This window comes from Desulfobacula sp. (genome assembly GCF_030145145.1).
Lineage (GTDB): Bacteria > Desulfobacterota > Desulfobacteria > Desulfobacterales > Desulfobacteraceae > Desulfobacula.
On sequence record NZ_JAQYWD010000009.1, the window covers coordinates 1 to 57,671 of the forward strand.

Genomic DNA, 57,671 nt, shown 5'->3' on the forward strand with positions numbered 1-57,671 from the left:
ACACGGAAGTTAAGCTCTTTGGCGTCGATGGTACTGCATGGGAGACTGTGTGGGAGAGTAGAACGCCGCCAGATTAATTCTTCAAAAAGCCCTGATCATTATTGTAATGATCAGGGCTTTTTTTGTTGTATCCCTGAATTTAAACTTCGGTCAGATTATTAAATTTTAAATCAAGATGATAAATTTTTAATATGATATCATCTGGTCTTAAGTTAGCCATCAGTGCTGGGCTGTTATCCTTGATGGACGTAATAACAACACCCTGATTTACCTGATTCGGAATTTGAAATTTATTCCTATTTTCTTTATCGAGCGGAGCAATGGTGATACCACTCAGTGCACCAAAATCTTTTTCAAAAATCGAATGGTCAGCAAGATTATCAGGCAATTGACCCAGTTTCTTAACCGATAACGGAGACTATGAACCAAATGATAAGCCAGGACACTGATAAAGAGATGGTCGGTTACACGTTGTGTAATCGGATGAAAAAAGGCCGCATGCCCAGCTCAGATTTTAATGAACGAAAAACAGCTTTTAAATCTGTCAACATTATAAAGTTTGGATGCTTTGGGGTATTGATTTGTAATTTAAAAAGGTGTTTTTCTTGACCTAATGAACTGATTATACTTGTTTTCAAGAAGGGTTCGAAATTTATTTGTATTTGATTTTCAGGGAGAGCGAATCTCATTTGCGAACATTGATTGATACGATACCTGATCTCGTATGGTTAAAAGATATGGATGGCGTCTATCTTTCTTGCAATCCAAAGTTTGAGCGTTTCTTTGGTGCCAAAGAAGCTGAAATTGTGGATAAAACAGATTATGCTTTTGTTAATAAAGACATCGCCGATTTTTTTCGTGACCATGATCGCAAAGCCATTGAATTGGACAAACCATCCATAAACGAGGAATGGCTTACTTTTTCTGATGGTGGATATCATGGGCTGTTTGAAACCATTAAAACGCCGATGCTTAATCCAGAGGGTAAAGCTATCGGTGTTCTTGGAATTGCCAGAGACATTACTGAGCGAAAAAAAACAGAATCTGCTCTCAACGCCATTGCATGGCTATTGAAAAAATCTCCAACGGTTACACCCGATTTTCCCCAAGATTACAGTGATCTGACCAAATTAAATACCTGTCGAGTGATTCTGGATAATATTGGTAAGGACGTTATTTCTGATATCGTAACCGGGTATATGGAACTTTTGGCTACCTCAGGCGCTGTGTATGAAAAAAACGGGGATTATGCCCACAGCATTTTCTCTTCCGGCTGGTGCCGAATGCTGGATTCTGCCTCCCGAAAGCTATGCAATACCCCAGATGACAAGATCGCATTAAATTGTGGCAAATGGCTGTGTCATGAATCTTGCTGGACAAATGCTTCAAAAACCGCCATTGATACTGCTCAACCAGTTGATATTGAATGCAATGGCGGAATAAAGTTGTATGCGGTTCCCATAATCGTCCATGAACAGGTTATTGGTGTTATAAATTTTGGTTATGGAGACCCGCCAAAGGATGCAGCTACACTTGAAACCATTTCAAATAAATATCGGGTGGATATCAAAGACCTGTCTCTTGAAGCAAACCGGTATCAACACCGTCCGAATTTTATAATAGAAATAGCCAAAAACAGACTGCGCAGTTCGGCAAAACTATTAGGCGTTATGGTGGAAAGCAGGCAAACAGAACTTGCCCTAAAAGAAAGCGAAGAAAGATTCCGTGCACTTCACAACGCCTCTTTCGGTGGTATCACCATACATGATAAAGGGATAATTCTGGAATGTAACGAAGGGCTCTCAAATATTACCGGCTATGATTACAATGAATTGATCGGTATGGACGGCCTGTCTCTTATTTCTGAAGATACTCGGGACAAGGTTATACAAAATATCAACAAGGGGTATGAAAAGCCATACGAAGCCATGGGCATCCGGAAGGATGGTAAGGCCTATCCGCTTAGGTTAGAGGCAAGAAATATTCCTTACAAAGGGAAAATGGTAAGGACGGTTGAATTTAGAGATATCACTGAACAAAAAAAAGCTGAAGCAGAAAAAGAAAAACTTCAGGCGGCATTGACCCAAGCCCAGAAAATGGAATCAGTTGGAAGACTTGCCGGAGGAGTGGCCCATGATTTTAACAATATGCTCAGTATTATTCTTGGCAACATTGAAATAATTATAGAAGATTTAGATTCTGCAAATCCTTTAATTTCAAATCTTGAAGAAGTTCAAAAAGCCGCCCAACGATCAACAGATCTAACCCGCCAATTACTGGCCTTTGCTCGAAAACAGACAATTTCCCCCCAGGTTCTCCATCTCAATGAGACCCTTGAAGGGATGCTTAAAATGTTAAGGCGTTTGATAGGAGAAGATATCGATCTGTCTTGGCAGCCTAAAGACTCTTTGTGGTCTGTTAAAATAGATCCATCCCAAATTGATCAAATTCTGGCTAACTTATGTGTCAACGCAAGGGACTCTATCAAAGATGTGGGTAAGATTACCATAGAAACAGATAATGCCCATTTTGATGAAGAGTATTGTATAGATCATCCTGGATTTAAGACTGGAAAATATGTCATGCTTACAGTTAGTGACAATGGTTGCGGCATGGATAACGAAACCCTTGATAATCTTTTTGACCCGTTTTTCACAACCAAAGAGCTTGGTAAGGGAACTGGTCTTGGGCTTGCAACCGTCTATGGAATTGTCAAACAAAATAATGGGTTTGTAAATGTATATAGTGAACCCGAACAGGGAACAACTTTTAAATTATACTTGCCGATACATTCAGAAGAACAAAAAACTGAGGGACAAAAAACTGTTCAAGAAAAATTACAGAAAGGTTATGAAACAATTCTTTTGGTTGAAGATGAAAAAGCTATTTTAAGAATGACAAAGACGATGCTTGAACGAATGGGCTACAATGTGTTGGCAGCAAACACACCCGATAGGGCCATCCAGATAAGCAACAACCCAGAATCAAAAATTGATTTGCTAATGACAGATGTTGTCATGCCGTCAATGAATGGGCGTGATCTTGCTAAAAATATTTCAGCGTTCTGTCCAAGTATAAAATTCCTATTCATGTCAGGTTATACAGCCAATGTCATTGCCCACAGGGGGATACTTGATGAAGGCATAAATTTTTTAAACAAACCATTTTCCATACAGGATTTATCAGTTAAATTGAGAGCTATCTTTGATGAAAAACCTAAATGATAATTTACTACACAGATTAAAATTTAAGGATTTATTGGACATGGAAACTTAAGCCTTCAAACGTTCAGGATTCGCTTGATTTAATCTGGTAGCTATAGCAAATACAAAGATTTCATGTTGTCGATTCCACAAGAATCGATTAGAATCAATTTTTGTTGTTCGGGTCTTAAAGGGAACAATTCCAATAGACCCGGCAAGCAAAACAAATGATTAACTGAAATTAACCGGATGAGAATTTTTGAAACGGACGGAAAAGGAACTATCGCATTGAGTATCAGACCTTGGATGGCTGTTTTATTTACATTTCTTATGATAAATGCCATCAGCCAGGCAGAAACCAACACTGATGACAAAGAGGGCATCGTCCTTGCCCACCCGAAACAGGCGGGCATGGGGCAGCCTTTTCTGGTTCGGCTGACATCAGCCCAGGCCTTCGACAGGCTTTCTATCCATTGGATGAAGCGGGAGTTTGTACCATCAGTCTCCCAGTGGAATGGACGTCATGTGGCGATTGCTTTGCTGGGTACAGATGTACTTACCATCAAGTCAGGTCGCCAGACACTGCTGGTCCGGGCCTGGACAGGGGGAAAGGAGACCGTCTGGCAACGGTCAGTGATTATTGTTGCCCGAACATATCCCCGGCAGGAGCTGAACCTGCCGTCAAAGATGGTGACCCCTCCCGCTGATGAACTTGAGCGAATAAAGGCGGAAAGGACTCGGACCCAGAAGGCCAAAAATACCTGGTCAGACCAGCGGTTGTGGCAACTACCCTTTCACCAGCCGGTGAAGGGAAAAACCACCAGTGTTTATGGCCTGCAACGGGTGCTGAACGGCAAACCCAAAAATCCTCACCGGGGACTGGATTTCAGGGCGCCCACAGGAACTGCTGTGGAAGCGGTGGCAGAAGGCAGGGTGATCCTGGCTGAATCCCATTATTATGCTGGTAACTCCGTGTATATAGACCACGGCAACGGTGTCATTTCTCTGTACTTTCACCTGAGTAGATTCGATGTTTTTCAGGGGGATATTGTAAAAAGGGGGCAGATTATCGGACGGTCCGGTTTTACGGGGCGGGCCACTGGTCCTCACCTGCATCTGTCTATATCTGTGCAGGGCCAGTTGGTAGATCCGGCACCGTTGTTTGACGGGACAACCGACCAATTGTTAAGGGAATAAAAAATGCTTTCTTCCTGGTCTGAAAAGACTGTTGCCAGACTTGAAAAGCTTGCTTCGGCCTTTGCTGGTTTTTCACCCGGAGAGTTAAAAGAGCATATTGATGACCTGTTTAATAACAATATGGTTCAATTTCATATATGGCATTTCAAAATAATGGTTCCATAGTTGAAAAACTGATTGATCGACCAACAGTATTTTTCTGGCAGCAGGAACTGCGGGCATTTCTCTTTGAAAAAGGGATTAACGTTTATGTTGTGACGGCATCCCAGGAAGAGCTTGTGCGAATGGTTGTTGCAGATCCGAAATATGGTTTTGATATTCCGTCTTCAAGCGTCATCGGAATGAGGCTTGCCCTTAGATCTTCAAATGCTAAAAACGTTTTAGGTCAGTATGATAAGAATCTGAATCAAAATTATTATGAAAGTATGATTACTTCCTCTTTGTCAGGTATAACAACCTGGTATTCAGGTAAGGTCGCTGCCATAAAAGAATATGTCGATCCTGTAAAAAAGCCCGTGCTTGTAGCAGGCAATTCAGAGAGTGATTTTGCCATGCTTAATTACGCAAAAACAGATCCTGGCATGAAAATCCTTTTCACGAAAAACAATGAACAGCAATATATATTCGAGCCATTATTCCTCATACGATATATAAAAATTCTATCTGATTGACAAAACGTATCAAGCTTTTCAATTTGACTGTCTTATTATAAGCCGGTAGGCTTTCGTTACAATTTAAACTGGTAACTGGATAAACCGATGACATTTAAATCACATATACCTGATAGCGCACGTTTAAATAATGCTAAAACCGGAGAAACAGCGGGGATCACTCTGGCTGTATCCGGCCACTGGCAAAGATTTCCTGGAAAATTCGACTGGATAGCAGACCATGGTTTTGCTCTTGAATATGCGCCTGATCCAGATCATTTTGATCGTGTAAAATCCCATCTTTTACCTTATGTAGGCCGCCATGTTCCCCTCCGACACCATGCATATTTTCCGGGGTTTGAAATCGGTGATCCTGATCCTCTCCGGGCAGAGGCGGCCATGAAAATCCATTTTCAAGCACTTGATGCCATCTGTGGCATCGGTAGCCAGGTGGTCACGGTACATGTCGGTCTGCCTCCCTTCCGGCCGTTAAACCATGATCGGGTCAAAAAAAACCTGACAAATTTGGTTACCTATGGCAAAATCCGTGGTATTCAGGTGAACCTTGAAAACCTAAGGATCGGTCCCACCAGCCATCCTGAAATCCTTCTGGAGTGGGTCGGTGTATCCGGGGCGAACATCACCATGGATATCGGACATGCTGTTTCCTGCGATTCTGTAAAACAAGGGGAGTATACGGTACCGGAAATGGTTGATTTGTTCAGCCCGAAACTGGATGAGGTTCATTTATATGAATCGGAAACAGACACCCATCATGCACCAAAGGATCTGAGCATTCTGGGTCCCATTTTTGATCGCCTGGTTCTGACGGACTGCCGTTGGTGGACCATTGAACTGGAAGATTACCAAAAGATCCTCCATACCCGGAGGCTGGTTATTCAGTATCTGGCAAAAAGCAAAGGGTCTTTTTCACGGTTGGACAGCCATCAGCTGAGTGACGCATGATGCCGGATCTTTATCAAACAACACATATACATAAAAGGAGATTTTAATAATGAAACCGTTCAAACTGTTCTTTTTCCTCTTTTGGGTGATCTTTGGCCTTTTTTCGATCATGATCCATCCAGCCATGGCCGACGAGCTTGAAAAAAAAGTCGTGATCTATTCGACACATCCTGAATCCCTGCTGGAAATTGTGGCGGATGAATTTGAAAAAAAGACCGGCGTCAAGGCTGATTTTATCAATCTTAAAGGTGCCCTGGTTGACCGTGTCCGGGCTGAAAAGTCCAATCCGGGTGCGGATGTCATGTATGGCGCACCTTCTTCAAGTTACCTGGAATTAAAAGCTGAAAATCTGTTTGCACCCTTTACCCCTTCCTGGGCGGATAAAATCGATCCGCTTTTCAAGGACACACAAGGATACTGGTATGGAACCATCCAGACCCCGGTTTTGATGTTCTATAATACACAGATGCTGGCCAAAGAGGATCTGCCGGGTGATTGGAGCGACCTTGCAGATCCCAGGTTTAAAAACATGCTGATTTTCAGGAATGCACTGTCCACATCGGCTCGCGCCACCTATGCCGCTTTGCTGCAGCAGTTTGAAAAAAAGGGACAGATGGATCAAGGCTGGAATTTTTTAAGGGCGCTGGATGTCAATACCAAAAAATACTATGGCAGCAGTTCAATGATTTTTCAGGCCGTGGGCAGAAAAGAAGCCGCCATCAGTTTTATGGTGCTCAATTCTGTTGTGGATAATACAGTTAAAAATAAAATGCCGCTGGATGTCATAGACGCAAAAAGCGGTTCACCTGTTTTAACCGACGGCATTGCCCTGATCTCTGGGGCAAAACATCCAAATGCCGGGAAAGCCTTTATCGAATTTGCAGGTTCGGCGCAGACCCAGGCCATGATAGCGCACCGGTTCAATCGGTTTCCAACCCATCCGGATGCCATTGCTCAGGCACCGGACTGGATGGCCAGGACCAAATTTAAGGTCATGGATGTGGACTGGGCAGATCTGTCAAATAAGCAGTCCGCCTGGATACAAAAATGGGATGCGCAAATCAAAGACAGCAGCAAGGATAAAAAATAAAAGGCGAGGGTTACGAAAATGGGCCGGCTCGTTCTCGATCATATTGAAAAGAGCTATCAAGGTGAGCCAGCCTGTTCAGACATCTGCCTTCAAATCGAAGACGGTGAATTCTTCACCTTCCTGGGACCGTCAGGCTGTGGTAAAACAACAATTCTCAGGCTTATCGCAGGCTTTATCCGGCCCGACAGGGGCCGGATTCTGCTTCGAGATAAAGATATCACCCGTATCCCGCCTGAAAAACGCAGCATCGGCATGGTTTTTCAAAATTATGCCCTCTTTCCCTTTATGACGGTGTTTGAAAATATCCAGTATGGCTTGAAGCTGCAAAAAAAACCGGCAGACGACATCTTAAAAAAAGTAAATCACTATATTGAGATGGTCGGATTAACCGGCCTGGAGAGACGGAATACGGCCCAATTATCCGGCGGTGAACAGCAGCGGGTGGCCCTTGCCCGTTCCCTTGCAGTGGAACCCCAGATCCTGCTGCTCGATGAACCCTTATCCAACCTGGATGCCAGGCTAAGGGACCGGATGCGTGAAGAACTCAAAGCCCTCCAGAAAAAACTGGGCATCACCACAATTTTTGTCACCCATGACCAGAAAGAAGCCCTGACCATGTCGGATAGGATCGCTGTTTTTAATAAGGGAGTCTGTATTCAGACCGGCACACCTGAGCAGGTTTACATGGCCCCCACCCATTCATTTGTGGCCGGGTTTATCGGGGATATCAACCTGTTTGCAGCTGATTTAAGCGGCGGTAAATGGCAGATCAGTGACACTGTATCCATCCCCGTGCCCGGATATATGGGCAGGCATTTTATCTGTATCAGGCCACAGGATATTGTCTTGTCCCAATCGAAGCCCACGCAGATGGATTATCTGTTCCAGGGTATGGTCATTGAATGCCGATTTAACGGTATGACCTCAGAATATTCAGTCACCGCAGGAGATACCGTATTCAAGGTCTGTTTTGTCAATCGGCTTAAAAAAACGAAACCCGCAATGACCGGGGAGATGGTCTGGATCGGCTTTGCAAAAGACAGCCTGCAGGTACTGGAGCAGTAGGCATGTCGGTAATATCACACACGCAATCGTTTTTTAGCCGGTTGATATTTTTTTTTCTATTCATCCTGCTGTTCGGGTATATTCTTTTTCCTGCGTTTAAGACCCTGGAAGTCAGTCTTACCGGTACCGGATCGGTCTCTTTTATCAACTATATTCGCCTGGTCAGTGTGGACACCTTAAGAACACCGCTGATAAATTCTCTTATCCTGGGGGGTCTGACTGTATTGGTCTGTGGCATCATTGGCACACTTCTGGCCTTTTTCATCCATTATTTTCAGTTTCCCGGCAGGCAGATCATGGATAAACTGCTGTTGCTTCCCATGATGCTGCCGGGTATCATTATTGTTTTCTCATTTGTTCAATTGTATGGAGAAAGCGGGCTTGTCACTAAAACCATTCAGATCCTGCTCGGCCTGGAAAATCCACCCTTTGATTTTTCAGGCCTGTGGGGTATTTTATTTGTTCATGCCTATACCCAGTATGTTTATTTCTACATCAGCGTTTCCATTGCCATCCGGCATATTGACATATCGGTCATTGAGAGTGCACAAACGTTAGGTGCGTCCAGACTTGTCATTTTCAGGACCATTATCCTGCCTTTTATCATGCCCGCGCTGGTGGCGTCTTCCGTGATGACCTTTATGACCGGTATCGGCTCATTTACAGCACCCAGCATCATCGGGCAGGGTTTCAAGGTTCTCACCACCCAGATTTTATTGTCAAAGGCAAATAATTACATGGATGTTGCCGCAACCCAGGTGATGGCTCTGACAATCGCCTGTCTTTTTGTTTTTGCGCTGTTCCGGTGGTATGAAAAAAAAGCCGTATTTGAATCTTCTGTTAAAGGGGTGCGTTTTCAGTCTGTCCAGATAAGAAACCCACTGGCAAAAATTCTTGTGACGGTTATTGCCTACGCCATTATCCTGATAATTCTGCTGCCGGTACTGGCCATCATGCTGCTGTCGTTTGTTCCGTCTGACACATGGATGGTCAATATCTATCCCCGTGAATTCTCCTGGCAGAATTTTATTGATATTTTTTCAGGATCCAGAAAATTCAGTCCGTTTTTCAATAGTCTTTCCATGGCCCTGATTGCTGCTTTTTCAGGAATGGTCATTGCCCTGCCGGCCTCTTTTTTCATTGTCAAAACAAAGGTTCGGTTCAAGTGGTTCCTTGAAATGATGTGCATGCTGCCCTGGGCCATGCCGGCCAGTGCCATTGCCATCAATTTAATCAATGGCTTTAACCAGAAAACCATTTTTTCATTGAACCATATCCTGGTGGGGACATCAATCCTCCTGCCTGTGGGATATCTTGTCCGGTCTCTGCCGATTATGGTTAAAACCTTTAATTTGTCGCTGGGCAGCCTTAATAATGCATATATCGAGGCCTCCCAGAGTCTTGGTGCCCGCCCTCTGCAAACATTAAAACGAGTTGTTTTCCCGATATTATCCCCAGGTCTTTTGGCTGGATTTCTTCTTGTCTTTATCCGAAGTATCGGAGAATATACGGTCACTGTGTTTTTATACACGGTAACAAACAAACCCGTGTCCATTGCCATGGTCAATGCCATATTCGAGTATAATATCGGTCTTGCCATGGCCTACGGCACCCTGCTGATTATCATTTCCGCGGTCTCAAGCCTAGTCATCACAAAACTCGCTGTGCTGCCATCCTAGGAAGTGTTTAAAGGCGTAGTCGAATTTATTTTTGACAGTTCACTTGCATCTCCTAAAGTAACAAAACTCGCTTTCATCGATGGGTCTGCCAGGATTAGGCGGTTGTCAATCCAAATTTTTTTTCAAGAGCACAGGCCACTATTTTCGCAACCGCAAATCTACCATTAATTCGATCCCTGTTGATGACCATATCAAATTCATCATAGGTGGGTTCTTTGTTTTGATAAACCGTTTTGAAAAATTCATGCTGCTCAATATCAATGAGATCTAATTTTGTTTCAGCTTCTGATGTCTCGATGTTGAGGATATTGGCCAGTCGATCCACCCGGTAAGCTTTGCTGGAGACTAATCTTACCGATAAAATACTAGACCCGGGAAGGATTAAATGGGTTCCCCGACCCACAAAGATGGTGGGTTCCATATGGGCCAGTGCAATAACGGTCTTTACCAGCTGGATGGCATAATCGCTGGTGATCAACGGGTTTTTTTGAGTGAATGCTGAGAAAGATGCATTCATTTGTCCTGGGTATTGCGCCTCATGGCAATTTAATATTTTTTGGATTAGCCGGCTGTCTTTTGTGATATATGTCAGGATGTCTCTATCAATAACGCGATATTTTATGATTTCAGACAAAAGATCTGCGATTTCCAAGGTTCCTACTCCGATTTGTCTGGAAAAACAAATACTGTAGGGGAAGGAGATTTTTTCCTTCTCCTGCTGCTTGTTTGCCGGCGCAAGGTCCCATTTTTCGATATTCGCATCCACCCAGGCCGCAGCACTTAGTCTTTTTTTTCCATAATACCCCGGTTTATAATCGGTTTTTTGGGAACGTTGCGTCATAATCCTTCTCCTTTGATGATCCGGTGATTCCTTTTTTATCGGTCTGAAAAGGGTAAAGCAATAACAATGCCACGTTGGTTTAGCGATGGGGTGGATCAGGAAATCGATGTTCCTGGGCTTTTAACGCACCAGGGAAAGAACAAAAAAATAAAATAAAAATGGATTATTGAAACAAACGGCAATGGCAACGTCAGGTTGTTTTACAGCCTGGTAATCAATTTGACATGGCGTTTGAACAATTGATGAAAAAGCGGTATGGTTAAATGCGTTGTTTCTTATAAGGAGACATGAACACGATAACCGTATAAGGCGGGCAATATGAAGTATTGTTACTTTGAATCCCCTTTGGGAAAGCTTTTATTGGCTGGCAATAACCGCCTTGAAAGTCTTCATTTTCCCTCGGGTAAGACACGGGTCGAACCCCAAAAGGGTTGGCAATACGACCCTGAAAGTTTTAAAGAAGTGCTTGTTCAGCTGGACGACTATTTTAAGGGAGATCGGACAACCTTTGATCTTGAAATGACAATTCAAGGGACGGCCTTTCAAAAAAAAGTCTGGCAGGAACTGGTGAAAATTCCGTATGGAAAAACCATCTCCTATGGTGAACTGGCCAGAAGAATTGGAAATCCAAATGCTTCAAGAGCGGTGGGTATGGCCAATGGAAAAAATCCCATTTCCATTATTATCCCCTGTCACCGTGTTATTGGTAAAAATGGAAGCCTGACCGGTTTTGGCGGGGGCATTGATGTGAAAAAAAAGTTGCTGGAACTGGAAAAAACGAATACAGTATAGTGTTTTATAAAATATGGATTGATGTATTAAGATCCTTTATCCTAGAATTGTCATCTTTTACGAAGGGTTTTTGGTATCAATGAAAAATGATTCTGAACATGATGGACAAACAAATTTACGGGCTGAAACCAGAACAGAAACCCGAAAAAAGGCCAGTGTTGAATTTATACCCGGAAAGAATGAAATGACCTATCATTTTAAATTAAAGAATTTCTCTTCAACGGGACTGGGTATAATCGTCCGTAAAGATTCCAACGTTCTTAAGCATATCAAGATAGGGGATATTCTGACGATGAAATATTATTCGGAAGCGTCATCGGCCCATCCCGTCTTCCATCAAACACAAATAAAACATATTTCAGAGCCTGACCCAGAAAAGCAGCAGGATCATCTGCTGGTCGGGCTTTCTATCCTTGACTAGCCCGAATTTAAGGTCTTCAATATTGGCCTTAAAAAGGCCAGACCCTGGGAATAAAAACAGATGCCAAAACGATGACCAAACTGTTTAACGGAAGGCCCAGCTTGAGATAATCCGAAAACCGATACCCTCCCGGACCATAGACCAGAAGATTGGTCTGGTACCCGATGGGGCTGGCATAACAGGCACTGGCACCAAAACAGATGCCGACGACAAATGGTTTGGGATCCAACCCGAGGGAAACCGCCGTTGAGATAGCAATGGGAAGCAAAAGAACCGCCGTGGCATTGTTGCTTAAAATATGGGAGCAGATGCTGGTCAGCAGAATGATGCCGAACAGAACAAGGTTTGGATGCATCCCCTCAAACAGGCCCAGAAAAGAATCGGCATACAGCTGTGTTGCCCCTGTCTTTTGCATGGCAAATCCAAGGGCGATGGTTCCGATAATTAATAGCAGTACATCTGAATCAATGGATCTGTAGGCATCTTTCAGGCTTAAACAATGGGTGAGGGTCATTAAAAGGACACCGGTCAATGCGCAAACCATGATATCGGCCAACCCGAAAGTGGCGGACAGGACGACCGCTGCAAAGATGCTGACGGCAATACGGGCTTTTTCCGTATCAATCAGCGCATGGTGAATATCTTCGATAATGATAAAGTCTGTACTGTTTCGTATTTTTGACAGTTTGTTCCTTGGGCAGCGGATCAGGATGATATCACCGAGTTTAAGCTTTACCTTTTGTATCTTTCGATAGGAATAATGGTTACGGCGGCTTCGTATGGCAATGATGCGAATGTCAGGGTCATTTTCCATCTCCGTAGATAACAGGGGTTCCCGCAAAAGATTTGACAAGGGCGGCACAATCAGTTCAACGATCAAATCATCCTTTGACCCGCTGCCAAATGACATGTTTTCTTCACCATGGGCCAATTCTAAAATTTGTTTTTTTAAACAGGCGACCAGATCTTCTGCCGATCCTTTTACCAGCAGAATATCCGCTTGTTTGATAGAGATTTTGCTCCTGATGGGATCAAAAATGTTGCCATTTCGAAATATTTCAATGACTGTTAATCCCAGTGACTCCTGTGCGTGGTCCATAATGTCGGTTATTCCGATTAACGGGCTTTCCGGGGGGATGACAAGTTCTGCAATGTACCGGTTTTCCTTACCTTCATCCAGTTCGCAGACCGGGGCTTTCCGTCCGGGCATAAATTTCGGGAAGGTCACTAGGAGAAACAAAATTCCCAAAATGGCAATGGGCAGGCCGATGGTGCCGAGTTCAAACATCGTCAGGGCCTTGTAACCATATGCCGAGGATAGATCACTGACAATAATGTTCGTGGATGTCCCGATTAACGTGCATGTCCCGGCAAGGATGGAAACATAGGATAACGGGATGAGCAGGTGAGAGGGTGAAAAATCACATTCACAGCTAAGCCCCATGACAATGGGGATAAACAATACGACAACCGGTGTGTTGTTGATAAAGGCAGAGGCCACCGCCACCGTTGTAAGGATCAGGATATAGGCATAGGTTTTATTGCCTTTGGAAAACCGCAATACCAGTTCCGTTACAAAGTTGACTGCGCCGGTCCGAATGAGCCCACGGCTCAAAAGAAACATGGCACCAACGGTTATCACCGCAGGATTGGCAAAGCCTGCTACCGTTTCTTTGGGGGTTAAAATGCCTGTCAATGAGAGCGCCACCATGATTCCAATGGCGGTTTTATCAACTGAAATTTTGTCAGAGATTAACAGCGCTAAGGCGGCAATAAGAATAAGGGAAACCACCATAATTTGTAGATCAAGTCCCATCATAAATCCCTCCTATAGCCGGAAGCCGCTTTTGACTTTTGATATGCCGGGAATAAGCGTCTGCGTCCGGGTGATGCCATTGATCCGTCGCACGCGATGGTCTACGAATTCGGCAATAATTTCAGCATCAGATGCCAGAAAATCTCTTTCCAGTACAATTTTTACGAGGGCATCAATGGTGCCGTGAACAGAGTGAACCTCTTGAACTTCCTCCAGTGTAAACAATTTATCAATAACCTTTATTTCTGTTGATGTTTTAATATCGATCAGGATAAAGGCCGTGATGGTGCGTTTCATCTCAGGATAGTCCGGGGTTGTTTTTTCAAGCATGGCATTCCTGAAAGCTTCCATGCTCCTTGGAATCAATCGGTCTATGCCGATACCGTATAGACGTTTGGAGACTCTTTCCCAATGATGATAGGCAATATAGGTGTAAAGATCGGCCACATTTCTATTGGGGAAATATTTGATCAGGCTTCCGTTGTTTATGATGGCGGTTAACGGTATGTAAATGGTGTTATACCAGTCCCGGGCAGCCGTTTTAACATCCTTTTCCGTTCCGGATATATTGGTCAAGTGATGTCTATGTTTTTCGATCTGGTTTTCCAGGAAATTGTATTTTCCCACCTCTGTCAGATCAATCTTTTGATCTAACCCGGTTTTTTCATAAAATTTTTTTCTCTCAATATACAAAAGGTTTTCCAGGGTATTTTTTGCAGAAAGCAATTCCAATACTTTTGCCTGGATATCAAATCGTCCCAGTTCTTTTGCCGCAGCCACACGGTGATTGCCGTCCAGCACATAATAGTCATTTCTGATTTGATACAGCTTTACCGGGGGCAAGGGTTTGCCCTCACGCATGGCCCGTTTGATATCGGCAAATCGTTTGCCGGCCACATGCTTTTTGGGCCTGAACTGGGAGTCAAAATCATAATACTTTCCCACACTGCCGATGATCTTTTCAAGATCAATGGTTTGAAGGCCATGGTCAATGAATTGAACCGCCTCTTCATGTTCCTGCTGTTCATTAAAGGAACTGACATGGTTTCGGGCTTCTTTTTTATGGGATGAAAAAAGATTTTTAATAAACGCTATCATGGTTAAACCTCTAAAATTGTGTATCCGCAGGTGTTAATCACCTGGGTCGTATTCACCGTGGTAATTCTCTCGGCAGGGGTTTTAAAGTCTTTGTGAATATGGCCGTGGATAAAATAATCAGGGTTTCTTTTGTCGATTAATTTAACAAAACTTTCAAACCCCATATGGCAGCGGTCTTCTGCATCATGAATGTGTCGTGGTGGTGCGTGGGTGACCACCATGTGAACCACTTTTTTCCGCCAGAAGGAGAACCACAGGCTGAAGATGATTTTTTCCATCTCTTTGTCCGTATATTGATTGACCCCGCCATTATACCATATAGAGCCTTCAAGACCCAAAATATGCAGTGTTTTAAAACGGACAAGCCTTGCATGAATGTTTTCGCACCCCATGGGGTTGGACAGGGTATAGCGGATATCGTGGTTACCTTTGACATAAAATAAGGGGGTGTCTAATCTGTCCCTTAAAAACGAGAGGTATTCCGGGGCCAGATCACCACAGGAGACAATGAGATCCACCGGCCCAAGGTTTTTGGCTTCAACCCTTTGCGTCAAGGCGTTATCCTCATAATCCGAAACTGTCAGGACTCTCAAGTTGTGGGGTGTTGTCAGTTGTGTCTTCATTGCCATGGGTCTGTTTTAATTTTGTTAAAGGGTACGTAAACAAATATCTTTTTTTTGAAAAAAATAACATCTTTATTTTTAAAAGCCAGGGGGGGGACTTCAAAAAATACGGGTGCATGTTTCTAAAGGTCGCTGGGCGAGCCGTCACAATGGGGTGTGGCCGGTGAGAATAAATAATTCTTGCCATTTCAAGTGATTGTGCTACATATTAAACTTATTGAAAACAAGGTTTTGTTTTTTAACCATGACTTTTAAAATGGTTGCCCAAACAAACGTTTGGTTGCCAAAATAAGTCAAAAGATAAGTCAAACTTTATTTCAGGAGGAAAAAGATGAAAAAACTGTTAATTTCACTGTTTGCAATGGCATTTTTTTTAGTATCAGCACCCGTATTTGCAGATAATATTGAACTTGCAAAAACATCCACTATTGAATCAATTGTAAAAAGTGGTCAGTTGCGTGTTGGTTTTGAATCCGGTTATCTGCCGTTTGAAATGACGAACACAAAGGGGACCTATATCGGTTTTGATATTGATATGGGAAAAGCCCTTGCAAAGGCCATGGGTGTAAAGTACTTCCCGGTGAACACTGCCTGGGATGGTATTATACCCGCGCTTATGACCAATAAGTTTGACATTATTATTTCCGGTATGACCTGTACCCAAGAACGAAACCTTGCCATAAATTTCACCAATCCTTACATTGTTATCGGCCAGGCCATTCTCCTCAACAAAAAACATGAAGGCAAAGTGTTGTCGTATAAAGATCTGAATGACCCCAAATACACGATTACGTCCAAGTTGGGAACCACGGGTGAACAGGCGGTTAAGCGAATGATTCCCAAAGCAACGTATAAATCATTTGAAGTTGAAACAGAAGCCTGCATGGAAGTGATCCAGGGCAATGCCGATGCAACCGTTTATGATCTTCCGCTGATTGAGATCATGCAGGCCCAGCATGGTGCCGGTAAAACCATCGCCCTTACCAAGCCGTTCACGTTTGAGCCCCTGGCCATGGCCATCAGAAAAGGGGACCCTGATTTCTTGAATTTTTTAAACAATTTTCTGCGTCAGTATCAAAATGATGGCAGATATGAGCGGGCCTATGCCAAATGGATTCAGTCCAATGACTGGCAGGAAGATGTTAAAAAATAGTCTTGTTTAGTAATCACTCATTCAAGGCCGGCAACGATTCATTTGCCGGCCTGTTTTTTAAGGTGTAAAAGTTTATGGAACTAAAAGCATCTAATATTAAGCGACTGAGCAATCCCACGGCTTATAACCTATCTGTCCTGGGCTTTATCGCTTTTGTCATCCTTGTAGTGGGGTCTGTTTATTATGCGACCATAACCGTTGAGTATCAATGGCGCTGGTTTAAAATACCCAAATATTTTATGTATCAGGAAACCATCAGGCTTTATGCTGAAGAGGACGGCGAAATTGATACCATAAAAGAAAACGGGAAAAAAATTGATATCCTCATCCAACAAGAAGACGGGCTGAAAACCTATACAGTTCCCAAAGGCTCTTTTAACTGGGACGAAGGAGATATGACCTCTCACGGTGATTTGATTGCCGAGTATTCAGGTAGCTGGCGCATGGGACTGATGGCCCTGGGTGTCTTGACGACGTTGAAAATCAGTGTGATTGCCACCATCCTCGGTATTTTTCTGGGTATCATCGGCGGGGTGGCAAGGGTATCGGACACGCCGGTCTTAAAATGGTCTGCCATCACCTATGTGGAGATTATCCGGGGGTCTCCGCTCCTGGTCCAGATCATGATTTTTTACTTTGTTCTGGGAACCACCATCAATAAAATTCTTGCCATGAATGGATTGCCAACCCTTGATCCGGAATGGTACGGTATTGCCGCCCTGTCGATTTTTACAGGGGCGTATGTGGTTGAAATCGTTCGTGCAGGGATTGAATCCATTCATCCGGGCCAGATAGAAGCCGCCCGTTCCAGCGGAATGAATCCGTTTCAAACCATGTTCCACATTATCCTGCCCCAGGCCCTTAAAACCATATTACCGCCCCTGGCGGGTCAGTTTATCAACCTGATCAAGGATTCTTCCCTCCTGGGGATGATTTCCATCCGGGAACTGACCAAGGCAACCCGGGAAGGGATTACCACCAGCCTGCAGACATTTGAACTCTGGATTTTGTGTGCCATTCTTTACCTGATCATGACCTTTACGCTTTCCATGTTTGTTCAATGGCTGGAAAGAAAGGGGGCAAGAAGATGATAGAAGTAAAAAACATATATAAAACATTTTATGTGCCCCATGAGGTCAAAGCCCTTGTGGATGTTTCAAACAAAATTGAAGTCGGAGAAGTGGTCGTGGTCATCGGACCTTCCGGGTCTGGGAAAAGTACTTTTCTGCGATGCCTGAACCGCCTGGAAACAGCGGATCACGGACAGATTTTAGTGGATGGGGTGGATATTTTTGATCCCAAGACCAACATCAATACGGTCCGGGCTGAAATGGGAATGGTATTCCAGTCCTTTAACCTTTTTCCCCATTTGTCCATCCTGGGCAATGTGACCATTGCCCAGAAGCTGGTTCGGAAAAGGAGCAAGAAAGAGAGTGAGGAAAAGGCCATGATGCTGCTGGAGAAGGTGGGTATCGGGGATAAAGCCCATGCACACCCGGCAAACCTGTCCGGTGGTCAGCAGCAGCGGGTGGCCATTGCCAGAGCCCTTGCCATGGACCCGAAAATCATGCTGTTTGACGAGCCCACATCCGCCCTTGATCCGGAAATGATCGGTGAGGTTCTGGATGTGATGAAAACCCTGGCTCAAGAAGGCATGACAATGGTGTGTGTCACCCATGAAATGGGGTTTGCAAGGGAAGTGGGGGACCGGGTTATTTTTATGGATGAAGGAATGGTTGTTGAAGAAGGGACGCCGGAACATTTCTTTAAAAATCCGGTAAACGACAGAACAAAGCTATTTTTAAAACAGATTCTCTAAAAAGGTAAACAAACTTGAAAGGTCATGGTGATATGGTTGGTGAATCTGCCCGGCCATTGGCAGATTCGTTTGGCACAGCCGCTTATGGCGGAAACGGCTGGTCTCCCCGCATCCGAACCCATAAACAGGAACTGGGTGATGTGTGGGCTGACTGCGGCATTGACAGTGAGTGGCGACCGCTAAAGACGGTTCTGGTGCATCGTCCCGGCAGGGAGATGAAAATCCCGGAAGACAAAATCAATGATTTCCAGTTTGCTGAAATCCTTGACCTGGGGCTTGCCCAGGCAGAACATGATGATATGGTTGAGATGTACCGGAAAAATCGTGTGGATGTTCATTTGCTGGAACCCAACCCGGGTATGACACCCAATCAACTCTATTGTGCCGATCTGTTTGCCATGACCCCTCAAGGCGCGATTCTGGCACGTCCTGCGTCTACGGTCCGGGCCGGGGAAGAACGCTGGGTGGCAAGAACACTGGCCAATATGGGGATACCGGTGCTAAAGGTTTTAACGGGCACAGCGACATTTGAAGGGGCGGATCTCATGTGGATGGATCCCGGAACCGCTCTCATCGGTCGGGGGCTTCGCACCAACCAGGCGGCCATTGATCAGATTACCACCCTGTTGTCTGAGATGGGTATCACCACCCTGGCCTTTGATATGCCCTTTGGTACCATGCATTTTATGGGCATGTTCAGGGTGGTGGATAAAGATTTGGCCTTTTTCTGGCCTCGGTGTACGCCTTATTCCCTGGTAAATATTTTTCAAGACCGGGGATATCAGATATTGCCCCTGCCGGATCTGGATGAGGCCAGACACAACATGGCATTCAATTTTGTGGTGCTGGGCCCCCGGAAGATTATGCTGGCGGCAAAAAATCCCAGAAGCCTTGCTTTTTATACGTCTTTAGGTATTGAATGTATTTGCATCCCTGTTGATGAACTCAGAAAAGCCAATGGTGCAATGGGGTGTATGACCGGGATTTTGTGCCGGGAAGCAACCGGTATTCAAGTGTAGACCTTAAAATCCTTTTTTACTGTCATTGACATGTTATGATAATTTTTTTTACAATGTGCGGGTAAAAAAAATTATAAGGAGTTCATAAAATGACACACTACACCATTCATCCCATTGTCATGGGAACAAAAGTGTTTGATAAAAGTATGATGACCTATCAATATGGTCAGGGTGAGTCTTACACTATCCCTATTTATACATGGGTAATAAAAGGCGGCGATAAGCATATTCTCGTCGATACCGGGGAGATGAATCCTATCCAGTCCAAGGACAGGGAAGATGCCATTGGCGGGAAAATATACACCTTTGAGCAGGGCCTTGAAAAGCACGGTTTAGACCCATCAGACATTGATATCGTCATTCACACCCATCTGCATATGGATCATTGTGAAAATGATTATAAATGTGAAAATGCCAGATTCTATATCCATGAACAGGAACTTGACTCCATTCATGATCCCCATCCCCTTGATTATCGTTATCTGGAAGACTATATCGACGAAATTGAAGAAAATGGTCAGATTGACATCATCCGGGAAGATTGTGAAATCCTGGATGGTATTCGTGTCAAGCATACACCGGTTCACACAAAAGGGGGCTTGACCGTTTATATTGAAACAAAAAAGGGGCTTGCCGCCATCACAGGGTTTTGCATCATTGATGAAAACTATGACCCGCCACCTGAAATCAAAGGCATGGAAATGGATGTGATTCCGCCCGGAACCCATGTGGACGTTTACAAGGCCTATGACATGATGAAGCAGGTTCAAAAAGAAGCTGATTTTCTTATCCCATTACACGAACCAAGGTTTGCCGCCATCGACTCCATTGGCTGATGATCGCTGACCCAACGCCTTAATTCTCCAGGAACTATTGATTGCCATACTGAGAATCACTGCTTTTCGTTTGAATGATTGGGTAAAATTGGAACAAACGAAAAAGAAAATTTTGCCATTTATTTAAATTTTACTTTACAAAGTACCACATTGTATTACATTTTATGGGTATAAACGTACTTTGCCGGGGCGGGTTGCATCAAAATTGTTGTAACCATGAGATAATTTAAAACGAGGAGATTCAAATGGCCAAAGAGAAAAGTGAGAAACAAATGGTGAGTGTAGAAGATCGTACCATGTGCGAAGCCACTCAGCAGATGCTTACAAAAGCCCGAAGAGACGGGGTTATACTGGATCTGGATCGGGGGTATGACATGAAGCCCTGTCCCATTGGTGCAGAGTCTGCCTGCTGCAAGCATTGCTACATGGGACCTTGTCGCATAAACCCGAGAGATCCGTATAAAAAAGTAGGGGTTTGCGGGGCAACCATTGATACGATCATGGCCCGAAATTTTGCACGGAATGTAGCAGCCGGATCCGCCTCCCACAATGATCACGGACGTCATATTCTGGAGTTGTTCCGGGGGATTATTGACGGGAAAATTAAAGATTTTTCCATTGATGATGTCCAGAAGCTTGAAAATGTCGCCAAATCCATTGGGATTGATGTTGAGGGAAAAGAGGTGAAAGAAGTTGCAACAGAACTCTGTGATGAGCTTGAAAAAACATTTTCCAATGTTGACGGCGAAATGCCTTTTACCAAACGGGCGCCAAAGGCGACTCAGGAGTTGTGGCGAAAAGAGGGGGTCATGCCCCGGGGGGCCATGCTTGAAATCATGGAAATGATGAGCCGGACCCATATCGGGTGTGATCAGGATTATAATAATTTGATGAAGCAGATCACAAGGACAGCCCTTGCCGACGGATGGGGGGGGTCCATGGTGGCCACCGAGCTTTCCGATATCATGTTCGGAACCCCTTCTCCAACCGTTGCAGAGGTAAACATGGGGGTCTTAAAGGAAGACCATGTGAACGTTATTGTTCATGGTCATGAGCCGGCCATGTTTGAAGGCATGCTGGCCGCTGTGAATGACTCGTTTTTTATTGAGGAAGCCAAAGCCAAGGGTGCCAAGGGAATTAATCTTGTGGGCATGTGTTGTTCCGGTGCGGAAATGATGTCCCGTCACGGGGTTCCCCACGCCGGCAACTTTGGATCAACAGAAGCCATTATTGTTACCGGTGCAGTGGATGCCATGGTGGTGGATATTCAGTGTATTAAGCAGGGGGTCGCAGCCGTGGCCAAATGCTATGATACCTGCATGATTACAACCAATCCAAGGGCTAAAATTGAAGGGGCCACCCATATAGAGTTTGATGATCATGATCCTCGGAAATGTACGGATGAGGTCCTAACAAAGGCGATTGCCCGGTATGCCACAAGAAAAATGCCCATAGAGATTCCCAAACAGGTTCAGAAAGGGGTTCATGGGTTTACCCATGAATATATCGAGTATATGCTGGGTGGGACGTTCCGGGGCAGTTATTCTCCGTTGAACGACAATATCATTAACGGAAGAATCCGGGGGGTTGCAGGCGTTGTGGGGTGCACAAACCCCAAGGTCAAGCAGGATTCCGTTCATGTGGCGCTGGTAAAAGAGTTGATTAAAAATGATGTCCTGGTCCTTCAAACTGGATGTTCCCAAATCGCATTGGCCAAGGCCGGCCTTCTGGTTCCGGAAGCCGCTCCCCTTGCCGGCCCGGGTCTTGCAGAAGTCTGTGAAACCGTTGGAATGCCACCGGTTCTCGGGTTGGGCTCCTGTGTGGACAACACAAGGATTCTCATTGCCGCATCCGCCATGGTGTCAGCCGGCGGTCTTGGCAACAGTATTGCGGATCTTCCAGTCGCCGGATGTGCCCCGGAATGGATGAGTGAAAAAGCCCTGGCCATTGGGCATTATTTTGTGACTTCAGGGGTGTATACGGTTTTTGGCGTTGGCTTTCCATCCATCAAAGGCACAAAATTTCATGACCTGATGTTTGACGGTCTGGAAAAGCAGGGTTATGGAAAATGGGGCGTGGCTAAGGATCCCATTGAAATCGCCCAGATGATGATCGCCCATATTGATAAAAAACGCAAGCAACTTGGAATTGACAAGGCAAGGGAACGAACCCTTGTGGATATGTCAGACCGTCGGGAACTGGCCTCTTAACCCTTAAATATATTAATCTTTTGGCAACTTAAGCCCGGCACCATCTGTGCCGGGCTTAAGTTAGTTTAATGATGATAAAATTTTTCAGCAAAAGAAAATTTTATTTTCCGTCATGCTTAAAAATTCACTGCCCTTGTCTGTAACATGAATCATGCTTTCAATGCCTGCGGCAAAGTCATCCTGAAAGATGAATTTGGGTTCAATCGCAAGGACCATGCCGGGTTCTAAAAGGGCTTTCTGACCTTTGGCAATCACCGGGTTTTCCACAAGTTCCAATCCAACGCCATGACCGATAAATTTAGATTTTAAGTGTGGCAGCCCTAAAAACTGATCCCCGAAAGAAAGATGCTCTGCCACATTAACAGCGGTTTCAAAAATGTCTCCCATGGGGATACCGGGGGCCATCTTGTCCAAAAGCGCATGCAGTATTTCTATGGCGGCCTTGCTGGCTTCCAGTGCCTTGTCCGGCAGTTTTCCCATAACAAACATCCTGGATTCATCAATATGATAACCGTCCAGAACAGTACCAAAATCAATCAGGATCGGTTCATTTTCTTTGATCAGTTTAGGACCTGCGCCATAGGGATAGGCGTTTGAGGTCCCTGTGCCGCAGACAGGAGAATCCAGGCCGCCGGGAAGCCCGCCGTTTTTTCCGCTCATCAGGTGAAAGGGAAACCCTTCCAGGCGATAATGCCGGGTTAACAATTTGCCGGAATGCCCCAGTGTCCGGGAATACGCTTCAGACATGCCGCAAAATGCCATTTCTGAAATGCCGGGTTTAATGGTTTCTTTCATAAATGCAAAGGTCTGTTTTGAAACAAGGGCCGCTTTTTTCATCTGCTGGATTTCCCAGGGGGATTTTATCTGCCGGCAGGCTTCAATCACGGGTGATCCGTTAACAAAACGGGTGGTTTTAAACAGATGTTGATAGAAATGAAAATCTTTTACCGGCACAACATCAAATGCCAGGCCGCAGGTGTCGGGATGGTGTTGAAAGTTACGTTCAATAACGCCGGGGATATCCTTAATGGAGTCAATCGACACAATGGTTTTAAGGGCCGTTTCCATCTGAGCCCGGGGCAGATAGCGCTTTACAAATAAAATGGGGTCATGATCTTTATCAATATAGAGATAGCAATCCTGGGCTGTACCTGTAAAATAATAGATGTCAGGTTTGTGGGTCAAAAATAAGGCGTCCAGATGAAGGCTTGCCATTTGCTTTTTTGCGGCGGTTATCCGGGCGGTGATTTCTGTCTCCGGCGTTGGATCAAATGGGTATTGGATCATTTTATTGCGTTATCTCCTGAATTGTAATCATATTTTTTTATCTGCAGGACCGGGGGCCGGCGTATTGCCACTGGATGGTATATCCGGATGCCGGCGGTAACATCTGAGCAATAAAGGGCCGCGTTTGTCTGCAGGAGGGGTGTTTAAGGCTGGTCTGTTATTTTTCAGCAATACTGACTTTAAACGTACTCATACAATCAATAATATCTTCTGTTTTCCCTTCATCTGCCGACCAGAATACGGTATCCTTATTTTCTATTTTCATCAGGCATTCAGGAAAGAAATCATAATGATCATTTTTGATTTTCAGTACAGTTAATTTGTCATCCGGGAACGCCGGATCCGGTATATGCTCGATTACTTCCCAGTCATCGGGAATAATAAATTCGGCGGTAATGTTGACTTCAATGGTTTTCATTTTTAAATCCTTAAAAAATAAAAGATGATCACACGGCATTCAAGTTAACCGATGCATTTTGTATTCATACCAATGGGACTGTTTTCTTTCAAGAAGAAATCGTAAATTTCATAATTATTGGATTTGAGATAAGATTTTTTATCAAAGAAGATGTAAAAACCATTATTTTCAGGTTTAATTGCCAAAACTGTTGATTTATATATGATAAATATCTATACAAACTTAAAGGCATGTTTGGCGGATACTCAGTTTTAATGTTAACAGCTTATGATCGTTTCAGGTAATGACACAAAAAAAAATTTTTGAAAAAATAAGACAATCAAATGATCTTCCCCACCTTCCCCAGGTCATGCTGAAACTCATCAAGGCGTGTAACACGGGTCAAACCAGCATTGATGAACTGACGGACATTATTTCTACCGAGCCTTCTTTAACATCCCGACTGTTACAGATTATTGGCTCATCCTACATTAATTTGCCCAAAGCGGTGAGCAGCATAAAAACGGCAGTGGTCTATCTGGGTATTGATACCATTCGGAATATGGCCATCAGCACCTCTGCCATGCGATTTTTTAATTTTTCCGAGACCATTCCTGAATTTAACATTGGACGATTCTGGGGTCATTCCTATAAATGTGGCGTCATTGCAAGAAAAGTGGCTGAAGAAAATAATTTTTCCAACCCGGATGAATTTTTTCTGGCAGGGCTGCTGCATGATATCGGCAGACTGGTACTGCTGCAAAATTTTCCAGATGATTATAGGGCAATCCTGCTAAGCAATCCCACTGAAAAACAAACCATTGTCGCTGAAATGGCATTGTTTGATACCGATACCCCCGAAGTCAGTGCCTGGCTTTTCAACCAATGGCATTTAAATCCCCTGATGGCGGATGCAGTGCGCTTTATCAATGAAACCGTTGAGCAGATTGAAAGTGCGCTTACCCCTGTAAAAGTGGTGTTTATTTCAAATTTTCTGGCCGAGCCAACAGCCCTTGGAAATTTACCGGATATTCTTTCCCTGACAGACATTTCTCCGTCCAGACTAAAGCACATTACCATTGGGGCAGCCCAAGAAGTCGATGAGATGGCCAAAAGCCTTGGTATCAATATGGATGGCGTTCAGGAGACAACCTGCGAGACGTCTTTGACATCTGAAATAAAGGATCTATCTTTATTTTATGGTACGTTGCAGAATCTGCTGCAGGCCAGGGAAATTGGTGCTGTTCTGGATGTTGCAGAGAACGGGTTTAAAATCGTCTTCAATGTGCCCCGGGTGTTTTATTTCCTTTTGGATGAGGAAAAAGAAATGTTAACAGGGTATACCAGCAGCAAAGATAAATCTCATAAAATTATCAAAACTATTGCCCTTCCCTTATCCAACACATCCAGCCTTCTGGTGAAATGTCTAAAAGAACAGACCGTGCAAGCCACTTTAAACCAGCCGACTTCCTCGTTACCCCTTGCCATATCTGATACACAGATTATTCGGCTGCTTGAGGCTGACGGGATGTATTGTGTGCCCCTCTATTCGTTGGAAAAAGCATCCGGCGTAATGGTATTGGGGGTCGATGAAAAAACCGCCGCCTGTCTGGATGATAACGACGGTGTGGTCAATCTTTTTTCAAAACAGACCGGCGCCTGTATTCAGCGGCTCAGGTTTTACAATGACTTATCCCTCAATATTCATGAAAAGAAAATGGAAGCCTATTCTACATTGACGGATAAGGTGATCCATGAAATCAACAATCCCCTCTCAATTATTAAAAATTATATTGAAACCCTGAGTCTGAAATTACCGGATAAACATCCGGTCCAGGAGGACCTTTCGGTGATCGGTGAAGAAATGAACCGAATTGCAGGTCTTTTAGATAAGTTGAGACAATTTTCAAAACCCAAAATAGACGGGTTTGAACCGGTAAATATCAATCGACTTTGTCAGAGCATCCTTGAAATTTTAAAGAAATCCATTTTGATGCCAAGACAAATTGAGACCGCCATCAACATTGATCCTGAAATTCCTGATATCAAGACAGACCCGAACGGATTAAAACAGGTCTTTATCAATCTGGTGAAAAATGCAGCTGAAGCCCTGCAGGCAGGGGGTAAAATAAGCATTACCACACGGTTTCTATCCGATTCAGCAAAAATAATGATTGACGAGAAGCGGCGAATCCCGGGTAGTGTGGAAATTGTAATTTCCGATAATGGACCGGGGATTGATGAAAAAATAAAAGAAACCCTTTTTGAACCATATACCACAACGAAAACAGGCACTGCCAATTCTGGGCTGGGACTTTCCATTGTTCATTCTATTGTCAAAGAGTTGAATGGAACCATTACCTGCCGAAGCAAGCAGGGAATGGGTACCCGTTTTATTATCATCCTCCCGGTCAGCTCATCAAAACAAAGATAAGAATAAAGGGTTAAGGCCATTGTCCTATCAGAAAAAAACAGTTTCAAAAATGGAGGAGACCCTGAAAACAGGTGAACTTTTTGTCAAAGAAGGGCTGATTCGTTTTGATGATATTGATATGGCCCTTTCCATCCAGGCAAAGAGACAGAATTCATTGCGTCTGAAAAAAAAACGTCTTTTTGGAATGATTTTATGTGATCTGAACCTGATTACACCCATGGACACCTATTATGTTCTTCATAAATATCATAAGCTTGAGTCAATTCAATCGGCACTGATATCAAGAAACATGCTTTCCATGGACAAGGTGTTAAAAGCGGAAGAGGCCTCACAATCGCTTCATATTCCCTTTATCAGTCAACTCCTTAAAAACAAACTGATTTCAATCAGTGATATGCAAACCCTGTTATTTGATTTGTTTCATATTCCCTTTAGATCCATCAGTGATTTTATTTTTAATGAAAAGGCCAGGAAAAAACTGGTTCAAGTGCTGGAAACACCAGATTCTCTGGAACATCGGATTCTTCCTCTGGTTTTAAAGAACGATACGGTATTGTTCGGGATTACAGACCCGGATAATTTATTGTTTCTGAGACAATTGAACACCCAATTCCCCCAATACCGGTTTAAGGCCTTATTCATTCCATTTTCCGGATTTTCATGGTTTTCTAAAATAATTTATAACAGCAGCCCGGGTCCATCACCCCCCAGAGAAACGCCCCTGGAACTTTCTTTCCTGCTGAGTTTTAAAACAACCATCACAGATCCTGAACAGGAAACAGCATCTATCCAGACACTGTATGAACGCTATGAATTGCTGCGACACTTGATCGGGAACCCGGAGCGGGATAATCGACACAAGGAATTTAATGCATTTATTGTGCTCACCCACAGGCAAATTACCCGGGAATATAAAAGCCGTTGCATTGAGTTTTACTTCAAAACAGAAGACAAGGATTTGCATGTGATGGCATTTCCAAAAAGATAGGCAAGGGATTATGGCAAGAATTATTACCATTACCAGTGGAAAAGGCGGGGTCGGAAAGACCAGTATCAGCCTGAATTTGGCGTTGTCTCTGGCAGCGGAAGGTTTAAAAGTCTGCCTGTTTGATGCGGACCTTGGCCTTGCCAATGTGAATATTCTCACCGGAATCTATCCGAAAAAAGATCTTGAGGCCGTTATTTTTGGACAACTGAGCCTACAGGATATCATTATCAAAGATTATCAGGGGATTGATATTATTCCGGGAAGTTCCGGGGTGGAAAAAATTGCAGACCTGACCCAGACCCAGACCGGGAATCTCATTTCTGCCTTTATTGACCTTGAAGCCTATGATTATTTTCTGTTTGATACGTCTGCCGGTATTTCCCCCCAGGTGATTTCATTCTGCATGGCTTCCCATGAGATTATCCTGATTGCCACCACTGAACCCACCTCCCTGACCGATGCCTATTCCATGCTCAAAGTGTTGTCACGGTCTCGGTATGATCGCCCGGTCAAAGTGGTGATCAACCAGGTAACGTCAGGCAAAGCCGCCCAGAGAGCCTATGTCCACTTGAAAGAAACCGTCAACAGGTTCCTTTCCATGCGGGTGGAACCCCTTGGAATTGTGGCATCGGATAAAAATGTCCGTGCGGCCGTTATTTCCCAGATACCGTTTTTTATGCTTTTTCCTGATACCATCGCATCAAAGTGTATAACGGCCATTGCCCGGAAATTGATAGCGAAACCCGTCCGAACCGGGGACATGCCCCTGGAGTTTTTCTGGGACAAGTGCCTGTCTTTTTTAGAAAAGCAGCATACCCTCCCCCAAGCAACCGTTTCCCCAAAAGAGGCGGTCAGCGGAAAAGAAACAACAGATCCGGACATGAAAGAAGTGGTTTCCCATATTAATGCCAAACTGTCTTTGTTGATCAAAGACATCCGTGACATCAAACACGCTCTTAAACTGCATGAAAGGATACCACAGCAATCCCAAGAGCGGTCACCTGTTCTGCCTGAGCCCCGGGAAATTTCCCTTGATTTTGAATCCTGGCTGGATACAAAAGGGTAAAAAAATCAGGCCAAATCGGCCTTCCCTGACGTTTATGGGTCCGGGAGATGGAAAAGGCCCATACAGGTTTTCAATTCTTCAAGATCTCCAGTCAGTTTTCCTATGTCATCGGACAGCTTCACCGTATTCCGCCAGGGCTTGTCGGCGCATACCCTGGCTTTGCTTAGTTTTATGACGATGTTCAACGGCGTAACCCCCACATCATTGGTCAGGTTGGTGCCAATGCCATAGGCATCGCGAATCCTGCCATTACAATGGCGATGAATCTGGATGGCCTTTTCAACATCAAGATTGTCCGAAAATACGATGGTTTTAGTAGACGGATCAATATGCAGCTTTTTATAGTGTGCAATGATTTTGTCAATGAAAAGAAATGGATCCCCGGAGTCCTGCCGGACCCCATCAAACAGCTTGGCATAAAAGGTATCAAAGGTGGAGAAAAATACATCGGTGGTATAGGTATCGGGCAATACAATACCAAGATCCCCGTGAAAGACACTTACCCAGGCATCCTGGGCAGAAGAATTCGCCATCTGGTAGCCATGGAGAACCGCATGGAACATAAACCATTCATGGGCAAGGGTACCAATGGGTTTAATATGGAACTGGTGGGCAAAATGAACATTGCTCGTTCCGTTGAGAGTATGATTCTTGTGGCTTACCAGATCCCGGATCAGAATTTCATGATTTTGGGAAGAAAACCGCCGCCGGGTGCCAAAGTCGGCAAATTTGACATCATTTGCTCCCAGCTTTCTGGCTTTATTCCGGTTGATGCTGTTTCTTTCCTTGACCGAAACCGGTTTCTGGTTCGTTATCTTGAAAAAGGTTTCACTGATAATGGCCATTAAGGGAACTTCCCACAGAATGGTCCTGTACCAGAGGCCTTTAATGTGAAGGATTAAACGGTCTTTGTCCTGATGAATGATGACTTCGCCCGGGTCATAGGTATAAGATTCTAGATAATCAAGGTATACAGGCGTTAAAAAATAGCAGGTTTTTTTAAGAAAGGCTTTCTGATCTTTTGACAGCCGAAGGTCTGCCATCTTTTCAATGTTTTTTTTAACTGCCAGGGCAAATCCGTCCGGGAAAGACGTCAATCCCCGGTTGGTAAATTCATACTGCGCTTCTGCCCGGGGATAAAGCATGTGAACTGCCTGCTGCATGGTAAATTTATAAAGATCATTATCCAGAATGCTTTGGATCATAAAAAGGCAACTCCCTTTATCCTTAATGGCCCAGGACAAATTTTAAGGTTTATTTTGAACTGTTTCCTGTTCTTTTTAACAATAAAAAAAGGCGTTGTCCAAGATAATTCTGAAAATTAATTTTTCAACCCTTTATCTGCAGACAAACCGGCTTATTTTTTTGGGCATAATCCTTGTGTGTGTGATTCTTTTTTAATATCCGGTGAGTTCCACATAACCAAGCCCCTTAATCCCTTTGCCGGTGAACCGTGCTGCCCCTTCCCAGTATGAGAACAAATGGGTGTGTTCCTGGTTTTGGATGACCGGTGTGACCGCCAGGGTAAGGTCCTGATCGGGCACTCGTATCTCCCATTGACCCGGATATTGCCGGTCGGTGGTCGGACTTTTCCAAATGCCCCTGATTTTGACGGAAAAAGCGTCTGCCGAAAGGATTTTATACCTGCCATCCGGAAAGGAAATACTGCCAAAGGCATACCCGTTAGGCTGTCCACCCGCTCCCCGGACCTGGCAGACCATGAGGTCCCGTCCGTCATCCAGGTGGACCGAGAACCAGTCCCATCCCGCCACATCCGCATCCAGTGCCCGGGTACTCCATTCATGGTCAAACCAGGAGTTACCGGTCACCCCGTGTTTGTCAGGGCCGATTTCCAGGGTACCCCGGGTCTCAAGCCGGGGCAGTGAATAATAGTAGGAGGCATTGAAGGGTTCCCGGCCCTTGCGGCTCAGTCCCTGATTGCCCTGGAGGAGAACCGGTTTTATGGCCGACAACACCAGGTGAAGGGTTATCCCCTCTCCACTGGCGGTGAGCACCAGATGATCATCGATCTGTTGCGCCCGCCAGTCATCTATCCATACCTGGTAAGGATTGCCGCGGGCGCCGGCAAGACCGATACTTTGCCGGTTCATGCGCAGATCCGAGAAAAAGGCATTGGCCTGGGTATCGGTTATCGCAAAATGGGCAAAGTAAAGCTGCTGGGTCCGCCATTTTGAAGCACCCTTGACCGGCTCACACGACAAGGCCTGCCGGAAGAAAGTCAGCTGATATCCAAAATGTCGTCCCGGAGTGGTTTTAAGGTTTCCGGTATAATACCACCATTCGGTCTGAAAGGTATCGTGGGAACCGGCATCTCTTGGAAATTCCATGATAATCGGCGCGTCAGCCTTTTCAAAACAGGCTGCCGCGGCGGGGGATGAAAGGGCTTCAGCAATATTAATCCGATCCTGTTCCGTTGGTGGGCTGCATCCAAAACCGGTTGCCAGCAGGATACCTGACACCATTGTAATGATCATATGGACGACGGAACATTTCATGAAAGTCTACTCCATGTGAAGGGCGCTTCCAATATCGGTTCTACCGGCCCGGACCGCAGGAAAAATGCCGGCCACAATGGCAGCGGCACTGGAAAGGGTCACTGCCCCCAGAAAAATTTTTGGCGATGTTACCATGTCATAGGTCCAACCAAAGGACCTGCGGTTGACAATATCGATCAGCACCCAGGCCAGACACCCTCCCAGGGGCAGGGCCATTACCCCGGAGATGAAACCGGAAAACCCGCATTCCAATAGCAGCAGTCTGCCCACTTGACCGGTTTCAGCACCGCAGGCCCGAAGGATGCCCAGTTCCCTTGTCCGCTCAAGCAGCAGGGCCATTACAGAGTTCAAAATGCCGGTCAGGGCCACGATGGCGGTTAAGATCTGAAGGGCGGAGGTGATCAGAAACGTTTTGTCAAAGACGTCAAGTATCCCTTTTTTAATGGTGGCGCCGGACACCACTTTGACATTGGCAGATTCCGGAACGAATGCGTTGATCCTTTCGATCACGGGCGCAACGGTTTTGGGGGTGTGCAGGAACACCTGGAGAGACGTGATATCATCATATCCCCAATACTGTTTCATAAGCTTACGGTTCACAATAACCCGTCCGCCGCCCATGAAAAAGTCCCTGAAAATGCCGGCAATCCGAAAGGAAACCGGTCCTGTCTGGGTGTCTATAATAACGCTGGCACCCATTTTTGCCTCGATACGGTTTCTCTGGGCAAAAATTTCAGACACAAATATCCATCCCTGGTCCAGCAGGGCGGTCAATTGGGTTTCATCTGCCGCCGTCCAGGACCATTTTTTCGTTGAAAGATCGGTGATATAGGAAAAAATATGAACTTCACCGGATGTCCGGGAAAAGATCCGGTGAATGTTATAGACGGAAATGCCGGCCACTTCCGGCAGTGCCTGGATATCTGCCACCAGCCGGGGACTTAACCCCCTTTTGAGGGTGTCGGAAGAGGAGACATGGATATCACCGCCAATATGACTGTCCACCCAGTCAATGACGGAGCATCTGAAGCTGCTGGTCATAATGTCAATACCGATATAAACGGATGTCGCCACCATCAGAGATGCGATCAGGACACTGGTCCGGCTCAGGGACCGGGTAATGTTTCTCAGGGCCATTTTGGTCATGCTCCCCCATGATTTTTTAAACAGGGCCAAAAGACCCCTGACAAACAACAGTATGACCATGGGTGCCAGAAGGGCAGATCCAAAAAAAATCATGAATACCCCGATAAAATCAACGCCGGGTTGACGGGTAAAAAAATTTAACATAAAAACAGCCGCACCGATGATCACCATCCCTGTAAGGGTAAACAGCGGCAGATATTTTTTCAGTGCACTTTCCGAGGCGGATCGCTGCATAAGGGTGATTGGCAATGTCCGGGCCGCTGTGATTGCCGGAAAAACAGATGCGGCAAAACAAGAAAAAATGCCCGCAAAAAAACCTTTTAAAAGGGTGGGGACAGTGATATGGGTCTGGCTGACGGTCAATACAAAATACATGTCCGAAACCGTGCTGCATACGGCATGGACAGCGCCTTTGCCCAGCAGAATGCCCAGAAGTATCCCTGAGGCCGATCCCACCAAGGCATAGATCATCACCTCGGCCAGGACCGTCCAGAAAAGGGTTTTCCGGGTTGCGCCCAGGGCCCTGAGAGTCCCATTGAGTTTTCTGCGCTGGGTGATGGAAAAAGAGACGGTGTTATAGATCAGGAAGATTCCCATGAACAATGCCAGCATGGAAAATGCCGTGAGGCTGGTTTCAAAGGAGCGGGAAAGCTCACGGACAATCCGGTTCTGCCGGCGTGTTTCCACCAGAATAACGCCGTCCGGCAGCCGTTTTACAATCTGTTCTGCCATGGCGGCATCTGTCAGGATCAGATCAATCCGTGTGATGTCATCCCCCATCCCCAGGATTTCTTGGGCCAGGGAGATATCCGCCAGGATCAGACCTTGAAAAATTGCGTTGGTTGCCCCATCCCTGCTGTCAAGGAATCCTGAAATAACGGTTTGAACCTGCCGGTCCCCAAATGAAAGGGTAATTGTATCATTCTGATTCAGCCCGTATTGTGAGGCCATTGCCTGGGACAAAAGCACGCCGGATGCATGGGTTAAAAGGCCGGACAGGTCTTTGCCGGTGGTCCCGGACCGGGATCGGACCGTAAGGTTTCTCAACCCCATTTCGGAAAAGGGATCAATTCCCATGAGGGTCAAGGTGGCATTCTTCAGTTCCATGACCGTGATATGGGTGGAAATGACCGGGGCAGACCGGTGGATCCCAAGACGGGTTCTCAAGTCCGTAAAAACAGATTGGGGAATGTTAAAGTTGCTGCCGACAACCTGATGGGTCGTCTCAGATGTAATGGCGGCCGTGGATAAATCAAAAGATTTGCTGACACTGGTTTTGGCGATATCAATGGCAATGACGCCGGCCACGCCCATGGCAATGCCGATGATCAGAAGAAGGGTCCGTAACGGGTGACTGCGGCTCTGGCGAAAACAGATCTTGATCAGCAGATGCTGGTTCATGGGTGTATCTGTTCCTTTGAGAGGGGAACCAGCGTCTGATTCACAACCGATAAAACCGCATCTGCATAGTCAATGGCTTCCAGGCTGTGGGTGGCCATAATAAGGGTTTTGCCGTTTTTTTTCGCCAGATCTGAAATCATTTCAAGAATGGCCCGGCCGGTTTTCACATCAAGGTTCCCCGTGGGTTCATCCGCAAGAAGGATGTCCGGATCATTGACCAGGGACCTTACAATGGCCACCCGTTGCTGCTCTCCCCCGGAAAGGGTGTCCGGGTAATCATTGCGCCGGTCAAAAAGACCCACCTGTTTCAAGAAAGAATTGGCCCGGTCAAGATACCGCTTTTTTGACAGGCCATCCAGTTCACAGATCAGGGTAACATTTTCAAGTACAGTGAGTACCGGTATCAGGTTAAAAAATTGATAGATAAACCCGATATGTTTTCGCCTGAAGATCGTTCTCTGGGTATCTGTCATGTCGGACACGCCGGCATCGCCAATTTGAATGATGCCCTTATCCGGTATATCAATTCCGCTGATCAGGTTGAGCAGCGAACTTTTTCCTACCCCGCTCTTTCCAATGATCACACAAAACAACCCCGAAGTAAATTTGGCGGTCATATCCCTGAAAACAACCCGTTTATTCTTATTGTCATCATAGGTTTTGCTGATATGAGAAAGTAAAATATCCAATCAAACACCCCTCATTCTTCCCGTTTGACCCTGCCCCTTAATCCTTTGAGTTTGCTGTGTTTTGTCTTATTGTCCATGCGTTTTCGCTTTGCATTTTTCGACGGCTGTGTGGGCTTTCGGTTTTTTTGTCTGGCCATTGATTTTACGATCAATGCCCTGAGCCGGTTCAGGGCATCTTCCCTGTTTTTTTCCTGGCTGCGAAACCGTTGTGCCTTGATGATAATAATGCCGTCCTTTGAAATCCGCTGGTCACTGAGTGCCAGCAACTTGGTTTTATAAATTTCCGGCAGGCTGGAATTTTGAATGTCAAATCTCAAATGGATGGCAGTGGACACTTTGTTTACATTCTGACCCCCTGCCCCCTGGGCTCGAATGGCCTCAAACCGGATTTCATTTTCCGGAATTTGGCATTGATTGGAGATATACAACATCATACCCCTGCTGTTTTATAGACCCAGGTCTTCATTTATCAAGACAATTTTTATTCTTTTTTTAGGAAAGGACTTTTGTGTAATTGACCAGGTGTTACAGATTCTGGCACTGCTGCTGCATTCGGAACATATACCGGTTTTTGTGCAGGGTGTTTTCATATCAAGGCGCATGGCATTTGTTGGCGCAACAAAATGTTTGATCCGTTCCATGGCAGATTCTATATCCGGAACAATTTTATTGCGCCCTGTCATCACCAGCACATTTTTAGGCCCAAAGGTCATTGCCCCCACACGGTTACCGATCATATCAAGATTAACCAGGCAGCCATCTTCGGTCAGGGCATTTGTTCCCGTTATAAAAAAATCTGTTAAAAGGGCTTCTCGTCTTCTTTGTGTTCTTTCATCATTGGACAGGGCTTTATCAAATACATCAAGAATATTGAATGCTGTTTGATTTTTCAGGGTGTCATAAAGACCTGAATTTGTAAATGTGATGGAACCGCCCCATGATATGCTTTTGATATGGGCTGCCGGTATGATTTTTTCTAAAACCAGTTTTGAAGCGTCGGTTGAATTGTTTGCGATAAATACTTCAAAATTGTTTGCTTCCAGGACCTCTTTTACCGCATCCAGTTTAAGTTTCCAATAATGATCAATGGGGTTTTTCATTTTTTTTCCTTTGTCTGTTTGAACAGGTTTAATTCCCTACCTGAGCGGTTGTTTTTGTCCTCAATGTTCGGACCTTAGCTTTAATCGACAAGGCCTTGCCCTTTAACTCTTTTCAGCATATATTTTTATGAGCCATCCAGTGCATGCAAGGCAAATGCTTGACCTTTTTGTTCTTATGACATGCACAAAAGAAGATTTCAAGGGATTCGGAATGTTATTTGTTATCCAGATCCGTAAAATGATGCAGTACACCTGTGACGGATAATAGCTTTTTGAGACCGTTAATGATATGATAAAAATAGACAAATAAAGACAGGCAGTCAATGTCAGGTAAGGTTACAAATGCATTATACTGCAAAAATTCTGCATACAGGGTCAGGGACCAAACAAAGCACTTCCCAAAAGGGTTGTTCTCTAAGGACATACTGGAAAAAAAATGTCATGTGCCGGATATTGATATTGCGTTTATTTTTTTTCCGGATTATCTGGATCGGACTCTTCTTGGGGGCCATTGCTTTACCTCCGTCTTTCGCGGAATCCACCCGGGATTGGCCCATGCTGGGGCAAAACCGGGAACGGAATGGCTTTAATGTCCTTTCGTCAGCCCCATCAACCCATCATGTGCTATGGCGGTTTGAAACAAGCGATACCGTGGTGGCAGCGCCGGTGGTCTATCAGAATATTGTTTATGCGGTTTCATCGGATTGTCGGCTTGTGGCTCTGGATGCCGATACCGGCGATTTTATATGGGAAAGTGTCCCTGACACAACCCATTGTGGACAAACCGGCATATCACCCGCTGTGAATGAAGACACGGTTTTTCTCGGCATGGGATCCACCGGGCAGGGAAAAATATACGCCCTGAATCGATTAACCGGACAAATCCTCTGGCAGTATGATGCGGTTGACGGCATTGGTACCTCACCCCTGTATTACCAGGGGAAACTGTTTGTAACGCTTTGGAATACCACGGTACTGGCATTGCGTGCTGATACCGGTGAATTACTTTGGAGCAGGGAAACCGGGGGCGCCAACAAGGAGGCCTCTGCAATGATTGCCGATGGGAAACTCTATGTCCCGACCTACAATGGCACCCTCATGATTATGGATCCGGACACGGGTGAACGTTTCTCTACAATTGATTTTCAGGGATCTGTGCTCACGCCTGTCGCAAGCGGGGCAAGACTCTACCAGGCCTTACGGGTCAGCAACCTCAATACCGACAGTATCAAGGCCATTGACCGGCAGACCGGCTCAATCCTCTGGGGAGACCATATCGGGGTATATAATTCGTCCCGTCCCGTCGTGGGGTACAATACGGTTTTCGTTGGAGGGGATGCGCTCCATGCATTCGATTCTGCCAGTGGGTCTGTGCTTTGGCGCGTTCCCGGGAGTGTTGAACAAACGCCAGCCCTGGCGGATGGCATGCTTTTTGTCTCAAAACACTATTCCCTTGCTGCCCTGGAGGCTGATTCCGGTGATGTTATCTGGTCATATCCCCTGGGCTATACGGTTTCATCACCCGTGGTCGCAGATGCCAAGGTTTACATTGGAAGCCAAAATCAGGTCTATTGCTTTTACGCCCATGAACATGACCTGTCGGCAGGGGCAGCAGATGTCCCGTTCCCGGTTGATCCGGGAGAAACGATAGCGGTCTCAATGGGTGTCAATAATGAAGGGCTCTCTGATGAAGTCAATGTACGGGTTGATTTTTTTGCCAATGATACCCTGGTGGAGTCTAAATCCATTCCAGCCCTTGCCAGCATGGCCAGTGCAACGCTCAGCTTCCGGTGGACTGCGCCTTTAATTAAACAGAACATTAACATCCGCTTCAAGGTTGTGCCCGCAACAGGTGAGGGGGCGTTGGAGAACAATACGGTTGATCAGGACGTGCCGGTGGGAGGCGCGCTGCGAGCGGTTCCCTCGGCATATTCGACGATCGGGCAGGCCCTGGAAGCCGCATTCCCGGGAGATACCATCGAGATTGCCCCAGGCACTTACATTGAAGATATCGTGGTCAACAAGGCCCACTTGACGGTGAAAGGGGGGGCTGGTGCAACTCCGGTAATCAAGGGAAACGGTCAATACCCCCTGGTTGTGAATGAGGATGGATCCCGGTGGGAAAATCTCCGGATTGAAGGGGGATCAGCAGGGATTTCCATCAATTCTTCCCACAACACCCTCGTGGAACTGGCATTTTCAGACAATACCGAAGCAATCGTCCTGGGTCATCAGGCCGAAGAGAACTCCCTTGAGAATATCGAAATTTCAAACTTTAGCCAGGCGGGTATCCGTGTATCATCCGGGGCCAGTCAAACGGTCCTTGAAAATTGTCACATCCGTTATGGTGAGGGGGTGGGCGTTCTGCTCCAGGGCACCGGAAATAAGGTTGTCAACTGTGACATTTATAACAATCTGGGGAACGGCTTGAGTGTCACCGGCGCAGAGGATGTTCAGATACGGGAGACCAGGATTCATGACAATGGCGGGTATGGCATAAGCCTCTATCAGAGCTATCCGGGAAATGTTAACCGCCCTGAAATCCGGGACTGCACTATTTCTCATAACCGTGGCGGCATATCAATGGCAGATACTGTTGACGCGGTTCTGCGGGGCAACCGGATCGAGGAAAATCAACTAAATTTTGGGGTATTCACCCGGTATGTCCATGATATCGACACCTCGAACACCATCAATGGGAACCCGCTGTATTATCTCAAAAATCAGGCAGATGTGACCATTGATGGCATGGCCCAGCCCATGGGTTTTCTCGCCTTGATCAATTGTCATAATGTCCGGGTCAGCCAGGGAAGTTTCAGTGGCAATTATCAGGGACTTCTGCTGGTGGACAGTGATCATGTTTCCGTCACAGCCAGCGAGTTCTCAGGAAATGACACGGGTGTGTTTTTAACTGGGTCCCATGAAAATGAGCTTGTCGACTGTTCAATCCATGACAATGGAACCGGTATTGACTTTGCCGATAATACCAGATCGAATCTGGTGCATGGTGGTGACATTTTTCGCAACGCGAGAGAAGGCATTCTTTACGGAACCAATACCGGGCCCAACGAAGTGCTGAATACGGCAATATTTGAAAATCGATTCGGTGTGTATATTGATGCCTGGGCCGGCAACCGCATCAGTTTTTGTCGAATTTATAGCAACACCACGGGCATTTATGCAGACAACTCGTTTGACGGCAAGATTCGCCATTGCACCGTGTTCAATAACCGTGAGGACGGAATCTATCTCAATGCGACCCAGAACTATGTTGTGACCGGCAACACCCTGTTTGGCAACAACCGATATGGGATATTTTGCGCCTGGGCTCCCAATGAAGTGTCCAACAGCATCATCTGGCGTAATGGTCAAAATATCGGGGGAGAAGGTGCCAGGATCACCTATTGTGCGGTTCAAGAGCCGGTGGAGGGCGATGGAAATATCACGGATGATCCTGGATTATGGGCGCCTGAAAAAGAAGATTTCAGGCTGCGGCCGGAGTCTCCCTGCATCGACGGAGGAAACCCTTCACCAGTGGCAACCTTGATGTTTGATGGTGATGGTGATGGCATGGCGTATCCTGACATGGGAGCGTATGAATTCCCAGGATTGCCGGATTATTTTGCCATGACCTTGGGTAATGTCTGGGTCTACATTGATCCGGAAGTGTCTGCAACCGAGACATGGGTTCAGACGGTTGCTGAGCTTGACCGCACCCGTTTTGACTTTCCCACCCTGGTGATTGAAGCGACCCAAAACCATCAGTTGGAAAGCCGGGAGTGGTACCAACGGGTTCCCGGCAAAGTCCTGTTGTGGGGAATGGAGGATGACAGCGGCATGTTTATCCGTTTTTCCCAGGGACTTGAGATTTACTGGGAGTCAATGCAGGTTGGTGAAACTCGTTTTACCCCGGCCAAAGCCGCTATTGCTTCTTATCCTGATATCCTGGTGGATATCAGCATGAGGGCCACTGTCGTTGCCCATCAGCAGATTGCTGCCATGGATACAGCGTATGATGCCCTGAAAATTCAATATGATTTTCAGATCGGGGGGGAGGGAAACGATGAGACGCTGACATCCTTTCAATGGGTTTCCCCGCAATTGGGCGTGCTGCAGGTTGATAACGGGACCGGCTATCAACGGTTAAATTCTTATGCGATTGGCGGCGGTTTTATCACAAGCGAGTCGGATATGGATGGAGATGGTCTTGCCGACCTTGCTGAAATCTCCATTCATGGGTCATCCCCCCAAATGATGGATTCTGATAGGGATGGGTGTCCTGACAGGGTCGAGGTCCTGGCAAACCGGGATCCTTCAACCCGGGAAGACCGTATGCCGGGTGACATCAATGAAGACTGCTATGTGGATCACCGGGATGCGATCTGGAGTTTAAACGTTTTTGTCGGACGTCACAACGAAACCCCTCCTGCCATGGAGAATGAGATCACCGGGGATGGTAAGATCGGCGTCGAGGAAGGCATCTTTCCGCTTCAGCAGTAAGGTTGTGGACAAACAAATGCTATCGGTTGGTATCATATCCGCCTTTAACGGATGTTTTTCGGGTTGTGCGACCATTCAATTTATAACCACCAGGGAAAGAAAGATATCGGTGCCCATGCCAGTGCAGCGGGAGGGGTGGACAAGGCCCCTGAAAATGCCCATTGTATCAACGCAACAGTCTTTGCCCTGTTCACTAAAAATCAACGCCGGTGGCAAGGGTAACGGCCGTTCTGGAAAACACTGCCGGCCAGGGGGCCAACCTGGGCGGTTCCTTTGAGCAGATCGCCCAGATCATTTAAAACAATTTGCTTTTTCGGGATAGGAAAAGGATAACAAGGGCTGCTTGATGTGTTTTTCCCCTTCATTATACTGGCTTTAATTGGTATACTGGTGACTGTTAAAATGCTGAACAATCCTCAAACCAACAGAAAGGAGATCGTATAATGGTGTGTTCATTAGGAAAAGAGGTGGTTGAAAAAACAATTGAATTTCACGGTCATAGCTGTCCTGGTCTGGCCATAGGGCTTCGGGTGTCGGAACTGGCAATGGAAAAGCTGGATATCCGGAATGCAAAAGAACTGGTATGCGTCACGGAAACCGACATGTGTGGCGTGGATGCCATTCAATTTCTCACCGGATGTTCTTTTGGCAAGGGAAACCTGATCCACAAAGATTATGGAAAATCTGCATTTACATTTTATGACCGGGATGCTCAAAAGGGGTTCAGGGCTGTTTTCATGAATGATTTTGCCAGGGATGAGCAGGACCGGGAGATTCGACTCAAGCGGATCATGGAGGCGGATTTAGCGGATCTGTTTGTGACAGAGGAAGTAGATGTCCCTCCGGTAAGACCGGCCCGCATACTCAAAAGCATTCAATGCGATGCGTGCAGAGAAATGACAATGGAATCCCGGATCAGGATGTTTGACGGGAAAAATCTTTGTATTCCATGTTTTCATGAGGTTGAGCAGAAAATATAATGGGCCGTTAACCCATCACACCATCGGCAAGGACGGGGAATATTAAACTCCATCAAATGATAAGAACCCGTCCATCAAAAAGAGGGCCTGGAATTAAATCCCAGGCATTCAGAGTCGACTTTTCCCTGAACGCCCGTTTAAATTCTGGTAACCCGACTGTTATTCAGAATCATTGAGGTGATGTAAAAAAGAGAAGTGATTTATGCCGCTTTTGTAACTTTTCCTGCTTTAATGCAACTGGTACACACATCTATTTTTCTAACACACCCTGGCTTAATAACGGCCCGGACTCTTTGTAGGTTTGGATTAAAGACTCTCTTGTTCAAGTTATGGGCATGACTGACATTGTTGCCAACCATTGGTTTTTTTCCACAAATGGCACATTCTTTCGACATTTTTTTTACTCCTAATAAACTTTTTAAACAAAAACAACCTGCATTTAATATACCAGAAAAAAATAAAAGTAAATGAATTTTTAATTTTTGTCTGCCAGTTCCCGGCATCGGGGAATTTTAGCCTGTGCTTCTTTGCTTTCCTTTGAATCCGGATACGTTTCAACAAGATATTCATATCGTTTTAATGCTGCTGCATATTGTTTTTGTTTCATATAGAAATTGGCAACATAGAGTTCATGTCCGGACAGGTTGTCGATGCAGGCTTGAATATTTTCCTTTGCCTTTTCACTATACTCATTCCTGGGAAACTGGTCCATCAATCTGTAAAATTGTGTGAGGCTGTTTTTCGCAGGGGTATGGTCCCTGTCGATGCTATCCAGCTGGTTGAACCAGCAAAGCCCCATCCTGTAGATAACATAGGGAATGGCTTCATTCTTTGGATGCATTTTTTCAAAGTCTTCATAGGCCAGGAGGGCTTCATCGTATTCTCCAAGAAGAAAATGGGCATCTGCAATTTTAAGCTCGGCCAGGCTGGCATATTTACTGAACGGATACCAGTCCTTCAAATCCGTATATGCTTTTACAGCGGTTTTATAGTCCCCGGCCACAAATGCGGAAGAAGCGTCTGAAACAAGCTCTTGCGCATTTTTTTCCATTTCATGGGAGGTCTCAAACAACGCGCATCCGGAAAGCAGTAAGACAATCGTAACGCATAAAAACAGTTTTTTCATGAGGACAGGTTCTCTATAAAATGTTCTGCACAAACCGCTGCAATGGCAGCATCCCCCACCGCGGTAGCGATCTGTCTTAGGGGGGTATCTCGTACATCCCCTGCAACAAATACACCAGGAACAGAGGTCTGCATTTTTGCGTCCGCAAGAATAAATCCAAATGCATCTGTTTCAACGGCATCATTCAAAAAAGACGTGTTTGGCAAAATGCCGATCCATATAAAACAACCGTCCGCCTTCAGGGTTTTTTCTTCATTGGTTTTCAGGTTTTTTACCCTCACCCCTTCGACACCGAAAAAGCCTTCCATACCGGTGGCAATACTATCCCAGACCATTTCAATCTTTTCGTTTTCAAGGGCTCTTTCCTGGAGTATTTTTGTGGCCCTGAGTTCATCTCTTCTGTGGACCAGATATACTTTTTTGGCAAATTTTGTCAGGAAGATGGCTTCTTGCACTGCTGTATCTCCACCGCCAATGGCAACAACTGTTTTTTCCTTAAAAAACGGGGCATCACACGTGGCGCAAAAAGAAACCCCCTTTCCCATGAATTTGTCTTCGCCGATGCCAAGATTCCTCGGGGATGCACCCGACGCAATGATAAGGCTTTTGGTGGTAATACGTCTATCTCTTAAAACGATTTCTTTTGCTTCCCCGGTAAGATTGAGGGAATGGACCTCTGCTGTTTCAATTTTTAATCCCAGGTCTTCCGCCTGAATCTTCATTTTTTCGGCAAGGTCATACCCTGAGATACCTTCAGGAAAACCCGGATAGTTTTCTATCCAGTCGGTGACCAGGATTTGACCGCCGGGCACGGTTTTTTCCAGAAGCAGGACATTCATTCTTGCCCTGGCAGCATAGATGCCTGCTGTCAGACCGGCAGGACCGGCACCAATAATTACAAGGTCATAGTCCGTTGTTGTCATTATTCCTCTCCTTACAAGACCCCTTTGATGGTTTCTTCCAATTTTTCTTTGGCAACCATTCCTGTGATTTGATCTGCTATTTCTCCATTTTTAAAGAAAATCAGGGTCGGAATTGCTTGAACACCATATTTGCTTGGGCTGATGGGATTGTCATCCACATTGACTTTTGCAAAGGTCATTTTGTCACCGTATTCTTTTTCAAGGGCTTCAACCGTTGGGGCAATGGCTTTACAGGGACCACACCAGGGCGCCCAGAAATCTACCATAACAGGCTTGTCTGATTTGAGAACTTTCTCCTCAAAAGAATCATCTTCAATTTCAATTATATTTTGTGTCATGACAACCGTCCTAAATTTAAGTTTATGATTAAAACATATCCCGTAAATATATGTTCGTATTTATTTTTTGTCAATTCTTCAATGCGGTTCGAATAAAAAAGGGTAAAGGCTTTTGAGGAGTGAATCAAAGCGGTTTTACCCTTTAAATTTGGGAAAAAAATGAAGGGTTACCAGTTTTCAGCCAACAGTTCAAAATGGTCCTGGGGATGATCACACGCCGGACACGTTTTCTCTGCCTCTTTGCCTTCATGAACATATCCGCAGTTTCTGCACCGCCATTTTACAATACCGTCTTTTTTAAATACGGTTCCTTTTTCGATATTGGCAGCCAGTTCTGCATATCTTTTTTCATGTTGTTTTTCTGCCACGGCAATCATTTCAAATATAGTGGCAATGGCATCAAACCCTTCTTTTTTAGCTGTGGCGGCAAAATCAGGATACATGCTGGTCCATTCATAGTTTTCTCCTGCTGCAGCCTCTTTGAGATTTTCCAGCGTCGTCCCGATCACACCGGCGGGAAATGACGCAGTGATTTCAACTTCGCCACCTTCAAGTAATTTGAAAAGCCTTTTGGCATGTTCTTTTTCCTGGTTGGCGGTTTCTGTAAAAATATCGGAAATTTGAACAAATCCTTCCTTTTTAGCAGCGCTGGCAAAATACGTGTACCGATTTCTTGCCTGGGATTCGCCTGCAAAAGCGGTTAGCAGGTTTTTTTCAGTCTGGGTTCCTTTTAAACGGGCCATTTTTTTCTCCTTTTGTCTATCCGTGCTTTTTTGAATCTTATTGTGGTTAATTCTATACGGTGGTTTTGCTTAAATTGATAAAATATGACATTCAGCCAGAGCCGAATGAATGTTATTCATACTATACTCCCGGATTTTTTTAAAGAGAATAAAATAGTTTTCAAATTTTCATGTTACCCACAGAAAAATTAAAGTTTTTCAGATTTTTTACGATGAATATATATAGGTAAGAACCGAATTATAAATAAAACAAAATGGAGGATGCCATGACATTTGATTATAAAATAATACCGGTTCGAAATAAGACCATTGATTCTATTGATAAAATCAATGGCTTTCCAGGGAAAAGAAAGACCGTCAGCCGGAAATTAAAAAGAGACAGGCGAAAACATAAAAATGATCGGCGAAGCAGCGTAAGGGATGGGGTGATCGTTGATTTGTCTTTTGAATCCAGCCGGCGCAAGGGGACCGATAGACGGCGAAAATAAGCTGAAATTAAACGTGCCATCCTTCCCACCGGTTTTTTCCCGTCAGTTTCAAGATAACCGCTTCTGTTTTTTCACTCTATCGATTCTGTGCCGTGTTTCCAAACTGTTTTAATCTATTGTCAAATGATGGGAAAAACCGGGTTGTGAAAAGGGATCAATTCTTTAATGGCGCGACTTATTTATTGACACACAAGTGATAATTTCTTATGCTGAAGAACCTGCAAAAGGATGTCTATCATTAACCGATGGCCCTGAAGCGAAAGGAGGCCCCATGTCCGATACGACGGTTAAAATCAGACTCATGAGAATGGACGATTTTGATGCTGTGGTTGGGATTGACGAGCGAGTACTCAAGTCTTCCCGGACAGCGTATTATGAACTGAAATTTGAAAAGCTTTTCAACTCCAAAGAGTACCTGCCCACCTCGCTTGTGGCAGAGCAAGAGGATGGAACAGTTGTGGGGTTTGTCATGGGCGAACTCTATATGGGTGAATATGGCATTTCCCAGCAAGGCGCAACCCTGGATACCATTGGTATTGATCCCGATTTCCAGCATCAGGGGATTGGTGAGCAGTTGATGAAAGAATTTATGGATCATTTGAAGACCCTTGATGTTAAAAACATCAACACCCTGGTTGACAAGAATGATTCTCAGTTGATGCGGTTCTTTACCGCAAGCCAGTTTAGGCCCTCCCAAACCGTTGTCAACCTGGAACGGATCCTTTGATATTGGCGAGGGATTAGGGACGGCTGTCATGCACCGTCGCAAAACGGCCTTGACGTCAGCTGACCCGGTCGGTGGTATGTCTGGGCCAAAATGCGATTTTAGGATAAATGGCATTTTTTCTGACATAAGCATTGACATACTATTATAAATATTTTAATGAATCACATAATCAGGTCAAGAAGGCCGTTTTAATTCAAGTATAAAAATTAGCGTATTATCCGATTAAACCACGAAGGTCACCCAGTCAGAAGACTTTGACCTGTGGTTTTTTGTTTTTTATATAAGGGGATGAAAATGGTCAATAAAACGTATGGGCTCCCATGCATGATGTCGGTGGTTTCAGCGCTTTTCTTTATCGTTCTTTTATCCGGTGCCGCTGCAGATGCGAAAGATCAGATCAAAGAGGTCCGCATCGCAGATGCCAAAGGTGACTGGGGATATCCCAATCCCTACCGGCATTATCCCCGGGGGCCGGGATATGTTCGCATGAGCTGGGTGTTTGATACCCTTGTGTGGAAAGACAAAGAGACCTATATTCCGGCACTGGCAGAATCGTGGGAATTCAACAGCCAGTCAATGGCGTATATCTTTCAATTAAACCCAAAAGCCAGGTGGCACGACGGCAGACCGGTCACGGGAGAGGATGTCGTTTTTACCCTTCACTACATGAAACACCATCCCTATCGCTGGATTGACCTGAGCCGTATTAGCGGGGCCAAGCTGCTGGGAAAATATACGGTGGCTGTTTTCCTTAACAACGGCTATGCACCCTTTCTCTCGGATATCGGAGGGACAATGCCCATTTTACCAAAGCATATCTGGAAGGAGGTCAAAATTCCCGAAACCTTTGATGAACCAGGTGCCTATATCGGTTCCGGGCCCTATCGGTTTAAAGATTATGACCGGGCCAATAAAACCTATCTGTATGAATCCTTTGATGACTATTATCTTGGACGGCCAAAGGTTCATCAACTGATCTATATCAAAACAGGGAATCCCCTGATGGCGCTTTCAACCCATCAGGCCTCCCTGTCCAGCATTCAGCCGGACATGGTGACGGTTCTGAAACAAAAAGGCTTTACGATTCTGGCCGATTCATACGGATGGAATAAAAAGTTGATGATCAATCATACCATTTCACCGTTCAATGATGTGAGATTCCGGCAGGCCCTGGTCTATATGATCAACCGCCGGGAAATTATTGATAAGGCGCACCGGGGATTTGGCAGGATCGCTTCCTGCGGGCTCCTGTCCGTGGATCATGATATGTATAACCCGGATACACCGGTGTATCCCTTTGACCTGTCAAGGGCACAAGATCTGATAGCGTCCCTTGGGTATAAAAAGAACGGGCAGGGGTATTATGAACGAGATGGAACGGTTTTAACGGTTGCGCTTCTGGCCTCCAATATCACTGTGGCCGGCGGCAGTGTCCATGACCGGGATGGGGAGATCATAAAGAAGCAGCTGAATGACGGGGGCATTAAAACACAATTGATCCACATGGAACAAACCACCATTGATTCAAAGATCAAAAACTGGGATTTCATGCTGGCCATTTCCGGGCACGGGGGGATCATGGGGGATCCTAAAGTGTTGAATGAAATGATCGGATCCGCATATGGTTCAGGATCGGTGAACAGTGCCCGGTTTGATAAAAACACCCGGCTCAACAGCCTTTTGGCGCAACAGATGGCAACCATGGACCGTGAGAAAAGAAAAGCCGTTGTATTCCAGATCCAGGAACTGCATGCCCGGCTTTTGCCGGCAATCCCCTTGTACTACCCGGATACCTACAGTGCCTTTGATCCATCTGCCGGTATTGACTGGTTTTATACAAAAGGCGGCATTGCCAAGGGGATTCCGATTTCTCAAAACAAAATGGCGTTGGTCAGATAGATGAAAAAGCGGCTCTCTGTTTTCACTGCCTACGGGACAGCACTTTTCATCCTGACATATCTGAGTTATGCGCTTCCCAGATGCCTGCCCGGAGATTTTGTTACGGCCATGTATTCGAGTTCCAATGTGAGTTTAACCCAGCAGCAGGAAACCCGGTTGAGGGCGTTTTATTCTGATACACAAGATTTCAAAACCTACCTGTTTCGGGTGATCACATTGGATTTGGGCTATTCCCATGCCTTTTTGTCCCCCATTTGGACCTTAATCCTTGAATCACTGCCCTGGACCCTTTTGCTTCTGGGTGGCGCCAATGTGATTTCAGTGGTGGTTGGATTTTTAATTGGGGTTGAAACGGCCTGGCGAAAGGGCAGCCGGATTGAACGCAACACCATTGGGTCCATGACGGTTTTAGAGGGATTCCCTGAAATCGCCACCGGGGTGATTCTGCTGGCTGTTTTTGCCCTGCACCTGCAATGGTTTCCATCATCAGGTGCCCAGATTGCCTATGGAGAGTTTACCATGGGGGAACGGCTGGTGGATATTGTCCACCATCTGGCACTCCCGCTGTTAACCCTGGTGATGGCCTATATTCCCGGCAATGCACTGCTGGTCAGAAATACCATGACCCTGGTGCTGGGGGAGAAATATATCCTGACGGCCAAAGCAAAGGGGTTGCCCAATCTCCGGGTCCGGTACGGGCATGCCGCAAGAAATGCCCTGCTGCCCCTGGTAACCAGAATCGGGCTGAAAATAGCGTTTATGATTACAGGCGCCCTTGTGGTGGAAACCATTCATTCGTATCCCGGGATCGGAACCCTTCTTTTTACTGCCATTGGAACCCGGGATCTGCCGTTGATCCGGGCAATTGTGTTGTATTCGTCCTTAATGGTTCTGATGATTAATCTGGCACTTGAGTTTGTGTATCCCCGCATTGATCCAAGGATAAAAGATGTCTAGAGATGGTCTGAAAGAGGCGGTTCATGATCCCCTGTTCCGTATGGGACTCTTCCTGTTCGGATGTGTTGTGATAACACTGGTTGCGGGACGTCTCCTGACACCCTTTGCACCGGACGACATGTCGTTTATACCCCTTTCGCCGCCGTCATGGGAACATCTTCTGGGCATCAACGATGGGGGGCAGGATATTTTTACCGAACTTGTTTTTGCCGGGGGCAATTCCCTTGGGTTTGGGCTGATCTGCGGGGGGGCGACACTTTTTATGGGCATTTTTGCCGGTCTTTTTTCTGCCTGGTATCAAGGACTGGTTGACCAGTTGATCATGCGGATCTCAGACATTCTGCTGTCCATTCCATCGATTATGATTCTCATTTTTATTGCGGCGCTGTTTCGTCCACCGCCGGTTATTCTTGCATTGATTCTGGCCGTCATGTCCTGGCCGACCCTTGCAAGAAGTTTTCGAGCCCAGGGCTTGATCCTTAAAAAACGCCTCCATATAGCAGCCGCCTCCCAGATGGGTGCCGGTTCTTTTTATATCATTCGAACGCATCTGGTTCCGGAATTGTTCCCCTTGTATCTTGTTGGGTTTGCCGGGAAAATGAGAATGGCCATGTTTATGGAGGCCACCCTGGCGTTCCTGGGACTGTTTGATCCCTCCCGAAAATCCCTTGGAATGATGATCAGTTACGCACTCAAGTACTACTATATGGACATCTGGTGGAACTGGTTTGCACCGCCGGTTGCTTTTTTAACAATAATGATCATGTCGGTTACGTTTCTGGCGATTTCCATGGAAAAGGTCTTTGATCCGCGTATCCGAAACACAACGGGGTAATACTATGAATTTAAGGATTAACGATCTTTTTGTCTCCTATATCGATGACAATCATGTGCTTTCTGCTGTGAATGGTGTGGGCTTTAAGGTTGAAAAGGGTCACATAACCGTGCTTGTGGGAGAATCGGGTTCCGGTAAAACCACCATTGGACTTGCCTGTATGGGCCTGTTACCGGACAATGCCGAGGTGGGCGGCCAGATATGGCTCGGCACCCAGATGCTGACGGCCCTGGGCCACAGCAGCATGAATCAACTCCGCCACGACACCATTGCCATGGTGTTTCAAAATGGCAGTGCCAATTTTAATCCGGTTATTCGGGTGATGGATCAGGTGGCAGAACCCCTGGTGAGCCGGGGAACAAAGAAAAAGGCGGCCCGGAAAAAAGCAGGAAGCCTGTTGACGCGCATGGGGCTGGCACCCCGTCTGCACGACCGGTATGCCCACCAGTTGAGTGGTGGCCAGATTCAACGGGCATTGATGGCCATGGCATTGATTCTTGATCCGGATATACTGATCCTTGACGAGCCCACAGCGTCCCTTGACAGTGTGACAAAATCCTTTGTCAAAAAAATTATCAAAGAGGAAGCCGCTTCAGGCAAGGCCATTCTGTTGATTACCCATGATCTGGGCCTTGCCCGGGATCTGGCCGATAAAACCCTTGTTCTATATTTTGGGCAGGTGATGGAGGAGACCTGTGAAAACATTATGGAGAATCCGGGTCACCCATACACCCATGCCCTTGTCCGTTCGTTTCCAACCCTGGATGCCACCCGGGATCTTGGGGGTATCCGGGGCAATGCGTTTTACAGATACACCCATTGCCATAAAAAGGGCCACGACACTCACAACCATATTCAGACGGATACTGTCCATGATGATGATCATGTACCGGTTTTTGGCTGTATTTTCAGGCCAAGATGTACCCAGGTGATTGACCAATGTTCCCATGCCATTGAAATCGTTCAAAAGGGCACACAAAAAATAAGATGTGCCCGGGGGGGCATCACCCGGCTGGTCCGTTTTGATGGGGTCTCGAAAACGTATGGGGAACGAACAGCCCTTGCACCCCTTGATCTGGAGATATCCGCGGGAGAGTTGTTTTGCCTGGTCGGTGAGACCGGTTCCGGCAAAACCACCCTGGCCATGATGGCCTCCGGCGGAATTAAACCAGACAAAGGATGCATTGAATTCAACCGGGAAGACATCAAAAAAAGAGCTGTTTCACAAATCACCGGTGTTGTGTATCAGTCACCCATGGAATCTGTGAGTCATCGGTTGAGTGTTTATGATATTGTGGCAGAACCCTTACGCATCGCAAATACGGAAAAAACCCAGGTGAATAAAATGGTGCTAAGGGCGTTAAAAAGGGCTCAGCTGTCCACTGCCCCCGATTTTTTGCACCGATACCCCCATGAGTTGAACATGGGCGCCGTGCAGCGGGTCTGCATTGCAAGGGCCATTGTAAACGAACCCCTTTTTCTCGTTGCGGATGAACCCACCAGCGCGCTTGATCCCAGCGTTCAGGCAAAAGTGTTGAAAATGCTGCTGGACTTGCAGACGGAACTGGGAATGACCCTGCTGTTTATTACCCATAATATCGGTCTGGCAAAGAAAATCGGAGACCGGGTGGGGGTCATGCTGTCAGGTCATATGCTGGAACTGGGGGCGGCAAAGGCGGTTTTTAATTCTCCCTGTCATCCGTATACCCGGCTTTTGCTTGAAGATGATCCGGAAGACCATCCAAACCTGTCTGGACGTCAAAATGAAACATCAACAGATCCTCTCTGCCCGTTTGTTTCCAGGTGCGCGTTGGCCGATCCCCTGTGTTTTAAAAAAATGCCGTTAAAAACAGCCCATGGCAAAGGGTTTGTCAGCTGCCACCGATTTGATAAACCAGCAGAACACTTTGCCTGTGGCAGTATAAAAGGTTCAAGGGTCGCTGGTGAATTTGCATAACAAAAAAGAGAATGATGACAAAATTAATCAAACAGCAACGAGAAGGAGACCCTAATGGAAATTATTCTGAAACCCACGGGTATTGTTAAAAGTCCGATTAAATCCCCCAGTTTGGCCGCAGACAATACCCATATCAATATGACGCAGAAAAAAGAGGAGATGAAACAACAGCACCGTGAATTAAAAGAGATGGTGTCCCACATTATTATTGATGAAACATGTGAAGACTTACTGGACGGTATTGAGGAATTTTCCCATATTCTTGTGTTGTACTGGCCCCATTTGGTTCCTGAAAAAAGTCGTGAGTTTTTAAAGGTTCATCCCATGGGCCGAAAAGATCTGCCCAAAAAGGGAATTTATGCCACCTGCAGCCCGGCAAGGCCCAATCCCATCCTTGTGACAGCGGTTAAGCTGGTGTCACGGAAAGGCAATGTGCTTGAAGTACAAGGGTTTGAAGCGGTTGATGAGAGCCCTGTCCTGGATATCAAACCCTATGTGAATCACTATTACTGTCCACAAGATGTCCGTGTTGCCGGCTGGATGCGGGATCTGACCGAAGAATTGGAAGACCCTTCATAAAGACGCTATCAACGGCAGCCGGGGTGTCAACGCATCCCTGCTGTTGTTTTGCCGTTAAAGACAGAACGGATAAAGTCATTCATTTCATCAAAACTGATTTTTTCAACTTTTGCGGTTCCAATCTGTTCAAGGAAAACATAAAAAAGGTCTTTGCCCTGTTTCTTCTTGTCTTTACCGGCAGCCCTGATGATTTCTTCTGCCGGGTAATCCAATGCCGTTGGAAGTTTAAAATCATTTAAAAGCGACTGGATTCGAACAACATCGTTCCGGGAGATCCATTGCCTGGCCCGGGAAAATTCGGCAGCGGCCACCATCCCCATTGCCACGGCTCTTCCATGGCCTGACCGTTCTATCTTTTCAATGGCATGACCAATGGTGTGGCCGAAATTGAGCTTTCTTCTTTCCCCGGATTCTTTTTCATCCTGCTGGACCACTTGGGATTTGATGCTTACGGAATCTGCCACAAGTTTGAAAATGGTCTCATAATCCAGATCAAGGGCTTTTTGCTGATTTTTTTCAATAAAATCAAATAACCCGGCATCTGAAATCAATGCATGCTTGACGATTTCGGCTAATCCGTTGGAAATTTCTTTTTCCGGAAGGGTATTTAACAGGTCAATGTCACAAATAACAAATTCCGGCTGATTGAAAACCCCCACCATATTTTTATAGGACTCCAGATTGACCCCGTTTTTCCCCCCCACACTGGCATCCACCTGGGAGAGAAGAGAGGTGGAGACAAACCCGAAGTTGATGCCTCTAAGAAAGATCGAGGCGGCAAAACCTGTGATGTCACTGACAATCCCCCCGCCAATTCCCACAATAAAGCTTGAGCGGTCACAGGCATAGTGGACCAGTTTTTTTAATATCATTTCAACGGTGGCAAGGGTTTTAATCTTTTCTCCGGTGCCAATGGTGATAACGGGAACATCGGGAAAATCGGATTGATAATGGGTTTTTATGTTTTCATCTGTGACAATAACCACCTGGGTAGATGGCAGATAGGTTTCCAGCCGTTTGAGGTGTTCTCCCACATAGATGGAAGAACGCCCTGACTGACCGTTAACATGGAAGGTTTCCATTATGGTTTCCTGACAATGTCATGGATAGCGGTCATTTTTTCCATAACACTAAAAAATTGTTCCGGGTACAAAGACTGAGCCCCATCGCTCAAGGCTTCTTCCGGGTTGTTGTGAACCTCGATCATCACACCGTCGGCCCCCATTGCGGCTGAGGCATACGCAAGACAGATGACCTGATCTCTGACACCGGCCGCATGGCTGGGGTCAACAATCACCGGCAGATGGCTTTCTTTTTTAACGGCCGATACCACCGAAAGATCCAGCGTATTTCTGCTGTGCTTCACAAAGGTTCTGACCCCTCTTTCGCAAAGAATGATATTATTATTACCTTCTTCCATGATATATTCAGCAGCCATGAGCCACTCCTGGAGCAGGGCAGACATCCCTCTTTTTAAAATGACGGGCCTGACAGATTTTCCGGCACGTTTTAAAAGACTGAAGTTCTGCATGTTTCGAGTGCCGATCTGAACAATATCGGCATATTTTTCCACCAGATCAAAGGTCTCCACATCCATGACTTCCGTCACGATGGGTAATCCTGTCTCTTCCCGCACGGTTGCCAACAACTTAAGGCCGTTTTCTCCAAGTCCCTGGAAAGAATATGGCGAGGTTCTCGGCTTGAACGCCCCCCCTCTGAATAGGGTTGCACCGGCTTTTTTAACGGACGTTGCAATAGAGAGAACCTGGTTCTCGCTCTCAACCGCACAGGGGCCGGCAATGACCGGAAAACTGCCATTGCCGAAAACAGCATCCCCCACTTTAATCTGGGTATTTTCCTGCTGAAACTCCCGGCTGACAAGTTTATAGGGTTTTGTCACCGGAATAACCTCCTTTACACCGTCAATCCCCAAAAAATGGGCAGCATCGACAGATCCCGTATTATACAGAATTCCAATGGACACCCTGTCGCCTCCAGGGATGGGACGGGCGGTGTAACCTTTCTTTTCGATGGCATTTACGGCAGCTTGAATTTTTTTTTCAGGGGTGCCTTTTTTCATCACTACTAACATTGTTTTTCTCCATTTGAGGTTGTATCAGTATTCAATTGTTTGAGCAATAAAAAAGGCTGACGGATTTTTGACAGCCGGAAAATAAGAAAAGGCTGCCATTGTTTGCCAGCAGCCTTTTTCAATGTGATGGTCTGTTTTTCAGTCCAGGCGGCTGGCATCGGTATTTTTGCACCACCTTTGCCAAAATGAGCGACCTGCTGCAACCGTTTGGTTGCCCTGTTTCGGGTTGAATTTTGTTTCTATACACAAGAACATCATAATGGCATCGAATTATAAATGAAAAATATCGTTTGTCAATAATAATATCCAAATTTTATAAACTATTGTTTGATTTTCAGTACACATCGCGATAAACTTCAAGTAAAATCTAACCCTTTTCAGGAGGATATTGGAATAAAGATACTCATAGCAGACGATCATGCGATCATTCGAGAGGGGTTGAAAAGCCTTCTTGAAAAAAAGGGAATCATGGATATCGAGATTGCAAAGAATGGCCGGGAAGCCATTGAGCTGGCAATTGCCCATCACCCGGATGTCGTCATCATGGATATTTCAATGCCCAATCTTAATGGCATGGATGCCACGGCAACCATCCGAAAAGCGCTCCCAAATACGAAAATTATTGCGCTTTCCATGCATTCCAGTAAGCAAAGCATCGACAAAATGTTTGCATCCGGTGCATCCGGTTACATCCTGAAGGAATCGGCTGTTGATGAGTTGTATCAAGCGATACAAGAGGTCAACAATGGTAATTTTTATTTGACCCCTTCCATTGGCAGAATGTATTTGAATGGCAAGGGGCCTTTGTTTAAAGACATGGATGATTTCCCGAAGTCCAGAAAAATTTCAAAAAAAGAACGGGAAGTTCTTCAACTGGTTGCCGAGGGGCAAAAAACCCGGGACATTGCTGAAACGTTGAGTGTGAGCATAAAAACCATAGAAAGTCACCGCAGAAATATTATGAAGAAACTCAATATTTTTACCATTGCCGGGTTGACAAAATTTGCAATTAAAGAAGGAATGGTTTCCCTGGAGTAACAACGTAAATTTTTTGAAAATTCAGGGTTTCCACTGATTGAAATCCTGTTGATATTTTATTATAATGCTATTTGTATTGGATGAATACCGTAATTGATTTTAGCTTAAGGTGGCAAAATGGAACATATACGATTAAAAAAGGAGACACCTGATGCGGTGGAAGCACTTGCAGGAGGGATAGCCCATGATTTTAATAATCTATTAGCCGCAATAAAAGGTCATGCATCACTGATGATGAACAGTATAAAACCGTCTGACCCGCTTTATCCACACATCACGGAAATCATTCGCTGCATTGACAATGGATCTGAAATTGCCAACCAGCTGCTTGGCTTTGCAAAAGTTGATGAGTATTACCCCCGATCCATTGATGTAAACCGGCTGGTTCGAAAGGTTGTTGAAAATCTTGATCTTAAAGGGAAAAGAATTGTTCTGGACGTGGATCTGGACGTTAATCCCCTGATTGTTGAGGCCGATCCTGATAAAATCAACCAGGTCATGAATACCATTATCGACAATGCCCTGCTGGCCATGCCAAACGGTGGGAAAGTTTCTATTCTCACTGAATCTGCTGCTATTTTAAATGGCACTGCCGAGTCTTACGGCTTGAACAATGGATTCTTTGTGAAAATCACCATTTCAGATACGGGTATCGGGATGGAAAAAGATGTGCTTGAGAAGATTTTCAGCCCTTTTTATTCCGCTGACCACCATCGTTATCCATATAAAAAGGGACTGGGGTTAACGTTTGCCAGGGAAATTATTCAAAATCATGACGGTGTCATTGATGTGTGGAGTTCTCCAAAAGCGGGATCTTCTTTCTCGGTTATTTTGCCGTTAAAGGAAACCACAGACGATATAGATCTGCCGGCAGAAGATGAAAAACTGGTTATGGGGAATGAATTGGTCCTTCTGGTGGATGATGAAGAGCGGATTTTGACGGTGGGGCGGGAGATCTGTAAGGCGCTTGGGTATGGTGTGATCACGACGGGGTCCGGAAAAGAGGCCTTAAAAATTTATAAAGAGAAAAAAGAAGAGATCAACCTCGTTGTTCTTGATATGATCATGCCGGAAATGAATGGGCTTGAAACATTTCTGAAACTTAAGAAATATAATCCTGATATCAAGGTGCTGCTTTCAACCGGGTATTCCATAGATGAAGCAGCCCAGGAAATGCTCAAGCAGGGATGCAAAGGGTATATTCTTAAACCGTATAGTGTGATTGATTTTTCCCATAAATTAAGAGAAGTTTTAGAAAAATAGACATTTCAAAATGCTTGCAGACGGATGGGGTCAAATCTGTCTGCAAGTCTTGCCGTTAGAAGATATTCAATCCTTGACACTTAACCTGTGATTTTTTATAGTCCTTGAAAATTATGTAAACGACGAAACGTTTTAACCAAAGATATAATAATGATTAATTTTGACAGTTCTGCGCCGGTAAGATTAAAAGGGGTTGGGGATGGTTTCTGGATTACACTTGACCCGTCTCACCCGGAGAATGTGATCAAATCGGAAATAGACAAATTATTTAAAAATTTAAAACATCTGACCATAAATGCCAGCGTGGTAATTGATGTCAAAGATGCCAAGGGCCACGATGATCTGATAGAAAATATCAGATCATATTTGATCAACACCTTTGACGTCGCAAAAGTGTCTAAACCAACGGAAAAGAGATCTATTCCAACGGAACGAATTCGTCAGAGGGACCTTTCAAAGGGCTGGAATCATCATCGAAGCGAGGTGTTAATGCTCCGGGGAAGGGTTCGGTCCGGTCAGAAGATAGAAGCGAGGAAGCATGTTGTGATAGCCGGCGATGTGAACCCAGGATCGGAAATCAGGGCTGGCGGAGATGTGATTGTTCTTGGCCGGCTGGCAGGAAAAGTTCATGCCGGATATCCAAAGGATGAAACCGCCATGATTTTTGCCCTTGAGTTCAAACCTACCCAGGTTAAGATTGGGGAAATTGCGGCTGCGGGAATCAATGAGGACTTTTGTGCGAAGCCGGAATATGCCTGTGTTGAAGATGATGGCATCGTGGTAAAGGATTATATGAAAGCAAATCCTTTTCGGAAACTGCCCTGGCCGGAAGCCGTTTAAGAAAAATTAAAGAATAGAGGTGTGAATTGGAAGGTAAAGTAATTGTTATAACATCCGGAAAAGGCGGGGTTGGAAAAACAACCGCAACTTCTTCCATTGGTGCAGCCCTGGCTTTGGAAGGCAAACGGGTTGCCATTGTGGATATGGATATCGGCCTGAGAAATCTTGATGTTGTTATGGGCCTGGAAAACAGGATCGTATTTAATATTGTTGATGTGGTCCAGGGAAAATGTAAAATCAGCCAGGCTGCCATCAGGGACAGAAGAATCCCCAATCTTTTCCTGATTCCCGCCTCCCAGAGTGATAATAAGGATGTTTTAACCACTTCCAGTGTTGAACGGGTGGCAAACCAACTCAGAAAAGAGTTTGACTATGTGATCATGGATTCTCCGGCTGGAATTGAGAAAGGGTTTGAGAATTCCATTGTGGGGGCCAATGAGGCATTGGTTATCTGCACCCCTGATGTGTCTGCTGTCAGGGATGCGGATCGCGTTATCGGGATTTTGTATTCACGGTCACTGACCCCGAAGCTGATTGTGAACAGGATTGAACCGGCCCGGGTGGAAAGAGGTGAAATGCTCAGTCATGAAGATGTCCTTGAAGTTCTTTCCATTGAACTTGCCGGGCTTGTTCCCCTGGATGAGCGCGTGCTGATTTCGTCCAATACCGGTACCCCACTGGTGTTACAAAATGATTCAAAAGCAGGTCAGGCATTTAAACGCATTGCCAGACGGCTCAATGGAGAAGCTGATTTGCCCATCGAGGTGCCGAACCATAGAAGCAGTATGTGGCGCAAAATCAGCAAAACCTTTGGGTTTAAAAAATAAGGAGAGTTGAATGCTAAGCAGATTATTGAGAAAATTTACCGGTCAGAAAGCAAGTAA

The 57,671-nt window shown here is 45.5% G+C and carries 53 protein-coding genes (1 of these 53 running past the window's edge); 33 read left to right on the forward strand and 20 right to left on the reverse strand.

The annotated features are described in order from the left end of the window. Positions 1 to 139: 139 nt before the first annotated feature. Positions 140 to 388 carry a PDZ domain-containing protein gene (locus Q1Q15_RS06440; RefSeq protein ID WP_300457792.1) on the reverse strand — a complete coding sequence of 83 codons (249 nt, stop codon included), beginning with the start codon at positions 386 to 388 and terminating at the stop codon, positions 140 to 142. A 274-nt stretch (positions 389 to 662) separates the two neighbouring features. Here Q1Q15_RS06440 and Q1Q15_RS06445 point away from each other — a divergent pair, with 274 nt between their 5' ends. From Q1Q15_RS06445 to Q1Q15_RS06475, 7 genes are all read left to right on the forward strand, one after another. After that, a complete protein-coding gene (locus Q1Q15_RS06445) occupies positions 663 to 3,224 on the forward strand; it encodes a PAS domain S-box protein (RefSeq protein ID WP_300458006.1) in 2,562 nt (853 codons plus the stop codon). Positions 3,225 to 3,491: 267 nt separating this feature from the next. Next, positions 3,492 to 4,400: a M23 family metallopeptidase gene (locus Q1Q15_RS06450; RefSeq protein ID WP_300457794.1), complete on the forward strand. Its 909-nt coding sequence runs from the start codon at positions 3,492 to 3,494 to the stop codon at positions 4,398 to 4,400. A gap of 137 nt (positions 4,401 to 4,537) precedes the next feature. Beyond that, positions 4,538 to 5,071, forward strand: a complete 534-nt coding sequence (locus Q1Q15_RS06455; protein ID WP_300457795.1) for a hypothetical protein — start codon at positions 4,538 to 4,540, stop codon at positions 5,069 to 5,071. Between the two features lie 87 nt (positions 5,072 to 5,158). Beyond that, positions 5,159 to 6,016: a sugar phosphate isomerase/epimerase gene (locus tag Q1Q15_RS06460; RefSeq protein ID WP_300457797.1), complete on the forward strand. Its 858-nt coding sequence runs from the start codon at positions 5,159 to 5,161 to the stop codon at positions 6,014 to 6,016. Between the two features lie 49 nt (positions 6,017 to 6,065). Beyond that, entirely contained in the window at positions 6,066 to 7,106 is a 1,041-nt protein-coding gene (locus tag Q1Q15_RS06465) for an extracellular solute-binding protein (protein ID WP_300457799.1), read from the forward strand. A gap of 18 nt (positions 7,107 to 7,124) precedes the next feature. Further along, positions 7,125 to 8,171 carry an ABC transporter ATP-binding protein gene (locus Q1Q15_RS06470; RefSeq protein ID WP_300457801.1) on the forward strand — a complete coding sequence of 349 codons (1,047 nt, stop codon included), beginning with the start codon at positions 7,125 to 7,127 and terminating at the stop codon, positions 8,169 to 8,171. Positions 8,172 to 8,173: 2 nt separating this feature from the next. Further along, positions 8,174 to 9,850: an iron ABC transporter permease gene (locus Q1Q15_RS06475; protein WP_300457803.1), complete on the forward strand. Its 1,677-nt coding sequence runs from the start codon at positions 8,174 to 8,176 to the stop codon at positions 9,848 to 9,850. A gap of 94 nt (positions 9,851 to 9,944) precedes the next feature. Here Q1Q15_RS06475 and Q1Q15_RS06480 read toward each other — a convergent pair whose 3' ends face one another. Further along, entirely contained in the window at positions 9,945 to 10,691 is a 747-nt protein-coding gene (locus Q1Q15_RS06480; RefSeq protein WP_300457805.1) for a cytidylate kinase-like family protein, read from the reverse strand. A 318-nt stretch (positions 10,692 to 11,009) separates the two neighbouring features. On the opposite strand from Q1Q15_RS06480, the gene Q1Q15_RS06485 reads away from it, so the two are divergent. Both Q1Q15_RS06485 and Q1Q15_RS06490 read left to right on the forward strand, forming a co-directional pair. After that, positions 11,010 to 11,483: a methylated-DNA--[protein]-cysteine S-methyltransferase gene (locus Q1Q15_RS06485; RefSeq protein WP_300457806.1), complete on the forward strand. Its 474-nt coding sequence runs from the start codon at positions 11,010 to 11,012 to the stop codon at positions 11,481 to 11,483. 79 nt (positions 11,484 to 11,562) lie between these two features. Beyond that, positions 11,563 to 11,904 carry a hypothetical protein gene (locus Q1Q15_RS06490; RefSeq protein ID WP_300457807.1) on the forward strand — a complete coding sequence of 114 codons (342 nt, stop codon included), beginning with the start codon at positions 11,563 to 11,565 and terminating at the stop codon, positions 11,902 to 11,904. Between the two features lie 28 nt (positions 11,905 to 11,932). Here the strand turns inward: Q1Q15_RS06490 and Q1Q15_RS06495 are convergent, their stop codons facing one another. From Q1Q15_RS06495 to Q1Q15_RS06505, 3 genes are read right to left on the reverse strand one after another with little or no spacing between them, the layout of a single operon-like run. Next, a complete protein-coding gene (locus Q1Q15_RS06495; protein WP_300457809.1) occupies positions 11,933 to 13,723 on the reverse strand; it encodes an SLC13 family permease in 1,791 nt (596 codons plus the stop codon). A gap of 9 nt (positions 13,724 to 13,732) precedes the next feature. Beyond that, entirely contained in the window at positions 13,733 to 14,818 is a 1,086-nt protein-coding gene (locus Q1Q15_RS06500) for an Lrp/AsnC ligand binding domain-containing protein (RefSeq protein WP_300457810.1), read from the reverse strand. Between the two features lie 2 nt (positions 14,819 to 14,820). Then, complete coding sequence (locus Q1Q15_RS06505) at positions 14,821 to 15,447, reverse strand: metallophosphoesterase (protein ID WP_363320880.1); 627 nt, start codon at positions 15,445 to 15,447, stop codon at positions 14,821 to 14,823. Positions 15,448 to 15,772: 325 nt separating this feature from the next. On the opposite strand from Q1Q15_RS06505, the gene Q1Q15_RS06510 reads away from it, so the two are divergent. The 6 genes from Q1Q15_RS06510 to cooS all read left to right on the forward strand — a co-directional run bounded on the left by Q1Q15_RS06510 (position 15,773) and on the right by cooS (position 22,478). Beyond that, complete coding sequence (locus Q1Q15_RS06510; RefSeq protein ID WP_300457811.1) at positions 15,773 to 16,594, forward strand: transporter substrate-binding domain-containing protein; 822 nt, start codon at positions 15,773 to 15,775, stop codon at positions 16,592 to 16,594. 74 nt (positions 16,595 to 16,668) lie between these two features. After that, entirely contained in the window at positions 16,669 to 17,685 is a 1,017-nt protein-coding gene (locus Q1Q15_RS06515; protein WP_300457813.1) for an amino acid ABC transporter permease, read from the forward strand. Continuing rightward, positions 17,682 to 18,413, forward strand: a complete 732-nt coding sequence (locus tag Q1Q15_RS06520) for an amino acid ABC transporter ATP-binding protein (protein ID WP_300457815.1) — start codon at positions 17,682 to 17,684, stop codon at positions 18,411 to 18,413. The genes Q1Q15_RS06515 and Q1Q15_RS06520 overlap by 4 nt, the downstream gene beginning before the upstream one ends. Positions 18,414 to 18,445: 32 nt before the next feature. After that, entirely contained in the window at positions 18,446 to 19,432 is a 987-nt protein-coding gene (locus Q1Q15_RS06525) for an arginine deiminase family protein (protein WP_300457817.1), read from the forward strand. Positions 19,433 to 19,521: 89 nt separating this feature from the next. Continuing rightward, entirely contained in the window at positions 19,522 to 20,268 is a 747-nt protein-coding gene (locus Q1Q15_RS06530; RefSeq protein WP_300457819.1) for an N-acyl homoserine lactonase family protein, read from the forward strand. A 245-nt stretch (positions 20,269 to 20,513) separates the two neighbouring features. Then, the gene (gene cooS / locus Q1Q15_RS06535; RefSeq protein ID WP_300457820.1) at positions 20,514 to 22,478 is read left to right on the forward strand and encodes an anaerobic carbon-monoxide dehydrogenase catalytic subunit; all 1,965 of its coding nucleotides are present in this window, start codon (positions 20,514 to 20,516) and stop codon (positions 22,476 to 22,478) included. Between the two features lie 84 nt (positions 22,479 to 22,562). On the opposite strand, the gene Q1Q15_RS06540 is transcribed toward cooS, so the two are convergent. Continuing rightward, complete coding sequence (locus tag Q1Q15_RS06540) at positions 22,563 to 23,765, reverse strand: Xaa-Pro peptidase family protein (RefSeq protein WP_300457822.1); 1,203 nt, start codon at positions 23,763 to 23,765, stop codon at positions 22,563 to 22,565. Positions 23,766 to 23,922: 157 nt separating this feature from the next. After that, positions 23,923 to 24,183: a hypothetical protein gene (locus Q1Q15_RS06545; protein ID WP_300457823.1), complete on the reverse strand. Its 261-nt coding sequence runs from the start codon at positions 24,181 to 24,183 to the stop codon at positions 23,923 to 23,925. A 283-nt stretch (positions 24,184 to 24,466) separates the two neighbouring features. Between Q1Q15_RS06545 and Q1Q15_RS06550 the strand changes: the two genes are divergently transcribed. The 3 genes from Q1Q15_RS06550 to Q1Q15_RS06560 are packed head-to-tail and all read left to right on the forward strand — an operon-like array spanning position 24,467 to position 28,650. After that, entirely contained in the window at positions 24,467 to 26,596 is a 2,130-nt protein-coding gene (locus Q1Q15_RS06550) for an HDOD domain-containing protein (protein ID WP_300457825.1), read from the forward strand. A 19-nt stretch (positions 26,597 to 26,615) separates the two neighbouring features. Continuing rightward, complete coding sequence (locus Q1Q15_RS06555; protein WP_300457827.1) at positions 26,616 to 27,584, forward strand: hypothetical protein; 969 nt, start codon at positions 26,616 to 26,618, stop codon at positions 27,582 to 27,584. A gap of 10 nt (positions 27,585 to 27,594) precedes the next feature. Next, complete coding sequence (locus Q1Q15_RS06560; RefSeq protein WP_300457829.1) at positions 27,595 to 28,650, forward strand: MinD/ParA family protein; 1,056 nt, start codon at positions 27,595 to 27,597, stop codon at positions 28,648 to 28,650. 32 nt (positions 28,651 to 28,682) lie between these two features. On the opposite strand, the gene pncB is transcribed toward Q1Q15_RS06560, so the two are convergent. The 6 genes from pncB to Q1Q15_RS06590 all read right to left on the reverse strand — a co-directional run bounded on the left by pncB (position 28,683) and on the right by Q1Q15_RS06590 (position 35,502). Then, the gene (gene pncB / locus Q1Q15_RS06565; RefSeq protein WP_300457830.1) at positions 28,683 to 29,855 is read right to left on the reverse strand and encodes a nicotinate phosphoribosyltransferase; all 1,173 of its coding nucleotides are present in this window, start codon (positions 29,853 to 29,855) and stop codon (positions 28,683 to 28,685) included. Between the two features lie 192 nt (positions 29,856 to 30,047). Further along, the gene (locus Q1Q15_RS06570) at positions 30,048 to 31,166 is read right to left on the reverse strand and encodes a lipocalin-like domain-containing protein (RefSeq protein ID WP_300457831.1); all 1,119 of its coding nucleotides are present in this window, start codon (positions 31,164 to 31,166) and stop codon (positions 30,048 to 30,050) included. A gap of 6 nt (positions 31,167 to 31,172) precedes the next feature. After that, positions 31,173 to 33,713 carry an FtsX-like permease family protein gene (locus Q1Q15_RS06575; RefSeq protein ID WP_300457832.1) on the reverse strand — a complete coding sequence of 847 codons (2,541 nt, stop codon included), beginning with the start codon at positions 33,711 to 33,713 and terminating at the stop codon, positions 31,173 to 31,175. Beyond that, the gene (locus Q1Q15_RS06580; protein WP_300457833.1) at positions 33,710 to 34,402 is read right to left on the reverse strand and encodes an ABC transporter ATP-binding protein; all 693 of its coding nucleotides are present in this window, start codon (positions 34,400 to 34,402) and stop codon (positions 33,710 to 33,712) included. The genes Q1Q15_RS06575 and Q1Q15_RS06580 overlap by 4 nt, the downstream gene beginning before the upstream one ends. Positions 34,403 to 34,413: 11 nt before the next feature. Then, entirely contained in the window at positions 34,414 to 34,833 is a 420-nt protein-coding gene (gene arfB, locus Q1Q15_RS06585) for an alternative ribosome rescue aminoacyl-tRNA hydrolase ArfB (protein ID WP_363320888.1), read from the reverse strand. 15 nt (positions 34,834 to 34,848) lie between these two features. After that, positions 34,849 to 35,502: a lactate utilization protein gene (locus Q1Q15_RS06590; protein ID WP_300457836.1), complete on the reverse strand. Its 654-nt coding sequence runs from the start codon at positions 35,500 to 35,502 to the stop codon at positions 34,849 to 34,851. A gap of 555 nt (positions 35,503 to 36,057) precedes the next feature. On the opposite strand from Q1Q15_RS06590, the gene Q1Q15_RS06595 reads away from it, so the two are divergent. The 3 genes from Q1Q15_RS06595 (at position 36,058) to Q1Q15_RS06605 (ending at position 40,982) form a co-directional block, all read left to right on the forward strand. Continuing rightward, positions 36,058 to 40,002: a right-handed parallel beta-helix repeat-containing protein gene (locus tag Q1Q15_RS06595; protein ID WP_300457837.1), complete on the forward strand. Its 3,945-nt coding sequence runs from the start codon at positions 36,058 to 36,060 to the stop codon at positions 40,000 to 40,002. Between the two features lie 63 nt (positions 40,003 to 40,065). Next, a complete protein-coding gene (locus Q1Q15_RS06600; RefSeq protein ID WP_300457838.1) occupies positions 40,066 to 40,224 on the forward strand; it encodes a hypothetical protein in 159 nt (52 codons plus the stop codon). Between the two features lie 221 nt (positions 40,225 to 40,445). Next, positions 40,446 to 40,982 carry an FmdE family protein gene (locus Q1Q15_RS06605; RefSeq protein WP_300457839.1) on the forward strand — a complete coding sequence of 179 codons (537 nt, stop codon included), beginning with the start codon at positions 40,446 to 40,448 and terminating at the stop codon, positions 40,980 to 40,982. Between the two features lie 200 nt (positions 40,983 to 41,182). Here Q1Q15_RS06605 and rpmB read toward each other — a convergent pair whose 3' ends face one another. The 5 genes from rpmB to rbr all read right to left on the reverse strand — a co-directional run bounded on the left by rpmB (position 41,183) and on the right by rbr (position 44,112). Then, positions 41,183 to 41,377 (reverse strand): 50S ribosomal protein L28, encoded by a 195-nt coding sequence (gene rpmB, locus Q1Q15_RS06610; RefSeq protein ID WP_300457841.1) that lies wholly within the window; start codon positions 41,375 to 41,377, stop codon positions 41,183 to 41,185. An 80-nt stretch (positions 41,378 to 41,457) separates the two neighbouring features. Continuing rightward, a complete protein-coding gene (locus Q1Q15_RS06615; RefSeq protein ID WP_300457843.1) occupies positions 41,458 to 42,108 on the reverse strand; it encodes an outer membrane protein assembly factor BamD in 651 nt (216 codons plus the stop codon). Next, positions 42,105 to 43,031 carry a thioredoxin-disulfide reductase gene (gene trxB, locus Q1Q15_RS06620; protein WP_300457845.1) on the reverse strand — a complete coding sequence of 309 codons (927 nt, stop codon included), beginning with the start codon at positions 43,029 to 43,031 and terminating at the stop codon, positions 42,105 to 42,107. Before trxB ends, Q1Q15_RS06615 begins: the two co-directional genes overlap by 4 nt. A gap of 11 nt (positions 43,032 to 43,042) precedes the next feature. Continuing rightward, on the reverse strand, positions 43,043 to 43,369 hold the full coding sequence (gene trxA, locus Q1Q15_RS06625) for a thioredoxin (RefSeq protein ID WP_300457847.1): 327 nt from the start codon (positions 43,367 to 43,369) through the stop codon (positions 43,043 to 43,045). A gap of 167 nt (positions 43,370 to 43,536) precedes the next feature. Then, a complete protein-coding gene (gene rbr / locus Q1Q15_RS06630; RefSeq protein ID WP_300457849.1) occupies positions 43,537 to 44,112 on the reverse strand; it encodes a rubrerythrin in 576 nt (191 codons plus the stop codon). A 266-nt stretch (positions 44,113 to 44,378) separates the two neighbouring features. Between rbr and Q1Q15_RS06635 the strand changes: the two genes are divergently transcribed. The 7 genes from Q1Q15_RS06635 (at position 44,379) to tsaA (ending at position 51,554) form a co-directional block, all read left to right on the forward strand. Beyond that, on the forward strand, positions 44,379 to 44,600 hold the full coding sequence (locus tag Q1Q15_RS06635) for a hypothetical protein (RefSeq protein ID WP_300457850.1): 222 nt from the start codon (positions 44,379 to 44,381) through the stop codon (positions 44,598 to 44,600). A gap of 271 nt (positions 44,601 to 44,871) precedes the next feature. Continuing rightward, a complete protein-coding gene (locus Q1Q15_RS06640; RefSeq protein WP_300457852.1) occupies positions 44,872 to 45,327 on the forward strand; it encodes a GNAT family N-acetyltransferase in 456 nt (151 codons plus the stop codon). A 294-nt stretch (positions 45,328 to 45,621) separates the two neighbouring features. Continuing rightward, entirely contained in the window at positions 45,622 to 47,226 is a 1,605-nt protein-coding gene (locus tag Q1Q15_RS06645) for an ABC transporter substrate-binding protein (RefSeq protein ID WP_300457854.1), read from the forward strand. Beyond that, entirely contained in the window at positions 47,227 to 48,183 is a 957-nt protein-coding gene (locus Q1Q15_RS06650; protein WP_300457856.1) for an ABC transporter permease, read from the forward strand. Continuing rightward, positions 48,176 to 49,018 carry an ABC transporter permease gene (locus tag Q1Q15_RS06655; protein WP_300457858.1) on the forward strand — a complete coding sequence of 281 codons (843 nt, stop codon included), beginning with the start codon at positions 48,176 to 48,178 and terminating at the stop codon, positions 49,016 to 49,018. The genes Q1Q15_RS06650 and Q1Q15_RS06655 overlap by 8 nt, the downstream gene beginning before the upstream one ends. Before the next feature lie 4 nt (positions 49,019 to 49,022). After that, entirely contained in the window at positions 49,023 to 50,975 is a 1,953-nt protein-coding gene (locus Q1Q15_RS06660; protein ID WP_300457860.1) for an ABC transporter ATP-binding protein, read from the forward strand. Between the two features lie 54 nt (positions 50,976 to 51,029). Then, entirely contained in the window at positions 51,030 to 51,554 is a 525-nt protein-coding gene (gene tsaA, locus Q1Q15_RS06665; RefSeq protein WP_300457861.1) for a tRNA (N6-threonylcarbamoyladenosine(37)-N6)-methyltransferase TrmO, read from the forward strand. Positions 51,555 to 51,580: 26 nt separating this feature from the next. On the opposite strand, the gene aroB is transcribed toward tsaA, so the two are convergent. Together aroB and aroF are read right to left on the reverse strand one after the other, a co-directional pair. Next, positions 51,581 to 52,636, reverse strand: coding sequence for a 3-dehydroquinate synthase (gene aroB, locus Q1Q15_RS06670; RefSeq protein WP_300457862.1), 1,056 nt, complete (start codon positions 52,634 to 52,636; stop codon positions 51,581 to 51,583). After that, positions 52,636 to 53,646 carry a 3-deoxy-7-phosphoheptulonate synthase gene (gene aroF / locus Q1Q15_RS06675; RefSeq protein ID WP_300457863.1) on the reverse strand — a complete coding sequence of 337 codons (1,011 nt, stop codon included), beginning with the start codon at positions 53,644 to 53,646 and terminating at the stop codon, positions 52,636 to 52,638. The genes aroB and aroF overlap by 1 nt, the downstream gene beginning before the upstream one ends. 327 nt (positions 53,647 to 53,973) lie before the next feature. On the opposite strand from aroF, the gene Q1Q15_RS06680 reads away from it, so the two are divergent. The 5 genes from Q1Q15_RS06680 to minE form a co-directional block, all read left to right on the forward strand. After that, positions 53,974 to 54,684 (forward strand): response regulator transcription factor, encoded by a 711-nt coding sequence (locus Q1Q15_RS06680; RefSeq protein WP_300457864.1) that lies wholly within the window; start codon positions 53,974 to 53,976, stop codon positions 54,682 to 54,684. A 117-nt stretch (positions 54,685 to 54,801) separates the two neighbouring features. Beyond that, the gene (locus tag Q1Q15_RS06685; RefSeq protein WP_300457865.1) at positions 54,802 to 55,947 is read left to right on the forward strand and encodes a response regulator; all 1,146 of its coding nucleotides are present in this window, start codon (positions 54,802 to 54,804) and stop codon (positions 55,945 to 55,947) included. 150 nt (positions 55,948 to 56,097) lie between these two features. Then, positions 56,098 to 56,787, forward strand: coding sequence for a septum site-determining protein MinC (locus Q1Q15_RS06690; protein ID WP_300457867.1), 690 nt, complete (start codon positions 56,098 to 56,100; stop codon positions 56,785 to 56,787). A gap of 26 nt (positions 56,788 to 56,813) precedes the next feature. Further along, the gene (minD, locus tag Q1Q15_RS06695; protein ID WP_300457868.1) at positions 56,814 to 57,614 is read left to right on the forward strand and encodes a septum site-determining protein MinD; all 801 of its coding nucleotides are present in this window, start codon (positions 56,814 to 56,816) and stop codon (positions 57,612 to 57,614) included. Between the two features lie 10 nt (positions 57,615 to 57,624). After that, positions 57,625 to 57,671 carry the 5' portion of a cell division topological specificity factor MinE gene (gene minE, locus Q1Q15_RS06700; protein ID WP_300457869.1) on the forward strand. It continues 220 nt past the right edge of the window, so only the first 47 of its 267 coding nucleotides appear in the window; its start codon is at positions 57,625 to 57,627; its stop codon lies beyond the right edge, outside the window.

Bases quoted from the DNA above. Each gene is read 5' to 3' on its own strand.
- Q1Q15_RS06660 (WP_300457860.1), top strand. From the start codon at position 49,023: ATGAATTTAAGGATTAACGATCTTTTTGTCTCCTATATCGATGACAAT.
- Q1Q15_RS06525 (WP_300457817.1), top strand. From the start codon at position 18,446: ATGGTTGGTGAATCTGCCCGGCCATTGGCAGATTCGTTTGGCACAGCC.
- Q1Q15_RS06480 (WP_300457805.1), bottom strand. From the start codon at position 10,691: ATGACGCAACGTTCCCAAAAAACCGATTATAAACCGGGGTATTATGGA.
- Q1Q15_RS06655 (WP_300457858.1), top strand. From the start codon at position 48,176: ATGTCTAGAGATGGTCTGAAAGAGGCGGTTCATGATCCCCTGTTCCGT.
- aroB (WP_300457862.1), bottom strand. From the start codon at position 52,636: ATGGAAACCTTCCATGTTAACGGTCAGTCAGGGCGTTCTTCCATCTAT.
- Q1Q15_RS06460 (WP_300457797.1), top strand. From the start codon at position 5,159: ATGACATTTAAATCACATATACCTGATAGCGCACGTTTAAATAATGCT.
- Q1Q15_RS06505 (WP_363320880.1), bottom strand. From the start codon at position 15,447: ATGGCAATGAAGACACAACTGACAACACCCCACAACTTGAGAGTCCTG.
- Q1Q15_RS06520 (WP_300457815.1), top strand. From the start codon at position 17,682: ATGATAGAAGTAAAAAACATATATAAAACATTTTATGTGCCCCATGAG.
- aroF (WP_300457863.1), bottom strand. From the start codon at position 53,646: ATGTTAGTAGTGATGAAAAAAGGCACCCCTGAAAAAAAAATTCAAGCT.
- Q1Q15_RS06645 (WP_300457854.1), top strand. From the start codon at position 45,622: ATGGTCAATAAAACGTATGGGCTCCCATGCATGATGTCGGTGGTTTCA.
- Q1Q15_RS06575 (WP_300457832.1), bottom strand. From the start codon at position 33,713: ATGAACCAGCATCTGCTGATCAAGATCTGTTTTCGCCAGAGCCGCAGT.
- trxB (WP_300457845.1), bottom strand. From the start codon at position 43,031: ATGACAACAACGGACTATGACCTTGTAATTATTGGTGCCGGTCCTGCC.
- Q1Q15_RS06540 (WP_300457822.1), bottom strand. From the start codon at position 23,765: ATGATCCAATACCCATTTGATCCAACGCCGGAGACAGAAATCACCGCC.
- Q1Q15_RS06500 (WP_300457810.1), bottom strand. From the start codon at position 14,818: ATGATAGCGTTTATTAAAAATCTTTTTTCATCCCATAAAAAAGAAGCC.
- Q1Q15_RS06635 (WP_300457850.1), top strand. From the start codon at position 44,379: ATGACATTTGATTATAAAATAATACCGGTTCGAAATAAGACCATTGAT.
- Q1Q15_RS06490 (WP_300457807.1), top strand. From the start codon at position 11,563: ATGAAAAATGATTCTGAACATGATGGACAAACAAATTTACGGGCTGAA.
- Q1Q15_RS06510 (WP_300457811.1), top strand. From the start codon at position 15,773: ATGAAAAAACTGTTAATTTCACTGTTTGCAATGGCATTTTTTTTAGTA.
- rpmB (WP_300457841.1), bottom strand. From the start codon at position 41,377: ATGTCGAAAGAATGTGCCATTTGTGGAAAAAAACCAATGGTTGGCAAC.
- Q1Q15_RS06455 (WP_300457795.1), top strand. From the start codon at position 4,538: ATGGCATTTCAAAATAATGGTTCCATAGTTGAAAAACTGATTGATCGA.
- Q1Q15_RS06615 (WP_300457843.1), bottom strand. From the start codon at position 42,108: ATGAAAAAACTGTTTTTATGCGTTACGATTGTCTTACTGCTTTCCGGA.
- tsaA (WP_300457861.1), top strand. From the start codon at position 51,030: ATGGAAATTATTCTGAAACCCACGGGTATTGTTAAAAGTCCGATTAAA.
- Q1Q15_RS06485 (WP_300457806.1), top strand. From the start codon at position 11,010: ATGAAGTATTGTTACTTTGAATCCCCTTTGGGAAAGCTTTTATTGGCT.
- cooS (WP_300457820.1), top strand. From the start codon at position 20,514: ATGGCCAAAGAGAAAAGTGAGAAACAAATGGTGAGTGTAGAAGATCGT.
- Q1Q15_RS06650 (WP_300457856.1), top strand. From the start codon at position 47,227: ATGAAAAAGCGGCTCTCTGTTTTCACTGCCTACGGGACAGCACTTTTC.
- Q1Q15_RS06530 (WP_300457819.1), top strand. From the start codon at position 19,522: ATGACACACTACACCATTCATCCCATTGTCATGGGAACAAAAGTGTTT.
- Q1Q15_RS06470 (WP_300457801.1), top strand. From the start codon at position 7,125: ATGGGCCGGCTCGTTCTCGATCATATTGAAAAGAGCTATCAAGGTGAG.
- Q1Q15_RS06605 (WP_300457839.1), top strand. From the start codon at position 40,446: ATGGTGTGTTCATTAGGAAAAGAGGTGGTTGAAAAAACAATTGAATTT.
- Q1Q15_RS06590 (WP_300457836.1), bottom strand. From the start codon at position 35,502: ATGAAAAACCCCATTGATCATTATTGGAAACTTAAACTGGATGCGGTA.
- Q1Q15_RS06550 (WP_300457825.1), top strand. From the start codon at position 24,467: ATGACACAAAAAAAAATTTTTGAAAAAATAAGACAATCAAATGATCTT.
- Q1Q15_RS06685 (WP_300457865.1), top strand. From the start codon at position 54,802: ATGGAACATATACGATTAAAAAAGGAGACACCTGATGCGGTGGAAGCA.
- Q1Q15_RS06515 (WP_300457813.1), top strand. From the start codon at position 16,669: ATGGAACTAAAAGCATCTAATATTAAGCGACTGAGCAATCCCACGGCT.
- Q1Q15_RS06545 (WP_300457823.1), bottom strand. From the start codon at position 24,183: ATGAAAACCATTGAAGTCAACATTACCGCCGAATTTATTATTCCCGAT.
- Q1Q15_RS06495 (WP_300457809.1), bottom strand. From the start codon at position 13,723: ATGATGGGACTTGATCTACAAATTATGGTGGTTTCCCTTATTCTTATT.
- Q1Q15_RS06690 (WP_300457867.1), top strand. From the start codon at position 56,098: ATGATTAATTTTGACAGTTCTGCGCCGGTAAGATTAAAAGGGGTTGGG.
- Q1Q15_RS06595 (WP_300457837.1), top strand. From the start codon at position 36,058: ATGCTGGGGCAAAACCGGGAACGGAATGGCTTTAATGTCCTTTCGTCA.
- Q1Q15_RS06640 (WP_300457852.1), top strand. From the start codon at position 44,872: ATGTCCGATACGACGGTTAAAATCAGACTCATGAGAATGGACGATTTT.
- Q1Q15_RS06465 (WP_300457799.1), top strand. From the start codon at position 6,066: ATGAAACCGTTCAAACTGTTCTTTTTCCTCTTTTGGGTGATCTTTGGC.
- rbr (WP_300457849.1), bottom strand. From the start codon at position 44,112: ATGGCCCGTTTAAAAGGAACCCAGACTGAAAAAAACCTGCTAACCGCT.
- trxA (WP_300457847.1), bottom strand. From the start codon at position 43,369: ATGACACAAAATATAATTGAAATTGAAGATGATTCTTTTGAGGAGAAA.
- arfB (WP_363320888.1), bottom strand. From the start codon at position 34,833: ATGTTGTATATCTCCAATCAATGCCAAATTCCGGAAAATGAAATCCGG.
- Q1Q15_RS06570 (WP_300457831.1), bottom strand. From the start codon at position 31,166: ATGAAATGTTCCGTCGTCCATATGATCATTACAATGGTGTCAGGTATC.
- Q1Q15_RS06475 (WP_300457803.1), top strand. From the start codon at position 8,174: ATGTCGGTAATATCACACACGCAATCGTTTTTTAGCCGGTTGATATTT.
- Q1Q15_RS06560 (WP_300457829.1), top strand. From the start codon at position 27,595: ATGGCAAGAATTATTACCATTACCAGTGGAAAAGGCGGGGTCGGAAAG.
- pncB (WP_300457830.1), bottom strand. From the start codon at position 29,855: ATGATCCAAAGCATTCTGGATAATGATCTTTATAAATTTACCATGCAG.